Origin of the sequence: Luteococcus sp., assembly GCF_043424415.1 — a bacterium.
Taxonomy (GTDB): Bacteria; Actinomycetota; Actinomycetes; order Propionibacteriales; family Propionibacteriaceae; genus Luteococcus.
Genome location: NZ_JBHWOO010000214.1, coordinates 1 through 42,784, shown reverse-complemented (window position 1 = coordinate 42,784; position 42,784 = coordinate 1). Strand labels below are relative to the sequence as shown.

The window sequence follows — 42,784 nt, the reverse complement described above, 5'->3', positions numbered from 1 at the left end:
CAGGACAGGGTGCAGCAGCTCCTCCCATGCGGCCAGGGCAGCGTCGAAGACGCGCCCGCCGAAGCCACCGCCGCGCACCCCCGGCCGCACCGCCAGCCAGCTGAACAACAGCACCTGCGAGGCGGGATGGTGCTCCGCGACCGCCAGGGCGACGGTCTGCCCGTCATCAGTCAGCTCGTGCAACAGGTAGTCCTGCCGGCGGCACCCGGCCAGGAAGTCGTCCTCGGTGACCAGCTCGTCGTCGGGGAAGGCGGGGCGCAGGATCTCGCGGTACAGGACCCTCAGGTGGTCGTCGTGGAGCTGGCTCATGGCTCCACGCTATCCAGACCGTCCTGGGATCAGGGGCCCGTCCTAGGATCAGGGTCATGGACATCCATGGCATGCGACGTGACTACCAGGGCGAGGCCCTGGACGAGGCCGCCAGCGCGGCCGATCCGCTGGAGCAGTTCCGGGCCTGGTTCGAGGCAGCCAGTGCCAGCGACATCCTCGACCCCAATGCGATGACGCTGGCCACCGTCGGGGCCGACGGCCGCCCGTCGAGCCGGATCGTGCTGCTCAAGGAGGTCGACGACCAGGGCCTGGTCTTCTTCACCAGCTACACCTCGCGCAAGGGCCGCGAGCTGGCCGCCAACCCGCAGGCCGCGCTGCTCTTCCACTGGCCGCAGCTGGAGCGCCAGGTGCGCGTCGAGGGCCGGGTGGAGCAGGTGCCCGCCCAGGTCTCCGACGACTACTTCGCGGTGCGGCCGGTGGCCTCGCAGCTGGAGGCCTGGGCCTCCCCGCAGAGCGAGCCGATCGACTCGCGCGAGGTGCTGGAGGCCAACCAGCGCGCCGCCGCCGAGCGCTTCGGTGACCAAGTGCCGCGCCCGCCGCAGTGGGGCGGCTACCGGCTGGTCCCCGAGCTCGTCGAATTCTGGCAGGGCCGCCCGAGCCGCCTGCACGACCGGCTGCGCTACCAGCTCGTCGACGGCGCCTGGCAGCGCGACCGGCTGGCTCCCTGAGGCAGCCGCCCAGCCACCCATCCGCCCAGCCACCCGAGCCCGGGCGGCGCCTCAGATCTCGTACTCGAAGATGTTGAGGAACTGGCGCGCCCGCTCGGTCTTCGGGGCGGTGAAGAACCCCAGGGGGCTGTCCTGCTCCACCACCTTGCCGTGGTCCATGAAGACGATCCGGTCGGCGATGCTGCGGGCGAATCCCATCTCGTGGGTGACGATCACCATGGTCATGCCGTCGCGGGCCAGCTCGGCCACCACGTCGAGCACCTCGCGCACCATCTCCGGGTCGAGGCTGGCGGTCACCTCGTCGAGCAGCAGGACCTCCGGCTGCATCATCAGCGCCCGGATGATCGCCACGCGCTGCTTCTGGCCGCCGGACAGCTGCCGCGGGAAGGCGTCGGCCCGGTCCAGCAGGCCCACCCGCTTGAGCAGCTGGGCTGCCCGGCGCGCCGCCTCGGGGCGGTTGGCCTTCTGCACCGTGAGCGGCCCCAGCAGCAGGTTGTCCATGACGCTGAGGTGGCCGAAGAGCTCATAGCTCTGGAAGACCATGCCGATGCGCTGCCGGGCCGCGGTCCACGGCAGCTGGCGGGATCCGAGCTGGGTCCCATCGAGGGTGATGGTGCCGCCCTGGATCTCCTCCAGCCCGTTGAGGGTGCGCAGCAGGGTCGACTTTCCGCAGCCCGAGGGTCCCACCACGACGACCACCTCGCCACGTCCCACGGCAAGATCGACGCCGTCGAGGGCGGTGACGCCGTTGGGATAGGTCTTGCGCACGTCGCTGGCCTGCAGCAGCGGCGCCGGCGCGTCGGCCGACCGCTCGTCGGGGATGTCCTGGTGGGTGCTCATTGGTCCTTCCACTTCTTCTCGAGATGACGCGACAGCATCGACAGCGGCCAGCAGGCCAGGAAGTAGAGCCCGAAGATGGCCCCGTAGACCCACAGGGCCGCGTCGGGATGGCTGAAGCGGTTGGCGTCGATGATCTGCTGGCCGGTCTTGAGCACCTCGACAACGCCGATCAGCACCACCAGCGAGGTGGTCATCACCATGCGTGCGGTCAGGTTCATCGCCAGCGGCAGCAGCCTGCGCAGGGTCTGCGGCAGCACCACGGTGCGCATGGCCTGGGAGCGCGTCATGCCCAGCGCCAGGGCGCTCTCGCGCTGGTGGCGCGGGATGGACTCGATGGCGCCGCGCACCAGGTCGCCCATCTCGGCGGTGCCCCACACGACGAAGACGATCACCGCGGCGGTGCGTCCGCCCAGGTTGATGCCGGCGCTGGTGGACAGGCTGAAGTAGACCACGAAGAGCAGCACCAGCTGCGGCATGATCCGCACGAACTCCAGGTAGAGCCGGGTGACCAGCTGGACGCCACGGCTGCGGTTGGTCATCACCACGCCGAGCAGGGTGCCCAGCACCACGGAGACGGCCATCGCGGACAGGGCGATGGAGACCGTCACCCACAGGCCCTGCAGCAGGCGCAGGAAGTTGTGCCCCTCGAGGAGCACCTCAATTCCCGAACTCGGCATGGCGGACCCTCCCTTCGAGCCAGCGGCCCAGCAGCGAGATCGGCAACAGGATGAGCAGGTAGAAGGCCACCAGCAGCACCAGCGCCTCCGGGGTGTTGTACTCGCGGCCGATCAGTTCCTTGGCCCGGAAGACCAGGTCCGGCAGGGCGACGACGCTGACCACGCTGGTCTCCTTCACCAGGAAGATGGTGTTGGCCACCAGGGCGGGCATGCACCGGCTCACGGCCTGGGGCACGACGACGTTGCGCAGCACCTGGCCGCGCCCCATGCCCAGGCTGGTCGCCGACTCCCACTGGATGCGCCCCACCGACTCCAGCCCGCTGCGGAAGGCCTCGGTCATGTAGGCACCGCCCAGGAAGGCGAGGCCCACCACGGCACTGGTGGTGGCCGAGAGCAGCACGCCCGCCTTGGGCAGGCCGAAGTAGATGAAGAAGAGCTGCACGATCAGCGGGGTGTTGCGGGCCACCTCCACATAGACGGCCACCAGCTGGGAGAGCACCGGCACGCGCGCCTCGCGCAGCAGCGCCCCCACCAGCCCCACGGCCAGGGCGAGCACGATGCCGAGCAGGGAGATCTGCAGGGTCACCAGTGCTGCCTGGCCGTAGAGCGGCAGGTATCGCTCGATCACGTCAAGCTGCACCGTCAGGCCTTGCCGCCCTCGACGACCAGGTCGTCGGCCTTGGCGGCCTCGCCGTAGGCAGGCTTGAGGGTCTTGTCGAAGTTGGCGTGGAAGAAGTCCTCCTTGCCCAGTTCGACGATCTGTTCGTCGAGCCAGGTGCGCAGGCTGGTGTTGCCCTTCTGCACGGCGGCGGCGATGGTGTCGGTGGGGCCGAGCGTGGAGATCCCGGTGACGAACTTGTCCTGGTTCTGCAGGCTGAAGGCCAGGGCCTCGGTGTTGTCGGTGACCCAGGCGTCACCGCGGCCGTCGAGCAGGGCATTGGTGGCCTCGGTGTACTGCTCGAAGCTCAGCAGCTGCAGCTCCGGGTGCTCCTTGGTGAGGTAGGTCTCGGCGGTGGTGCCCTTGACGACGATGACCTTCTTGTCCTTCAGCTGGGCAGCCTCGGTGACCTGGGCTTCGGTGGGGCTGACCACGCCCAGGGAGACCTTCATGTAGGGCTTGGCGAAGTCGACCTTCTGCTGGCGCTCGGGGGTGACGGTGAAGTTGGCCAGGATGGCGTCGACCTTGCCGCTGGTGAGGAACTCGACGCGGCTGGCGGCCTCGACCGGCACCAGTTCGGCCTTCACTCCGAGGTCCTTGGCGATCCGCTCGGCGTAGACGATGTCGTAGCCGACGTAGTTGCCGTTGGCGTCGACGGAACCGAAGGGGGCCTTGTCGCTGAAGACGCCCAGCCGCACGGTGCCGTCGGCCTTGATCTGCTCGACGGTGCGGGCGCTGCCGGCGACGGCCTGCTCCGAGCTGGGGTTCGCGGCCGGTGCGGCGGGCTGCTCGGGGGACTTGCGGCTGGTCAGCCCCCACAACAGGGCGCCGAGCAGGGCGAGGGCGGCCAGGACGGCCACCGGAACCACCCAGCCGGGGCGGCGGCGGGAGTGGGCATTGACGACGTCGTCGACCTCGCGGTCGGAGTGGGGCGGGACGGGCGTGGACATGGGTCCTCCAGTGGCGTGGGATGCGGGTGTTCATGGGTGCCGTTGCGGCAGTCGTGATGTGGTCCCCGGCGTGCGACGGCCACTGGTGCAGGACTGTTCGGTGACACCTGTCCAGTGACACTTGTCCAGCGGCATCTGCGGGTGGCCATGTCGTGGGCCGGGACGGACCCGGAGACGGGTCGTGCGGGGTGGGGAGCGGCGCTCCTCGGTGGCCTGGGGCCCGGGGGCGTCGGTCAGCGACAACCGGCCCGAACGCCCATGGCGTACGGGGTGTGCTGCATCATGTGACGCTTCAACGACATGCCTCAACGCTACCACCCTGCACACGTGGGCCGCCCACTGGATGAAGCACCCCGACCACTACTTGGAACAGATGACCCGATTTCCTGCATGGCAAGGAATCGTCCCGTGCGGCGTTGCCGAGGAGCCCGACTCGTGGATCATGATGGGGACCATGTTCTCCCCCCCCGCCACCACCCCCGTTTCCCGTCCCGTCGACAGCGACTCCATCCGATGAAGGTGGCAATCATCGGGCAGGGCCCGCGCGGCATCCATGCCCTCTGCGACCTCGTCACCCAGTGGAGGGGGGACGAACCCCTCGAGGTGCACTGCTACGACCCGTACCCGCCCGGCGGCGGGGCCGGCTTCCAGATGGACCAGCCCGATCACATGCGGCTCAACATCGCCCCCAGCCAGGTCCACCTGCCCCCGCTGCCCCCGCTGGCCCAGTGGCTGCGTGACCAGGGAATCCACCCGGCCATCGACGTCGCCCGCAGCCACGTCGGCCGAGAACGGCTGGCTGGTCAGCGCCTCCATGCCGCAGGTGGTCGACGAAGTGCTGCTGGCCACCGGCCACGCCCCCGACCACGACCAGCGGCTCCCGCACCAGTGGAATCCCGACCAGTCCACCCGACTGGTGGAGAAGGTCTACCCGGTCACCGAGTGGCTGGACGAGGAGCACGTGCCCCCGGGCTGCACGGTGGCCACCCGCGGCGCCGGGCTCACCTTCGTCGACGTCGTCGCAGACCTCACCGAGGGGCGCGACCCCTCGCGCTGGCCCGCCCGTATCCTGCCGGTGGGACGTTCCGGACGCCTGGCCCACGCCACCCCCGTCCACGGCTTCGACCCGCTTCCCGACGAGAAGGAGCTGCTGGAGGTTCTGGGCCGCTCCATGCCGGAGGACCCCATCGCCGTCATCGAGACCGTCCGCCAGGCCGCCGTCGAGATGCTGGTGCTCACCGGCGTCGAGCGAAGCCAGGCCGAACAGGACACCACCTCGACGCTGGACACCGGCTGGGAGCCCGGCCTGCCGGAACGCTCGCGTGCCCTGGCCTCACTGCACCGCTCCATCGCGGTCGCGGAGCGGGCCCGCCGCCCAGGCCCCGGCTGGATGCTGGGCTGGGCCTGGTCACGGCTGCGCAACACGGCCATCAAGCAACTCTCCTTCCATGTGCCCGATCCCGAGGTGTGGCAGGAATACCTGCGCGCGGTCAACGTGCTGGAGCGCTTCTCCTTCGGGCCGCCGCTACCGGCCGCCATCCGCCTGGCCGGGCTGTGCGAGCGCGGCATCATCGACCTGTCCTGGCTCGAGGCCGGCGTCCAGATCGACTCGCACGTCACCGGGATCCCCGAGGGCGACAGCCAACCAGACGTCGTCATCGACGCACTGCTCAGCCCCCCGGGCATGCGCAGCGCCCGCACGCCGCTGGTGGACTCGCTGGCCCGGCAGGGACTGGTGCGCGTCGCCCACGGGCGCCGCGGCCTCGACATCACCCCGCAGGCCCAGTGCATCGACGCCGGCGGCACACCCGTCCCCGGGCTGTCGATGATCGGGCTGCCGATCGAGGACGTGGTGATCGGCAACGACACCCTGGACCATCCGGCCAGCGACCTCGGCATGGTCTGGGCACGACGACTGGTTGACCAGGCGGTTACCGTGGGGCGGTGAGCATGATCGCGGTGGTGGCCAATCCCACCAAGCTGTCCGACATCCCCTCGATGCGCGACGAGCTGGAGGAGATCGCCCGCAGCCACGGCCACGAGCTGCTGTGGCTCGAGACCACCGCCGACGACCCGGGTGCAGGCCAGACCCGCCAGGCCCTCGAGTCCGGCGCGGAACTGGTCTGCGCCCTGGGCGGCGACGGGACGGCGCGCACCGTCGCCAGCGAACTGGCCGGCACCGGCACCGCCCTGGGCCTGCTGCCCGGAGGCACCGGTAACCTGCTGGTCCGCAACCTGGGCACCCCCATCAGCGGTGTGTCCGAGGCCTTCGAGGCAGCGCTGCAGGCCGGCGATCGCCCCATCGACGTGGGCATGGTGCGCCTGGACCACCTCCCCGAACAGGCCTTCCTGGTGATGGTCGGGATGGGGCTGGACGCCGAGACGATGGCCGACACCTCCGAGGCGGTCAAGGCCCGGCTCGGCTGGCTCGGCTATGGGCTCACCGGCGCCTCCAAGCTGTTCACCCGCGGCATGCACGCCTGGGTCACCGCCAGCGACGGCCAGCGCCACGACCAGCACGTGCGCAGCGTCCTGGTGGGCAACTGCGGATCGGTGCAGGGCGGCGTCGCCCTGTTGCAGGCCGCCCGGGTGGACGACGGACTGCTCGACCTGCTGCTGTTCGCCCCCAAGGGACTGCTCGGCTGGACGGCGGCGCTGTGGCACCTGCTCACCCGAAGCCACCGGGGACACCCGTCGATCCACCAGAGCGAGGCCGAGTCCTATGTGGTACGGGTGCGACGCCCTCGGCGGGTACAGGTGGACGGCGACCCGATGGGCCGGCACCGCATGATGCGGGTACGCGTCGAGCCGGGAGCGCTGCTGGTGCGCGCCCCCCTGCCCGAACCGGCCCCCGAGACCCAGGTGCCCCCGAGCCGGGCGGCGACCGACTGAAACTCCTCGTCCGCCGCACCTCCACCCGGGGGGCGGGGCCGCGTTCGCACGCGACGAGGTGGTGCGGACAGTGTTCTGGGCGCTGTCACACTTTCGACCATGGAACATCTCGTACTGGGGGTGACCGCCTTCCTCGTGGTCGTCCTCGCGGTCACCGCCGCCTGCCGGCGCACCGGTCTCAACGCCCCCCTGGCCCTGCTGGTGGTCGGCCTGCTGGGCAGCTACCTCCCCGGCATCCACGCCCCCGAGCTCTCTCCCGAAATGGTGATCATCGGGGCCCTGCCGCCGCTGCTCTACGCCTCGGCGATCAACACCTCGCTGGTGGACTTCCGGCGCAACATCCCCGCCATCGGCTGGCTCAGCATCGGCCTCGTGCTGTTCACCACCGCCGGGGTGGGCGTGTTGGTGCACTCGATGATCGACGTGCCGTGGCCGGCCGCCTTCGCCATCGGCGCCGTCGTCGCACCCCCGGACGCGGTGGCGGCCAGTGCCGTCGCCCGCTCCGTCGGCCTGCCACGGCGGGTCGTCTCGGTGCTGGAGGGCGAGAGCCTGGTCAATGACGCCACCGCCCTGGTGACCTTGCGCACCGCCATCGCCGCGATGGGTGCCAGCGTGACCATCGGCGGGGTGCTGCTCGACTTCGTCCGGGCCGTGGTGGTGGCCGTCGTCGTCGGGCTGGTGGTGGCCAAGGTGATGGGGCTGTGCATGCGCCTGACCGAGGATGCCGTCACTGGAACCACGCTGAGCATCCTGGCGCCCTTCATCGCCTTCGTGCCCGCCGAGGAGCTGCACGGCTCAGGCGTGCTGGCGGTGGTGGTCACCGGCCTGGTGCTGGGCCACACCTCACCGCGCATCCAGTCGGGCCAGACCCGGCTGGCGCAGCGGGTCAACTGGCACACCATCCAGTTCCTGCTCGAGAATGCCGTCTTCCTGCTCATCGGCCTGCAGGTGCGCACCATCGTCAACAATGCCCGCGGCAGCGACCTGAGCACCCTCGACGTGCTGGCCGTCTGTGCTGCCAGCCTGCTGGCCGTGGTGGTGCTGCGCGTGGTGTGGGTGCTGGGCACCCGCCTGCTGGTGCACATCGGCCCGACCCGCCAGACCACCCCGGCGCGCGAGTCCGTGGTGATCAGCTGGGCCGGCATGCGCGGCGTGGTCACGCTGGCCGCCGCCCTCACCCTGCCGCTGGACACGCCCTACCGCTCGGTGCTGATCCTGGTCGCGCTGGCGGTGACGATCGGCTCGCTGCTGCTGCAGGGACTGACCCTGCCGATGGTGGCCCGCCGCATCGGCGTCCACGGTCCCGACCCGCGCGAGGACACCCTGCAGGAGGCCACCATCTACCAGCACGCCGTGGCGGCTGGCCTGGAGCGGGCCCGCGAGAAGGCCCGTCCCGGTGACGAGTCCACCGTCCAGCGGCTCGAGGAGCTGGGCCAGCAGCGGATCAACTCGGTCTGGGAGCGCCTGGGCCGCACCGAGGACGAGCTGGAGACCCCCTCGCAGACCTGGCGCCGGCTGCGCAGCGAGGCGATCGTCGCCGAGCGCGACACGGTGCTGAAGATCCGGGATGCCGGCCAGGCCGAGCACGAGGTGCTGGCGCAGGTGCTGAACTCGCTCGACGTCGAGGAGGCCAGCATCTTCCACTACACCGAGGCGGCCCGCAAGGTCCACCGCGCGCCGCTGCGCCCCCACCTGCCGCAGGCGCCGTGTGACCACCTGGGCGGGGCCCCGATGTGGGTGGAGCCGCTGACCCCGGGCGTGTGCGCCGAGTGTGAACAGGAGGGCACCGACCCGGTGCACCTGCGCCTGTGCCTGGACTGCGGCCACGTGGGCTGCTGCGACTCCTCGGTGGGGATGCATGCCACCCGACACTTCGAACGGACCGGCCACGCGACGATGCGCTCGATCGAGCCCGGGGAGTCCTGGCGCTGGTGCTACGTGGACGAGCTGCTGGCCGCCGGCGACGACTGAGCGGCTTCCACACGCGTCCACAAACCACGCGCGTCCACAAACCACATCCGCAGCGGCCGTCGATGCTCCCTGTGCATCGACGGCCGCTCTCGATGTGGTTTGTGGACGAGCCCCTCACTCCTCGGGTGTCACCTGGTCCGACAGCAGGGTGCCGGCCTCGTCGAAGGTGAGCACGTGGCGGTAGGTGTGGCCGGACTGTGCGCCCTCGGGGGCCTTGTCGCCGGTGACCGTCCAGTCCAGGCGGGTGGAGGCCTCGACGACGGTGCGGCCATTGTCCTGGCTCGCCTGCTCGATGCTGCTGTCACTGGTGGCGCGGATGATCTCGAGGCCCTGCTTTGCGACGGACTCGCGCACCCCGGCAAAGGTCTGCTCGATCACGGGCCACTGGCTGCTGCCGGTGGTCCAGAAGCGCTGGGCCTGCTCGTCATAGCTGGTCATCAGCTCATCGGCGCGCTGCTGGGCCTTCTGTTCGGCGCTGGGCTGCATGCTCAGCGCGCCGAGCCCCATGCTGGCGGCCATCGCCAGGCCGAGCACGACCACCATGATCTTTCGCCACATGGAAGAGCTTCCCCTCGTCGTCAGGCGGCCCGGGCGGGCCATGGCCTCCCAGTATCCCTTGGTCTCCACAGCATCCCCGGCCTGACCCCAGGTGAATTCCCGGGCAACAACCGGCCCGCGCTGGTTGTTGCCCGGGCACGCTCGGCCAGAATGGAAGGGTGATCACTGACGAGCAGACCCCCGCCCCTGTCCAGCCCCACGAGCCGGTCCGGCTCGGAATCCTCACCTCCGGCGGTGACGCCCAGGGCATGAATGCCGCCGTGCGCGCGACGGTGCGCACCGCGATCCGGCTGGGTGCCGAGCCCTACGCCATCTTCGAGGGCTACCAGGGAATGATCGACGGCGGCGAGGGCATCAAGAAGTTCGGCTGGGACGACGTTGGCTCCATCCTGCACCGCGGCGGCACCGTGATCGGCACCTTCCGCAGCAAGGAGTTCCGGGAGCGCGCCGGCCGGCTGAAGGCCGCCGCCAACCTCGTCGGGCACGGCATCGACCGCCTGGTCGTGATCGGTGGCGACGGCTCGCTCTCGGGCCTGGACATGTTCCGCCAGGAGTGGCCCGGGCTGCTCGACGAGCTCGCCACCGAGGGCCGCATCACCCGCGAGCAGGCCGAGGCGCACCCGACGCTGATGATCGCCGGCATGGTCGGCTCCATCGACAACGACCTGGTGGGCACCGACATGACCATCGGCGCCGACACCGCACTGCACCGCATCGTCGACGCCATCGACGACCTGGCCAGCACCGCCGCCAGCCACCAGCGCAGCTTCGTGGTGGAGGTGATGGGACGCCACTGCGGCTACCTGGCGCTGATGGCCTCGGTCGCGGGCGGCTGCGACTACTGCCTGATCCCCGAGAACCCCCCGGCCGAGGGCTGGGAGGAGAAGATGTGCGCCGAGCTCAAGCGGGGCAGGGATGCCGGGCGACGCGACTCGATCGTCATCATCGCCGAGGGTGCGCAGGACCGTGAAGGCAATCCGATCACCAGCGAGTACGTGCGCTCCACCTTGGAGGAGAGGCTGGGCGAGGACGCACGGGTGACGATCCTGGGCCACGTGCAGCGCGGCGGCAAGCCCAGCGCCTATGACCGGTGGGCGTCGACCTGGCTGGGGCACGAGGCTGCCAAGGAGGTGCTCGCCGCCACCCCCGACAGCCCGGGCATGGTGATGGGTCTGCGCGGCAACAGGGTGGCGGCAGTGGAGCTGATGAAGGCTGTCGAGCAGACCCGTGAGGTGCCGCGCCTGATCGAGGCCGGTGACCACGCCGGGGCGATGCGGCTGCGGGGCGGCTCCTTCACCGAGATGCGCCAGATCTTCCATGAGCTGGCCGAGCCCACCAGGGTGGATCCCGACCGCAGCTCGAAGCGGATCGCGATCGTGCACGCCGGTGGCCTGGCGCCGGGCATGAACACGGCGGCGCGGGCGGCGGTGCGGCTGGGCATCAGCCGTGGCCACACCATGCTGGGCGTGCACAATGGATTCGTCGGCATGCGCGACGGCGAGATCGAGGAGCTGGGCTGGAGCGACGTGGAGGGCTGGACCGGCGAGGGTGGTGCCGAGCTGGGGATCCGTCGCACCGTGCCGTCGGTGGAGCACCTGTACTCGATCAGCCGGGCGCTGGAGGACCACAGGGTGGACGCACTGCTGGTGATCGGTGGCTGGAATGCCTACCGCGCCGCGCACCTGCTGCACAGCGAGCGCGACCGCTACCCGGCCTTCCAGATCCCGATCGTGTGCGTCCCGGCCACCATCGACAACAACATCCCCGGCTCGGAGCTGGCGATCGGCGCCGACACCGCGCTGAACGTGATCGTCGACGCGATCGACCGGATCAAGATGTCGGGCACCGCCACCAAGCGTGCCTTCGTGGTGGAGACGATGGGCCGCTACTGCGGCTACCTGGCGCTGGTCAGTGGCCTGGCCGCCGGTGCCGAGCGGGTCTACCTGCACGAGACGGGCATCAGTCTGGGCGACCTGTACCGCGACATGGAATGGCTGCGCGGCTCCTTCGAGGGCGGGCGCCGGCTCTTCCTGGCCATCCGCAACGAGGAGGCCAGCGAGCACTACGACACCGACTTCCTGGCCAAGCTGCTGGAGGAGGAGGGCAAGGAGGAGTTCGACGTGCGCTCCTCGATCCTGGGCCACGTGCAGCAGGGTGGTGCGCCGACCCCCTTCGACCGTCTGCTGGCCACCCGCCTGGTCTCGCGCGCCATCACGGCGCTGGACGAGGGCTGGGCCCAGGGTGATCCGGGTTCCTACTACATCGGGTTGACCGGCGGTTTGATCGAGAAGGCGCCCCTGGGGCATCTGATGGAGCACATCGACCCGCGCTTTCGCCGTCCGCGCCAGCAGTGGTGGATGGGGCTGCAGGAGGTCTTCGCCGATGTCGCCTACGAGCCGGACACCCCGGAACACACCTCGCTGTGAAGCGGGTGCTGGCCCCGAGCTGGGACTGTTCGGGGCCGGCACTTGCCGCCAGACAAAGAATTGGTACTGTCCAGTCCGAAATCCCTACGCTACCGTAGGTTACGCACACGTAACTTACGGATGCGTATCTTCGGAGGACCAGATGACCGAACGCCCCCTTCCCACCGTCATCCAGGGCGGCATGGGTGTCGCCGTCTCCAGCTGGCAGCTGGCCCGCGAGGTGAGCCTCGCCGGTGAGCTGGGCGTCGTCTCCGGCACCGCTCTCGACGCAGTCCTGGCCCGCAAGCTCCAGGACGGCGACCCCGGCGGTCACTGCCGTCGCGCACTGGACGCCTTCCCCTACCCCGAGATGGCCGAGCGCGTCTGGGACAAGTACTTCCAGGAAGGTGGTCGCCAGGGCTCGCCCTACCGCCCCATCCCCACCATCACCATCAACCCCGGCCAGGCCGTCGCCGACCTGACCGTCGTGGGCAATTTCGTCGAGACCTGGCTGGCCAAGGAGGGCCACGACGGCATCGTCGGCATCAACTTCCTGGAGAAGATCCAGATGGCCACCCCGCTGTGTGCACTCGGTGCCGTGCTCGCAGGCGTCGACTACGTCCTGATGGGTGCCGGCATCCCGCGCGAGATCCCGCAGCTGCTGCGCGACCTGTCGGCCGGGCGCCCCGGCGGCGTGCACGTCGGCGTCGAAGGCGGCGAGGAGGCCTGGCAGGAGGCCGACCCGACCGCCATCCTCGGCCAGCCCATGAGCCCGCTGCCCACGCCCCGCTTCCTGGCGATCATCTCGGTGCACTCGCTGGCCAACTTCCTCAACCGAGACGAGAAGATCAAGCCCTTCGGCTTCGTCGTCGAGGGCCCGGTGGCCGGCGGCCACTCCGCCCCACCGCGCGGCAAGATGACCCTCGACGAGGCAGGCGACCCGATCTACTCCGACCGGGACCTGGCCGACCTCGCCAAGATGAAGCAGGTCGGCTCGCCCTTCTGGGTGGCCGGCGGCGTCTCCACCCCCGAGCAGGTGCAGGCCGTGCGCGAGGCCGGCGCCGAGGGCGTCCAGTGCGGCACCGTCTTCGCCCTGGCCGCCGAGTCGGGCTTCACCGAGCCCATCCGCAAGAAGATGCTCGACGAGATCTGCGAGGGGGTCCTCGAGGTGCGCAATGACCCCCGAGCCTCCCCCACCGGCTTCCCCTTCAAGATCGCCCAGGTGGCCGGCACCCTGTCCGACCCCGAGGTCTACGAGGCCCGTCCGCGCCTGTGTGACCTGAGCTACCTGCGTGAGCCCTACCAGCGCGAGAACGGCACCATCGGTTACCGCTGCGCCTCCGAACCCGTCGACGCCTACCTCAAGAAGGGCGGCAAGCTGGAGGACACGGTGGGCCGCAAGTGCCTGTGCAACTGCCTGACCGCCAACATCGGTCTGGGCCAGGAGCGCAAGGACGGCTACAAGGAGGCCATGGGCATCACCCTGGGCCAGGACCTCGAGGGGGCACGTCAGCTGCTGCAGATCCATCCCCAGGGATGGACGGCGCGCGAGGCCGTGGGCTTCCTGCTCGGCCGCTGATCTGCTGGCCCGATCTGCTGGCGCGGTCGCGCTGCCGAAATTGCGCCCCTGGCGGCGCACGACACGTTCACATGTCCTTCGCCGCCGTATGTGTGTCGATTCCTGCGCCACATGCCCTCAGAGCGGCCCCGGAGAGGGGCTCAGCGCGCGTAGTGCAGCGCGATCAGGTTCCCGTCGATCTCGCGCACCCGGATCGGCAGGCCGAAGACCTCACTGAGCAGCTCGTCCTGCATGATCTCGGCCGGACTGCCGGTGGCCACCACGCGGCCATCGGCCATCACCACGATGTGGTCGGCGTAGACGCTGGCGGCATTGAGGTCGTGCAGCACGATGACGATGCTCTTGCCCAGCTCGTCGGCGGCGCGGCGCATCTGGCGCATCATCCGCACCCCGTGGGCCATGTCGAGGTTGTTGAGCGGCTCGTCGAGCAGGATGTGGTCGGTGTCCTGGGCCAGCACCATGGCGACGAAGGCGCGCTGGCGCTGGCCGCCGGAGAGCTCATCGAGGAAGCGGCCGGCCAGCGGGGCGAGGTCGAGGTAGTCCAGGGCGGCGTCGATGTGGGCCTGGTCGTCGACGGTCAGACGCCCCTTGGAATGGGGGTAGCGGCCGAAGGCCACCAGGTCGCGCACGGTCAGCCGTACGGCCAGGTGGTTGTCCTGGCGCAGGATCGCGAGCTTGCGGGCCAGCTCGTCGCTGGGGGTGGTGGTGACGTCGAGGCCGTTGACCAGGACGCGTCCCTCGGCGGGGGCGAGCAGCCGCGAGATCATGGCCAGCAGCGTCGACTTGCCGGCGCCATTGGGGCCGACCAATGCGGTGACCCCCTTCTCGGGGATCTCCAGCGTCACGTCGTCGACCACGACGGTGGTGCCGTAGCGGGCCTGGAGCTTCTCGGTGGTGATCATGCGGGCCTCCCGGCACTCGATCGCAGGAGCAGGACGATGAAGGTGATGCCGCCGACGAACTCGACCACCATCGACAGGCTGCCCTCGAAGCCCATCAGGCGTTCGAAGAGGAACTGGCCCCCGATCAGGGTGACGGCGCCGAGCAGGACGACGGCGGGCAGGGTGTGGGCGTGCAGATGGCTGCCGACCAGCCGGTAGGCCAGGTGGGCGACGAGCAGGCCGAAGAACATGGTGGGGCCGACCAGGGCGGTGGAGGTGCCCACCAGCAGGGCGACGACGGCCAGGTGGCGCAGGCTGGCACGGCGGTGGTCGACGCCCAGGCCGATGGCGAGGTCGCGGCCCAGGGCGACGACATCGAGCTCGCGGCGCTGCCGCCAGACCCAGACGACCGCCACCAGGATGATGGCGGCGCTGATCGCGAGCAGCTCGAGCGGGGCGCCGGTGAAGTCGGCGAAGAAGCGGTCACTGAGCACCAGGAAGGCGTCGGGATCGAGCAGGCGTTGCATGAAGCTGGACAGGCCGCGGAAGAGCCCGCCGAGCAGCACACCCACGAGCACCATCATCGTCACGGACCGGTTGAGGCGTACCAGCAGCACGTGGAAGAGCAGCAGCGAGAAGGCGACCATCGCCACGAGGGTGACGACGAACTGGACTCCCTTGCCGGGGCCGATGGTGCCGAGGAAGAAGACCGAGGCGGTCTGCAGCGCCAGGTAGAGCGCGTCCAGCCCCATGATCGAGGGGGTGAGGATGCGGTTGGCGGTGACGGTGTGGAAGAGCACCGTGGCCACGCCGATCGCCACGGCCACCAGCAGCAGGGTGGCAACGGTGGTGACGCGGCGCTGCACCAGGTAGCCCGAGCTGGGCATCTGGTGACCGATGTAGAGCCCGGCGGCCACGATGGTGGCCAGGGCGATCAGCAGCAGGCGACGGGCCGGGGTGAGGCCTGCGCTGCTCAACGCCTCCCCCGCAGCAGGATGACAAGGAAGGCGGCGGCGCCGACGATGCCCATGACGGTGCCGATCGGCATCTCGAAGGGATGGATCACCAGGCGCGCCAGCAGGTCACAGGCGAGCACGAAGCCGGCGCCGAGCAGCGCCACCCACGGCACGCTGCGTCGGCAGTTGTCGCCGATGACGCTGCGCACGATGTTGGGGACCACCAGGCCGAGGAAGGGCAGGGCCCCGACGGTGACCACGACGGTGGCGCTGACGACGGCGGCGACAGCCATGCCGACCATGACGGTGCGGCGGTGGTCGAGCCCGAGGTTGGTGGTGAAGGCCTCGCCCATGCCGGCGACGGTGAAGCGGTCGGCGAGGAAGCTGGCGAGCAGGGTGAGCGCGCCGGCGACCCAGAGCAGTTCGTAGCGGCCCGAGAGGACGGCGGAGAAGTCGCCGGTGGTCCATGAGCTGAGCGACTGCATCAGGTCGGTGCGGTAGGCGACGAAGGTGACCCCGGCGCTGACGACGCCGCCGAGCATCATGCCGACCAGCGGGGTGACGAGCATGTCGCGCAGCGGGATACGGGCCAGGATGCGCAGGAACAGGGCGGTGCCCAGCAGGGCCGCGACGGCGCCGAAGCCCATCTTGGCGATCATCGGGGCGCCGGGCCAGACCAGGGCGCTGACGAGCAGGCCGGCGGTGGCGAATTCCATCGTGCCGGCGGTGGAGGGCTCGACGAAGACATTGCGGGTGAGCAGCTGCATGATCTGGCCGCTGACGGCCAGGGCGCTGCCGGCGAGCACCAGGGCGAGGGTGCGGGGCACGCGGGAGTGCAGCAGTACGTGGCCGTCGAGGTCGGCGACACCCACCACCAGGGAGGCGGCGGCGAGACCGAGGATGACGAGCAGGGCGGCGGCCAGGGCGAGCAGGCCGCGAACGCCCATCGGGAGGCTGGCGGAGCGGCTCCGGGTGACTTCCGCGGTGGCGACGGGGGTGGCTCCAGACGCGGCGGAGCCCGCCGTGCTGGTGGGCACGACGGGCTGCGCGGTCAGGTCACGGTGCGGGGACGGGCGCGTGGCCGTCTGCTCGCGGTCGAGGACCAGGCTCACGAGAGTCCTCCCTGGAGCTCCTTGGCCATTTCCACGGTGTTGTCGAGGCCGGAACCCAACAGGTACCAGCGGGAGCCGTCGAGGTAGGTGATCTTCTTGTTCTTGGCGGCCGAGGTCTTGTTGACCAGGGCGTTGTCGAGGATCTTCGCGGCGCTCTGGCCTTGGGCGCCGATGGTGGCGTCGCGGTCGATGACGAACATCGAGTCGGGGTTGGTGGTGGCGATGAACTCGTTGCTGATGGCCTGGCCGTGGCTTTCGGTCTTCAAGTTGGTGGCGGCGGGCTTCACACCGAAGACGTCGTAGACGTAGCCGAAGCGGCTGCCGGGGCCGTAGGCGGAGAGCTTGCCGCCGCTGGTGAGGACGAACAGGTTCTTGCCACCCTTGCTGGCGGAGGCCTTGGTCTCGTCGATGGCCTTCTCGACCTCGGCGAACTTGCTGGCGGCCTGCTCCTCGACGTCGAAGATGGTGCCCAGGTTGGTGACGCTCTGCTTGCTGGAGGCGATGTACTTGGTGCCGTCGACGGCCAGGTTCACCGTCGGGGCGACCTTGGAGAGCTCCTCGTACTTGGCGGCGGTGCGGCCGGCGATGATGATCGCGTCGGGCTCCAGGGCGGCGATCTTCTCGATGTCGGGCTCCTGCAGGGTGCCGACATTCTCCTCGTCCTTGAACTCGTCGAGGAACTTCGGCAGCGTCTTGGTGGGGACGCCGACGACCTTCTCGGACAGACCGAGGGCCTTCATCGAGTCGAGGCTGGAGTAGTCGAGGACGACGACCTTCTCGGGGTTCTTCGGCAGCTCGGTGCTTCCCTGGACGTGCTTGATGGTGACCTTCTCGTCGGTGGAGGCAGCGGGCTCGGTGCTGGACTGGCCACAGGCGGCGAGGGCGAGGGCCATCGTGGCGGCGACGACGGCGGGGAAGCGGCGGAGCATCGTTGGTTCCTGTCTTGTGGGATCACTGGGCGGAAGTATCGCGCTTAGGCTCACCTAAGTAAGGCCAGCCTAAGCAAACATGCCACTGCTTGTCACGCCAGGCGGCAATTTTGGAAAGGTTTCAGTTTCCTTAATCACGTGAGCGTCCGTCAGGGGGCATCGATGCCAGCCCGAGCCCATCCAGACAGGACACCTTTCCGATGACCGAATCTTCCATGCTCTAGAGGGATCACTAGATGATGGAAGAATTCCGGGGCACTGATCACGAATCTGCTGGAGTCTCACCGAATCTAACGAATTTGGAATACTACGGCAGAATGGACGATCATCTCCGCAGGTCAGCCGGCGGGGCGCCGAGATCCCCTCAAGCCAGGGCACACCTGCTCCGGCGTGCAATACATCTGTTCGGGGCCTGTCGCCGTCGGGCCCGAGTAGAGGCCCCAGTGGCTGAAGGGCGTCGAGCGGCGGACCAGCGATCGCACAACCTGGACAACTCTCGAATATTTCGTAGAGACCCGCATAAAGTCTGATCCATGGATCCCGTCCGCAATCCCTACGCCCCCGGGGCAGGCCAGCGCCCGCCCGAGCTCGCCGGCCGCGACGAGCAACTACGCGCCTTCGACGTCGTACTGGAACGCATTGCCCGGGGACGCCCGGAACGCTCCATCGTGCTCACCGGACTGCGCGGCGTCGGCAAGACCGTCCTGCTCAATGCCCTGCGTGGTCAGGCGGTGCGGGCCAAGTGGGGCACCGGCAAGTTCGAGGCGCGCCCCGACCAGCCGATCAGGCGCCCGCTGGCCGCCGCCCTGCACATGGCGGTGCGGGAACTCGCACATCCCGACGCCGATGCCGTGCTGGGCACCATCCGCGCCTTCGTCGAGCGCGAGGCCAAGCCCGGCGCCAAGATCAGCGAGCGCTGGAATCCCGGGATCACCGTGCCCGCCGCCAAGGGCCGCGCCGACTCCGGTGACATCGAGATCGACCTGGTGGAGTTGTTCACCGACATCGGCGGGCTCGCCGCAGACCAGGGGGTGGGCGTGGCCGTCTCCATCGACGAGATGCAGGACCTGCGCCCCGACGACCTCTCGGCGCTGTGCGCCGCCGTCCACGAGATCAGCCAGCAGCGCCTGCCGCTGGTGATCGTCGGCGCCGGTCTGCCCCACCTGCCCGCGGTGCTGAGCGCCTCCAAGAGCTATTCCGAACGCCTCTTCCGCTACAACCGCATCGACCGGCTCGACCGCCAGGCCGCCGACCTGGCGCTCACCCTGCCCGCCGAGGACGAGGAGGCAGCCTTCGAGGCCGAGGCCCTCGACGCCATGTACGAGCTCACCGGCGGCTACCCCTATTTCATCCAGGCCTACGGCAAGGTCGTCTGGGACCTCGCCCCGGCCAGCCCGATCACCGCCGACGACGTCCGGGTCGCCACCCCCGAGGCCGAGGCCGAGCTCGCCGTCGGCTTCTTCGGCTCCCGCTTCGAACGCGCCACCCCCGCCGAACGCGACTACCTGCGCGCCATGGCCGAGGCCGCCTCCGGCGACGACGAGCATCCCGGTGACGATGCCAGCCAGGTGCCCACCGCCGCCGTCGCGGACCTCCTGGGCCGCAAGCCGCAGAGCCTGTCCCCCGCCCGCGACGCCCTGATGAAGAAGGGGCTCATCTACGCCACCGAGCGCGGCAAGGTGGCCTTCACCGTCCCCCACTTCGGGCGCTACCTGCGCGCGCAGCAGGTCTGAGTCCAACCCCGGGTGGGTCCGGACATGGCACTGCCGTCGCCCAGGTGATGCTGGACGACGGCAGTGCCACTGGCAGCTCAGCGGCGGCTGGCGTGGTGCTCCATGAGTCGCTTCTCCTCGGGGCCGACGAGGGCGATCAGCACCGTTGCGGCGATGACACAGCCGGTGAGTACGGCGAAGGTGGTGCTCCACCCGTAGTGGTGGACCACCCAGCCGACACCGGTGGAGGCCATCGTCGCGCCGATCACGTAGCCGAACAGGCCGGTGAAGCCGGCCGCGGTTCCGGCGACGTTCTTGGCCGACATGTCGAGGGCCTGCAGGCCGATCAGCATGACCGGGCCGTAGATGAAGGCGCCGATGAAGAACAGGTAGACCATCAGCAGCCAGTAGGGCGTGCCGACCGGGCTCAGCCAGTAGGCCACCAGGAAGATTCCCACGCCCAGCAGGAAGGTGATGCCGGTCTTGGTCCGGTTTCCCTTGAAGACGCGGTCGGAGATCAGGCCACAGGCCAGGGTGCCGAAGATGCCGGCCAGCTCGAACAGGCTGAAGCCCGCGATGCCCTTGGTCACCGAGACCTGGTGGACCTCCTTGAGGTAGGTGGGGGTCCAGCTCAGCACGCCGTAGCGCAGGGCGTAGACGAAGACATTGGCCAGGGCCAGGTAGATCATCGTCGGGCGCAGCAGGACGTGCTTGACGATGGTCTGCCAGTAGCCGAGCTGCTCGGTGGAGACGTCGGAGGCCTCCACCTTGGCCGGGTCGTCACGGAACTCCTCGATCGGCGCCCGGCCGATCGACTCGGGGGTGTCGCGGATCAGCACGAAGGCGATGGCGGCCACCATCAGGGCGAAGATGGCCGGCAGCCAGAAGGCGGCCTGCCAGGCCCCACCCGACAGGGCAAGGCCCCAGGCCGCCAGCGCACCCACGGCCATGCCGCCCACGTTGTGGGCGCAGTTCCAGATGGCCGTCTTCCAGCCGCGCTCATTGGTGCTGAACCAGTGCACGAGCACTCGGCCGCAGGGCGGCCAGCCCATGCCCTGGAACCAGCCGTTGACGAACATCACCAAGCTGAAGACCGCCACGGAGGCGGAGATCGCGGGGACGAAGGCGACGGCCAGGTTCACCAGGGCCGACAACGCCAGGCCGAGCGGCAGGAAGTAGCGCGCATTGGACCGGTCGGAGAGCGTCGCCATGAAGAACTTGCTCAACCCGTAGGCGATCAGGGCGGCATTGGCGATCAGGCCGATGTCGACCTTGTCGAGCTTGCCCTGGTCCATCAGCACGGTGGCGACCAGGGGAATGTTGTTGCGGATCAGGTAGAAGCCCGCGTAGCCGAGGAAGATGCCCAGGAAGACGCGCAGGCGCCAGCTGGGGTACTGGGCGGCCTGCTCGTCTGCGGGAAGTCGCGGCGCGGGCGGCGGTGAGGACAGCCAGCTGCGCTGCCCCTGGGTGGCGGTGTGTGACATGACGTGCTCCCGATGGAGGGGGGGTGCACGAGGGTGCACCATTGCCCACCCATCGTCGAATGCCCCAGACCCCAGATGCTGCCTCTTTCGGTGACAATTGGTGACAGTCCTGTCACCAACCCCCTGCGCGCCTGTCACCAAACCCCTGCGCGGAGCCTCCACCTGGACTGCTCCGGCCCCGCCCTCAGCTGCCCGCTCCCGGCAGCAGCCAACAGTGCTTGGGCAGCAGGCGGACCCGGACCGTCGTCCCGGGCAGCAGTGAGAGACCCAACGGCGAGCGCACCTGCAGGTTGCCGCGCTCTGTCTCGACCACATGTAGCAGGTGGTCACCGCAGAACAGTTCCAGTTGCACCAGACCCACCTCGTCGTAGACATCGACGGTGCGCCATCCCCCAGTGTCCGGCCCGGCGAGTGCCTCCACCTGGACGGCGTGCGGCCGCACCATCAGACAGGCCCGCTGCCGGCCAGGATTCGACAGCCCGATCGGGTGCTCCGCGAGGTCGGGATGGGCGGCCACCTCGAGCTCCTGGCCAAGCACCCTGACCCTGGCCCGGGCACCCCCAGTGTGGTCCTGCCCGGCCGCCACCTCCAGCACCTGCACGTCGAGGAAGGTGGTCTGCCCCAGGAAGGCGGCCACCTGTGTGGTGCTGGGCCGAGCGTGCACCTCCTGCGCGCTGCCCTGCTGCACCACGCGGCCGTGCTGCATCACCGCCAGCCGGTCGCCCGACGAGAGGGCCTCCTGCTGGTCGTGCGTGACATGCACGACGGTGGTGCCGAAGCGTCGCTGCTGCTGGCGCAGCAGGATCGCGAACTGCAGGCGCATCGCGTCGTCCAGACCCACCAGCGGCTCGTCGAGCAGCAGGACCTTCGGCTGCACCACCAAGGCCCGCGCCAGCCCGACCCGTCGCCGTTGGCCCCCCGAAAGCTGGTGTGGCCAGCGATGTTCAAGGCCCACCAGTCCGAGGCGCAGCACCATCACCTCCACACGCTCCTCCCACTGGGAGCGCGGCAGTCCGGTGGCGGCCAGGCCGAAGGCGATGTTCTGGCGCACGTTGAGGTCGTCGAACAGGTCGGCCTCCTGGCTGAGCATGGCCATGCCCCGCTCGTGCGGCTCCAGCCCCGTCACCTCACGCCCGGCCACCCAGACCCGCCCCGCATGGCTGGTCTCGAGTCCCGCAAGGACACGCAGCAAGGTCGTCTTGCCACTGCCCGAGGCTCCGACGACTGCCAGGGAGCGGCCCTCGTCGACGCTCAGCGTCACGTCTTCGAGCACGGCCTGGCCGCCGATGTGCAGACCGAGGCCCTGCGCACGCAGCATGCTGCCTCCCCTCCTGGTCACTCGCCGGTCGGTCGTACCGGGCGGCACGCCGCGACCACCAACAGCCCCAGGGCCGAGAGCCAGACCGCGGTCGCGCACGAGCCTGCCACGTGGCCGACGTCGATCTGCGACAGTGCCCGCACGCTGCTGAGGGCGACGTGTGAATTGGTGAGGAAGACCACCGAGCTGACTGCCGTCAGGGTGCGCAGGAAGCTGGTGACCAGAACCTGCCCCATCACCGGGGCCAGCAGCGGCCACCGGTGTGCGACGAAGCGCCGCCCGCGCCGCGGCTCGAGCAGCCGGGCCGTCTCTTCGACACCACGGGGTTGCTGGTCCAACACCGCCAGCAGCTGTTCCACCGCACTGGGTAGCGTCCGCAGCAGGTGTACCAGGCCGATCGCGACGGCCGTCATCCACCCGAAGGCCTGGGAAGCGGCCCGACCGCTCCCGACCTGGTTCACCACCAGTAGGAGGGAAACCCCCACCAGCACGCCGGGGAGTGTTCCGAGCAGCCACAGGCTGGCGCGCACCACTTGGCCACAGGCTCCGGAGCGTCGCGCCACCAGGGCCAGGCCCACCGCCGTGACCGCCAGTGGGGGCAGCACCAGCAGGGCCAGGGCGAGGCTGTGGCCCAAGGCCTCACGTCCCCGACCTTGGACGGCCGCCCCCAGGTACTGGATGCCGGGACTGTCGCCCGAGCCCAGGCCAAGGGATCCGAGCACCACGGTGGCCAGCAGGGCCGTGTTCACCCCGGCGACGACCCAGGCGACGGCGACCGCGAGCCAGACAGTCCCTTCCGGCCTGGTTCGCTGGGCCGGCGCCGGCGAGCGCAGCACGTGCAGGTGACTGGCCCGTACCGAGGAACGCAGGGCCGGAACCGAGAGCAGCAGAGTCGGCAGGGCCAGCCCGACGGCCAGTGCGGCAGCGCCTGCCAAGTCGTACTCGGTCGCCACGGCCAGATGGACACGTGAGGCGAGCACCTCGAAGCCGCCGCCCAGCACGAGCGGGTTGGCCAGGTCGGTGATGGCCTCCACAAAGACCATCACGCCCACCGCAACCGTCGCCTCTGCCAGCCGTGGCCACGCGAACCGCCGCCTGGCCACCGGCCCCGGCACTCCGAGCACGCGGGCCTGGTCGATGGCTCGCTGGTCAACGCCGCGACGCCCTACGAGCATCCCGAGGTATCCAAGCGGCAGCATCTGCAGGCTCCCGGCCAGCAACAGCCCATCTGCCCCGTAGATGCTGCGACCGGCAGGATCGGGCAGCAGACCAGCCCGTCCAAAGAGCACCACCAGCGCCAGGGCCATCGCCCAGGGCGGCAGCAGCAGGGGTGCCACCAGCAGCAGGTGCTGCAACCGGCGGCCTCGGAAGTCGTGGGACTGGGCCAGCGCCAGGACGCCTGCCAGCACCGCGACCGCCGCTGCTTGGCCCAGGCCCAACAGCACCGTGTTGCCCAGCACCGGGGCCTGGGCCGAGAGCGTCGACAGCGCCGCACCACGTCCGGCGCCGGCCCGCTGCAGGGGCGGCAGCAGGGCCAGGGCCACCAGGCCGATGGACAGCGCAGCCCAGGCCACCGGTGCGCGGGAGGCCACGCGCCTGGCTGTCACGGGTGCACCTCGCGGTCGAAGGCCTGCACCAGCTCTTGGCGGCGGGAGGCCGTCCGGTCCGGCGGTGCCAGCTCGACGGTCCCGGCAGGAAGCTGCAGGCGGGGATCGGTGGGGACGTCGGAGCGGGTCGGCAGCTGCTGCACCGCCAGGTCACCCGCGGGGGCCTGGGAGGCGGGGCTGATGGAGAAGTCGACATAGCTGCGGGCCAGCGCGTCATTGCTGCCCGAGCGCAGGATCGCGACGGCTCCGGTCTCGGCGCCGGTGGCTCCCTGCGGGTGGCCCACCAGCAGCTGCTGCGCCCCGCGGTCCTGGGCCCGCACGCAGTGCTGGGTGAAGGTGACGCCCACGGCCGCCTCGCCGCGCGCAACGATGCCACTCGGGGCCACGCCCGAGCTGGTGTACTGCAGGACATTGGGTTGCAGCCGATCCAGCCACTGCATTGTCGCCTCGTCACTGCCTGTGTGCTGCCGCAATGTCCACAGCATCGTCCATCCAGTCCCCGAGGTGCGGGGGTCTGGCATTGAGACGGCACCGGCCAGCCGCTTGTCGAGCAGGTCCTCCCAGCGACGGGGCGGGGGCACTCCCAGCTGGTCCAGGACCCGACGGTTCGAGCAGAAACCCAGCATGCCTCGGTAGACCCCGGTCCAACTGCCGTCGCGGGCCTTGAAGCGGGCGGGGACGAAGGCGGCCTGCGGGCTGCGGTGGGCAACCAGCTGGCCGTGGGCACGGGCCACTTCGTAGAGATCGGAAGGGCCGCCATGCCAGACGTCGAACTCGCCGTCGGCGCGGAGCACCTGTGTCAGCGCCTCCCCGGAGCTCATCCGCACCATCACCACCTCGACACCGGTGTGTTCGGTGAAGGTGCGCGTCCACTGCTCGCACGCCTCCTCGACGGAACTGCAGAGCACGCTCAGTGAACGCTCCCGCCGGGCGCTCTGGACAAGGACCGATGCCACGACCAGCAGGACGGTCCAAGTTGTGACGAGCCGCAGCAGCCACCCGCGCCGGGCACGGCCTGGCGTCATGACGGGTCCGGGCGGGTGTCCTCCACGACCGGCATCAGGTAGCCACTGCCGCGGACCGAGGTGATCCACTCCCCGTCCCCCAGGTGCTGGCGCAGGCGGTACACGGTGGTCTTGATCATGTCGCGGCCGCCGGTGTGCTCCCCTGTGCCCCAAACCTCGTTGAGCAGCTCCGACCAGGTGACCACGTGGCCGACGTGTCGTGCCAGGGCCAACAACAGCCGCCCTTCCACGTCGCTGAGCTGCAGGATTCGACCGTCGAGCCGGGCACGGCGACGGACCGGGTCGATCTCCAACGGACCATTGGTCACCAGTTGGTCGGCGGGCGTGACTGCACGCGTCCGGCGCACGATCGCCTGCGCGCGCAGGGCCAGCTCCCGAGGAGAAAACGGCTTGGTGACGTAGTCATCGGCGCCTGCGAGCAGTCCGGCGATGCGATCTGACTCCGCAGCCCGTGCCGTCAGCAGGATCACGGGAACCTGGGAATCGACCCGCAGACGCTCGCACAGCTGCACCCCGCTGGCTCCAGGGAGGGTCACGTCCAGGACCACCAGGTCGAAGTGCTCCTGGCAGAACCGCCGCCAGGCCTCCTCGGCGCTGCGGGCCTGCACTGCCTCGAAACCCTGCGTCTCGAGGGCGAAGGCGACGATGCCGAGCATCTGCGTCTCGTCGTCGACCACCAGCACGCGCCCAGCCTCACCACTCATTGCCGTCCTCCTCGTCCCCATCGAGCACTGGAAGCACCAGCAGCATTGATGTGCCATGCCCCGGTTGGGTGTCCACCAGGATGCGTCCCCCGTGGCGCTCGATGATCCGTCGCGTCACCATCATCCCCAGTCCGGTTCCGGGGCGGCGCGAGGCACCTACGGCATAGGGCTCGAAGAGCCGCTCCCGCTCCTGCCAGTCCATCCCGCGGCCCTGGTCGGTCACCTGCAGCACCGCCTCGTTTCCACTGGTCTGCACCTCGACGGTCACCGTCTCCTGGTCGCCGGCATGTCGCACGGCATTGTTCACCAGATTCCACAGGGCCTGGCGCAGCAGGTCCGGGTCTGCACGCACCACGATGGGCGCCCCGGCATCGACCAGGACGAGGGTGGCACTGGTCACCCGTCGTACCTCGCGCACCGTGGCGCGCACCAGCCCTCGCAGTTCGAGCTCCTGCAGGCGTGGCTCGAAGATGTCCTCCTGCAGCTGCGCCTCGACGAGCAGGTCCTCTGCCATGGCGATCACCTGCCGCGAATTGGTGGCGATCGTCTCGACGAACTCCCGTTGCCGCTCGTTGAGGGGGCCGGGGCTCTGCTCGGCCAACAGCTCTGCCGCGCCGTGCACCAGGGCCAGGGGCGTGCGGACCTCGTGGCCGAACAGGTTCGGGCGTTCGACGCGCGCCTCCACCAGCTCGGCCAGCCGTTCGCGGGTGGCTTCGGATGCCGCCAGCTCGCGACGGGCCCGAAGCCACAGGATGGCCAGCACGACACAGGCCACCCCGAGCACCAGGCACGTGAAGAGGGTCAGGAACACTCGGCCATGGTGGCACGCCCGCTGCTGGCGTGCCTGCCCGGGCCATCAGTGCCTCCCGCTAGATTGACCCCGACCCCTCCCATCGACAGCACCGACGAAGGCGACACCGTGAGCACTTCCCCCACCACCCCTGCCACTGCTGGGAGCGCCCGGCGACGCCCCTGGGCCTGGCCCCTGCTGACGCTGGCGCTGCTGCTGGCTGCGGTCGGGGCGATGGTGGGTCTCGGCGAGGCCGCCCATGAGCGGTCCAGCCTCGACCAGCTGCCCGCCGGGCGGGAGTCGGCCCTCGTCGCCGAGGCGCAGCAGAAGCTGCCGGACAAGAACTCCAGCACCGCGATCGTGCTGTTCACCACCGAAGGCCGGCTCGACCGTGCCGCCATGGCAGCCCTGGCGCAGAAGGCCGCCCAGATCACGGGGCAGGAGCGTCCGCCGGTGATCCCCAGCCAGGACGGCACCGCCGTCATGGTGCCGGTCACCGTCAAGGGTGTCGGTGCCAGCGAGTACGACGACCAGGTCACCGCCCTGCGGGCCGAGGCAGCCAAGGGCCTGCCTGCCGGAGTCAGTTCGCAGGTGACGGGCCCGGCCGCCATCCAGACCGACCTCGGAGCCGTCTTCGACGGGGCCAATGTGAAGCTGCTCGGCTCCACCGCGCTGGTGGTGGCGATCCTGCTGGTCTTCACCTACCGCTCGCCGGTGCTGTGGATCGTCCCACTGATGGTGGTGGGCATCGCCGACCGGTTCGCGGCCGTGCTGGCCACCCACGTGCTGTCGCTGGCGGGTCTGGCCTGGGACGAGTCGACCACCGGCATCCTGTCGGTGCTGGTCTTCGGCGCCGGCACCGACTACGCCCTGCTGCTGATCTCGCGCTACCGCGACGAGCTGCGCCGCCACGAGGACCGGCACGAGGCCATGCGGGTGGCGGCCCGACGCACCGTCGAGCCCGTCCTGGCCAGTTCGTCGACGGTCTTCGTCGGCCTGATGACCCTGGTGCTGTCGGTCTTCCCCAGCACTCGCGGCCTGGGCGTCGCCTGCGCCGTGGGCGTGCTGGTGGCCGCCTTCTTCGTGCTGGTGGCGCTGCCCGGCGCGCTGGTGGCCTTCCCGCGGGGCATCTTCTGGCCCCGCACCCCGACGGTGGGCGAGGCCTCGCTGGCCGAGAGCCAGACCTCCGTGTGGTCCCGCGTGGGCCGCTTCGTCGAGCGACGGCCGGGCGCGGTGGCCGTCTGCTCCACCCTGCTGCTGGCGCTGGGCGCCATCGGCCTGACGCAGATCTCGACCGGGCTCAGCGACGCCGACCAGTTCCTCAAGAAACCCGAGGCGATCGCCGCCGCCGAACGCCTGGCCGAGTCCTACCCGGCCGGCGCCGCCAACCCGGTGGTCATCACCACCCAGCCCGAGCAGGTGCAGAAGGTCGTCGCCGCCGTGAAGGGCGTCGAGGGCGTCAGCCAGGTCAATCCCACCGCGCAGGGCGCCGGCGTGCTGGAGCTGCAGGCGATCGTCGACGCGACCCCCGGCAGCCAGCAGTCGAGCGATGCCGTGCTCGCCATCCGCGAGGCCGTGGGCGACCTGTCCGGGACCCATGTGGGCGGCACCGAGGCGCAGCGCATCGACAAGGCGGACGGCAATGCCCGCGACCGCCTGGTGATCTTCCCGGTCGTGCTGGGCCTGGTCTTCGCGGCCCTGGTGCTGCTGCTGCGCTCGCTGGTGGCGCCCGTGGTGCTGGTGGGCACCGTGCTGCTCACCTATGTCTCGGCGCTGGGCCTGTCCTGGTGGGTCTTCGGCCTGCTGGGCTTCGAGCGGATGGACGGTTCGGTGCCGCTCTATGCCTTCGTCTTCCTGGTGGCGCTGGGCGTGGACTACAACATCTTCCTGGTGACCCGCGCCAGCGAGGAGGCCAAGACCTTCGGCAGCCGCAAGGGCATGCTGCGGGCGCTGACCGCCACCGGTGGCGTCATCACCAGCGCCGGAATCCTGCTCGCTGCGGTCTTCGCCGTGCTTGGCGTGCTGCCGCTGGTGGTGCTGGCGCAGCTGGGCGTGGTGATCTTCATCGGCGTGCTGCTCGACACCCTGGTGGTGCGCACGGTGCTGGTGCCCTCGCTGGCTCTGCTGCTGGGCGACCGCTTCTGGTGGCCGCGACGGTTCGGGCCGGGAGAGCCCGCGACGGCCGCGTCCGAGCAGACTACTGGGGCTGCTGGAGCTGCCGGGACGGCCGGGACCAGCGCGTCAACGGTGGCAGCTGACCCGGCCATGCCCGTCCAGCCCGAGCATGCCGCCCCGCCGGAGCCCGGATCTGTGGCGAGGCCGCGACGCGCCATCGAGGACTGACGCGCGATCGAGGACTGACGCGCCATCGAGGACTGAGGGCGGCAGGCATTGACCGGTCGGGCAGGATTGGACCATGCCAGCACGCTTCATCGAAACCCATCCCTGCGAGGACGGCTGCGGCATCCTCAAGACCGGCGAGAAGGTCGAGGGCGCTCCCGTCTATCGCTGCCCCGGTTGTGATTCCCGCTGGATCGAGCTCGATGAGCGGGTCGACGAGTCCAAGCCCCAGGCCAAGAGCCTGAAGGATCGCATCCGCGGACTCCGCTGACCATGGCTGGGGAACCGATCTTCACCAAGCGTCGCGCCGGGGCGCCCCGGGGCCTGTTCGCCTGGGAGGCGGCTGGGCTCGGCTGGCTCGCTGAGGCGACGGCGGAGGGCGGCGCCGCGGTGGTCGAGGTGCTGGACTTCGACGAGCACCACCTCAGCGAACCGGAACTGGTGCCCGGCTTGGCGACCGTCGAGGCCGCAGAGGACTTCGGGCGGGCACTGGCCCGCACCCACCTGTTCGGCGCGCCCGGGTTCGGCGCGGCCCCCACGGGGTGGCAGGGCGATGGCTTCATCGGCGACGCGCTGCTGCCGATGCCGTCGGCCCCGATGCCGCGCTGGGGCGAGTTCTATGCGAACTTCCGGGTGCTGCCCTTCGCGCGCCGAGCCTTCGACGCCGGCTCGCTCGACGCTGCCTCGCTCGATGCCGTGGAAAGGGCCTGCGCGCGCCTGGTCGACGGTGACTTCGACGACGACCGTCCCGCCGCCCGCATCCACGGCGACCTGTGGGCGGGCAACCTGCAGTTCACCCGGGACGGCGCCGTGCTGATCGACCCGGCAGCCCATGGCGGGCACGCCGAGACCGACCTGGCGATGCTTGACCTCTTCGGCGCCCCGCACCTTCGACGCCTCGGCGACGCGTGGGCCGAGGCCTGGGGTGCCGGTGACGGCTGGCGCGAGCGCACGGCCCTGCACCAGCTGCATCCCCTGCTGGTGCATGCGGTGCTCTTCGGTGGCGGCTACGGCGCCCAGGCCGGGAGCGCCGCGCGGCGCTTGTGCTGAGGATGCTTCACGTGAAACGCGGCACCGGGGTGTGAGGAGCACGCCTCGACGCCGGTCGTGTACTCGTCGAGGGTTGCGCCTCAGCGCAGGGTGGCCATGGCCTTCGCGGCGGGCACCAGGGTGTCGAAGAGGTCGGCGATCTCGGCGACGCGGCGCTCGCTCGGCTCGAAGCCGTCCTCGCCGATCTCGGTGAAGATGTTGATCTCCAGGGCATTGCGGATGTCGTACATGTTGAAGTTGGCGACGATGGTGCGCCAGTTCTCGACGGAGCGCACGCCGCCGGATGCCCCGTAGCCGACGAAGGCGATGGCCTTCTTCATCCACTCCGGCCCGATGACGTCCACCGAGTTCTTCATGGCGGCGGGCACGCCGTGGTTGTACTCGGGGGTGACGAAGACGAAGCCGTCGAACTCGTCGATCTTCTGGCTCCAGGCCTGCACCTCGGGCTCGGTGTACTGCTTGTTGAGGCCGGCCGGAGGGACGGCGCTCGAGAGCATCGGAAGGTTGACGTCGGCCAGGTCGACCAGCTCGAAGGTGGCGTCGGTGCGGGTCTCGGCGCGGGCGGCGACCCAGTCGGCGATGCCACGTCCGACGCGGTTGTCGCGGGTGCTGCCGACGATGATGGCGATCTTCATGACTCTCCTTCGTTGAACTTTCTACTCTCCGTACGGCGCCATTCTCCCGCGGACTGTTCCCGATGCCTAGGATTTCGGGCATGAACCCGTTGCTGTCGATGCTGCGCCCGGTGGCCGTGCGGCAGGGCCGCGAGTCGCTGACCGGCCTGACCTCCTCTCCCGCCGACCGGCACGGGGTGTGCCGGCCCACCGTGCGGGACGCGGGGGCGCCGGCGGGCTCCCTGGAGCGGCTGCACCTGGTGCTGCTGGGCGACCGGACAGCCGCCGGCGCCGGTCTGGGGAGTGCTGCCCAGGCACTGCCCGGCCTGCTCGGGCAGCTGCTGGCTGACCGGGAGCGGTGCGAGGTGCTGTGGCAGGTGGTGGCCGAGGACGACGCCGACATCGCCGACGTGCATGGCCGTCTGGTGCAGCTGGTGGCACCCTCGGCTCAGGTGGTGGTGCTGGCGGTGGGCTTCAACGACCTGCTCTCCCGCCGGGACGTGCGCCAGTGGGGCGAGGAGCTGACGGCGACGCTGTGCCTGCTGCGCCGCGACGGGCGACGCCTGGTGGTGCTCGGTGTCCCCCCGGTGGCCGACGCGCAGTCGGTGCGCTGGCCTCTGTCCGGGCTGCTGCGCGCCGATGCCGCTGCCCTGGACCGGGCCAGCCGCCGGGCGTGCGACGGGGCGGGTGCCGTCTTCGTGCCGGTGGACGAGTTGGGTGACGGCGCAACTGCTCCCGGGCAGGGAGGGATCTTCGCCGACGACGGCATCCACCTGGGCGCCGATGGCCAGCAGTTGCTGGCCCAGACGGTGGCGGCGAACCTCTGAGCCGGCCACGCCGTCAACCACACCCCTGGTCGCGCTGTTGGCCACCGTGGCCACAGCCTCGGCGGCGCAGTTGGCCACCGTGGCCACAGCCTCGGCCGCGCCCCTGTCCGCGCTGCTGCTGGACTGCTGCCGGACTGCGCAGGGCACCAGTCACGCACCTCGCGCGCGCTGGCGTCCTTCCATCACCTCCTGCACGAGCATGACCGTCTGGTCGTCGAGGTCAACCCCTTGGGCGCGGGCTGCACGGGTGGCCTGCATCACCAGTCGCTCCACCTCCAGGCGGTTGCCGGCCCGGTGCTCGGTGCGGATCCGGGCGCGCAGCAGCATCTCGTCACTGGGGGCGACGACCAGGGCGCGGCTGGCGGCCCACCGGGCCAGGTCGACGTCGCCGGCCTGCAGGGCCCGCTCCGCCAGCACGACACCGACGTCGCGCACCACCGAGGCCATGTCGCAGCGCAGCTCCTCGGCCCAGTGCCACTGCCCCGGCGCCGCATCGGCCAGCGGGGCGCCGCGGACCATCCGCAGCACCTCGGTGAGGGTGCCGGTGTCGGTGTGGTTCACCCCGCGGCCCACCAGCAGCTGCACCCGTTCCCAGTCGGTGCTGACGCCAGGGTGCAGCTGGATGCGTCCGGAGTAGGCATCGGGCAGGTAGGGCTCGCCGTTGGCGTCGGTACCCAGCCAGGTGCGCAGTCGGCTCATGTTGGAGCGGCGGGTGCCCTCGGCCACCAGTAGCTGGCGGGCCATCATCGTCGCCGTGCCGCAGGGATTGCAGTGGATCCACGCGGCGTACTCGATGCACTGGCGACGAGCCCGGGTCGGTTCCGGTCCTTGCGCGCCATCCAACTCGATCGGGCCGAGCAGCTTGAGGATCGGGTGGTCTTCACCGGTGGGTGCCACAGGGGTCTCCTCGTCGAGCTCGTGGACAGCGCTGTGCTGGTCGATGGGCGTGATGGTGGGGGGTAGGTCGTCGGCCCACCATGGGGCTGGGAGGTCCTCGTCGCCGCTGCTGGCCTGCAGAAGCCCGACCAGGGCTCGTCGCACGCGCGTCTGCAGCTGGTGGGCGGTGAAGGTCTCGCCGGTGGAGCACAGGCGTGCGACCGGCGGGGTGGCGGGCACCTCGTCCTGCGCGTCCTCGCCCGGTGTGCCCTGGTCATGGACGCCCTGGTCGGGGGCGGGCTCTTCTCCGGACGGCTGCGCGGTGACCTCGATGATCTCCCCGCAGCGCGGCACCGTCCGGGCGGCGGCCAGCACACTGATCCCCACGGCGGCGCCGTCGAGACCGGCGGTGATGCGGCGCCACTGTTGCTCGTCCAGCGCCTCGGCGAAGACGTGCACCTGAGGCGCCCAGGCCTCCCACCGGTCGGGGTCCTGGCGCAGGCGCTCCAGGTCGACATTCCCGTCCCGCGCCTCGACCTCGAACCGGGCCCGCCCCAGCGCGACCCGCCGGGCCGCCAGGCTGCGCTCCAAGTGGGTGAGGCCCTGCTCCGCATCGGGCAGGTGGGTGAGCTGCGGATGGTCCAACAGCGACATCCAGGGCAGTTCACCAACGAGTACCAGCCGGCTCTCGGCCGACCAGGGCTGCAGGGCCAAACCGGTGGTGGTGGCCGCCAGCAGACCGGCGACCCCCTCAGGATCACCCAGGACGGCGGTGCTGCGGACGGCCTCCAGGTCGTACAGTACGGGTTCGCCATTGTCAGTCTCGCCGAGCAGCACCGAGGTCGGGCAGGCCTCCACCGGAGCCTCCTGCACCGTCGAGGCTGCCCTGGCCATCGCCGACTCCAGCCTCAGGCCCTCACGGTCCGGCAACGTGATCCGGCGGCCAAGGCCCCGCCCGCCGAGCTGTTCGCGTCGTCGCGCCACCAGGGCGGAACTGATGGCTGCGGCCAGCAGCACCCCCATGCCCCCGAGCACGGCCCGGCTCGGGTCCCCCAGCACGTCGAGGGTCTGCGAGGTCGCCTCCAGCTCGGGAGCCTGCGTCGGGGCGAGGCTCGCCCGGGACGGCTGGGCAGGTCGGGTCGGGCCCTGCACAGCCCCAGGGGATTGGGAGGGCTCCGAGGATCGGCTGGGCTCGCCCGACTGACTGGGTCGACTGGACCCGTCGGGCTGACTGGGTCGACTGGACCCATCGGACTGGCTGGGCCGGCTCTGCTGGCTGGTCGGTTGCGAGCTCGTCGGCTGTGAGGCCGCGGCCCCCGCGCGATCCCCGGCCTGCTCGGTGGGGTCCGGGGGCTGCCGGTCGCGGCAGGGCGCGTCGGGCAGGGTCAGCCGCCATCCGGGCTGCACCACGTCCGGATCGGTGACCGCGGACTCGTTCAGCTGCTGGATCTCGGGCCAGCGCTCCCGGTCGCCCAGCTCGTCGGCGGCGATCTGGCTGAGGCTCTCGCCGGGGGCGACGACGTGCTCCCGTGGGCCTGCCGGTTCCGTCTTGTCGGTTCCCGGCTTCGCCACGGCAAGACCCGGCAGGCGCAGCTCGGCCCCGACCTCCAGACGGGTGACGTCGCTGATCTGGTTCTCGGCAGCGATCTGGCGCCAGCGGGTGCCGTCGCCGTAGTGCTCTTCCGCGATGCTCCACAGGTCGTCACCGGCCACCACGCGGTGGGTGCGCAGCTGCGGCCCGGGTGGAGTCTCAGGAGCAGGGGTCTGCGCCGTGCGGTTCGGGACGGAGCCATCCGGAGCCGCGCTCGGCACGGGAGCCTCGGGACGCGCGAACGGACTGGCAGGCGCGTGCGGGTGCGCGCTGGCGGTGATGGGCGCCGGACGCTCCGCCTGTTGCGCCGCTGCCGAGACAGGTGGCACCACCATGGCCGCCACGGCCGCCACCAACACGGCGACCACGGACTGAGCCCAGCCGGCGCCAGGAATCCGGATGCGCACCCGTCCCCGGCTCACCAGTCGTGCCAGCTCGGCCAGCACCGAGGCGAGGACCACCGCCCAGGCCACCCATCCGACCAAGGTGATGACGGCCAGCAGGAAGGCGCCGGTGTCGGGCACCCGCACCAGCGCGTCCCAGTCGAGGCCGGTGATGCCTCCCAGCCGTCCGGTCCGCAACAGCAGGAGCGGGGCACCGGCCACCAGCAGCACGAGGGTCACCAGCGAGCCCAGGCCCCTCAGCACGCGCGTCATGGTCGTCTCTCCCTGAAGGTGTCGAGTCGGTGGGACTGGTCGGCCTGCACCTGCCAGGAGCCGGGCAGTCCGGGAACCAGCAGGTCGGCGAGCGGAATCCGACAGGAGACCATCACGGCCACGTCGGCCTCAGCGCCGGGGGCTGTGGAGAAGCCGGACAGGTTGATGTCGATCCGCTGGTCCCCGCACTGCAGCCCGGGTACCTGGAGGCTGGCCTGGGCCACCTGCACAGCCCGTGCCCGGGCGGCGCCGGCTTCTCGTTCCAAGGTCGCGGCGCGGGCGGCGGCCGAGGCGGCCTGCTGCACCTGGGTGCGGGCCGTCCACAGCCGCCAGCCGGCCGTGAGCACGCACAGCACCAGCACGAGCACGGGTACCACCAGCACCAGTTCGAGGGCCACCGAGCCGCGCTCGTCGCAGCGAGGCTCCGCCGGAGCCCTGTTGATACGGCTCATGGCGCCTCCCTGGGCATCTCGGCGTGGGCCTGAACGGTGCGCGGGCCGATCGGGAAGAAGCCGTCCACGCGACCCTCCACGTCGACGGTCACCTCACCGGCCCCGCCGACCCGCACCTGCACGTCGAGCAGGCCTGACTGGCCCGCGACCTCGCGGGCCACCCGCTCTGCGACGCCACTGCCCTGCCCGGCCAGCGACTGGGCCTCCGCCCCGGCCAGTGCGGCATGGTGGGCGGCGGTGCGGGCGTGCAGGACGATGCCGGCCTGGATGATGCCGAGCACGCTGAGCAGCAGGACCGGCAGCAGCACGGCCCACTGGATCGACTCGGACATGCCGCGCTCGGTGCGGGGCACTGGCGGGGCGGGCAGGCGGGGCTTCATCGGGTCCTACTTGGGCATGTTCTTGGTGACATAGGCCTTCACGGCGGTGACGACGATGATCGCGATGGCGACCGCGCCGGCCAGCAGGACCGCGTTCTCGGTGGACTGGGACAAGCCGCGCTCGTCACGTCGCCCACCGGCGCCGGGCGGCTCGATGGGGTGGAGCAGGCAGACGACGAGGCCGACCAGGAGGTCGAGGTTCACGTTCTTGCGATTCATGTCAGGTTTCCTTTCAACAGGAGTGTGGCGATGGGCTGTCAGTTGTCCACAGGTCTGTGGACAACTGACGGGAAATCTGTGGACAGCTGTGGAGAACTCATCCGAGCCTCAGCAGCGTGAGGATCGGCGGGGTCAGGAAGGCCAGGCCGAAGATCATCGACGGGATGACCATCCAGACCGTCATCCGTTCCGAGACCTGCTGGGCGGCGAGCTTCTCCCTGCCCAGGTGGGCATCGCGCAGCTCGGCGACGCGCGCCCGCAGGGCCGGGGTGAGCGCGGCACCCTGCTCGTCGAGGCGCATCACGTCGGCGATGTCGGCAATCTGCGGCAGCGAGAGCTCCTGGGAGAGCCGGTGCAGCTCCTGCCACGGCGGGCGCTGTTCCAGCCGGGAACGCTCCAGGGCGGTGCGCAGGCGCGTGAACAGCACCGAGTCGGACAGGCTCGCGGCCTGCAGCATCGCCTGGCTGGCCGAGGCATTGGCCAGCCGCTCCAGCGTCACCAGGTCGAAGTAGGTGTAGAGCGCCTCGCCGGCATCGGCACGCACCCCCTCGTCGGAGCGGCGCAGGGCGACGTCGGGCCAGACCCAGCCCACCACCGCGCACGCGATCGAAGCGACCAGCGGCACGGGACGCACCAGCTGCCCCATGCCCTGCAGGGCGGCGGTGGCCAGCAGCGGCGTGGCCAGCCCGAGCAGCACCAGCAACAGCTTCTCGGCGACGAAGTCCCCGATGGAGCGTCCCCGCAAGGCCAGCAGTTGCCGGCTGCGAGCCGACAAGGGAAGCCGCAGCCGCGTGAAGGCCCAGGCGCCGAGCCGCGGCAGCAGCTCCTCATCGGTGACCTCGACCCGCTCCACGGTCTCGGCGGACTGCTGCCCGGCAAGAGATGCCAGGGCGTCGTCGAGCCGGGGTGGGCGTCCGCGCAGCCCCAGCGCCACCAGGAAGAGGCCACCGGCCAGCAGGCAGCCGCACAGGGCGACCACGGCAATCGTCAGGTCAGGCATGGCCCACCTCCGCGAGGCCCGGGCGGCGCAGGATGCGTTCGCGCTGGCGCGGACGGGTCACCCGACGCATCGCCATCAGCGAGCCGACATAGCCGGCCAGCAGCAGGCAGACCATCAGCTGCCCGATCGGGCTGCCGTAGGGGGCGAAGAAGCCGGGGCTGGCCACCACCGCCACGGACAGCGCGACGATGCTGATCACGGTCACCTGGCGCACCACGATGCGCGGCTTGGAGCGTTCCGATTCGATCTCGCGCAGGGCGCGAAGCCTTGCCTGGATGGAATCGGCCAGGCCCGACAGGGTGGCGGTGGCGCCCTGCCCGCCGCGCTGGGCGGCCAGCACCAGGGCGGCGATGACGGCATCGGCGTCGGGGCTGTCGAGGTCGTCGGCCATGGCCAGCAGGGCCTCGCGGGTGGTCCAGCGCGCCTCCAGCCGGGCGACCACCAGCTGCACCGGGGTGCGGATGGTGGCCGGCGCCTGGGGTGCGGTGGCGCGGATGGCGTCGGTGATGGACTTGCCGGTGGGCAGCGACGAGACCAGCGAGCGCACCCAGCGGTCGAGGGCCTCCAGCACCTCGATGTCGCGATTGGGCGGGTCGGCGAGCAGGGCGGGCAGCCCCATCACCAGCGCGGGGGTGGCGAGCAACATCACGGGCCAGCCGGTGACGAGGAAGAGCACGAGGGCGCCGGCGGCGGCCAGTCCGGCACGGATCCGCCAGGCTCGGGAGCGCTTCGTCCACCGTTGACCCAGACTTCTCCACAGATCTGTGGACGAACCTGTGGAAAACTCTCGTGGCCGGGGTCGAATCCCGTCCACAAGCAGCAACAGGCCCGCGACGACGGCCGCGGCACACAGTCCGGCCACCACTTGGTTCATCGTGAGGCCTCGAAACTGCCGTCGAACTCGACCAGCTCGTCCACAAGCTGTGGATCGAGGTGCCAGACCGGTTGCCGGGTGGCCGTCCCGGCCCGGTAGACGAGGTGGGTGACGGGCCGTCCGCCCTCGATGGCGCCGGTGAGCAGCCGGATCTCGCTGATGTGGCGGCTGCGGGTCCCGCCGCGCCAGGTGTCGTCGACCAGCCGCACGTGCACCAGCAGGTGGATGTTGTGCGCGATCTGCCGGTAGGCCTCGTCGATGCCCAGCACGCCGCCCTGGGCGACGCGCGAGGCGAGGCGGTCCATGGTGGAGGCCGCCGAGTGGGAGTGGGTGGTGCTCAGCGAACCGGCGCCCGACTGCATGGCTTCGAACATGGCCGCGGCCTCTCCGCCACGCACCTCGCCCACCACCAGGCGCGACAGGTTCTGCCGCAGGGCCTCGGGGATCAGGTCGCCGATGGTGAACTCTCCGGTGCGGCTGCCATCGGCACCCCGCTCCCCCATGCCGATGCGCGCCTGCAGGGCCAGCATGTTCGTGCGGCCCGGCTGCAGGTGGGTGAGCAGCTCGTAGTCGGTCTCCAGGGTGCCGAAGCGTTCGGTGGCAGGGATCGCGTCGATCAGGGCACGCAGCAAGGTGGTCTTTCCTGCGCCCTGGTCCCCGGAGACGACGATCGACTTGCGGGCCAGGATCGCCTCGTGGAGCAGCTTGGCCACCTCCAGCGGCATCATGCCGCCCTCGGCCAGCTGGCGCAGGCTGATCGAGGTGAGGATGTGCTGGCGGATGATGATGCTGGGCCGGTAGCTCAGGCCGAAGGCGATCGCGTGCAGGCGGAAGCGGTTGCCCAGCGCCAGGGTCATCATCGGGTGTGCGTCGTCGAAGGGACGGCTCGGGTTGGCCGACTCGCCGAGGAACCTGATCGCCTCCACCAGTTCCTCGTCGGAGCTGGCGACGGGCGGGTGCGGTTCGCGACGGCCGTCGCCGTACTGCACGACGACACCGTCCCAGCCGTGGATCTCGATGTTCTCCGCATCGGGGATCTCGAACAGCGGCTGCAGCCGGCCGTAGCCGAAGATCGCATTCTCCACGGCAGCGGCATAGGCCTGTTCCAGCTCCAGCGGCCACAGCGCCTGCCCCTGCCGGGCCAGCTCCTCGGCATGGCCGCGCACCACCTGGCGGATGACCGATCGGCCCATCATGCGGCGGTCCTCGGCGCCCATCGCGTGGCCGCGGTCGCTGCTGAAGTGCTCGCTGGCGTCGGTGATCTGCTCTGAGGCGCGGCGGCGCAACAGCACCACCACCTCCCAGTCCACCTGCGGGCCGGGCACGACGTCCTCGGCTGCGGCGGCGGGGCGGGGCACGGACCACTGGGGCCGGTGGTTCACCGGGCGGGGAGCGCCGAGCCCGGCCAGTGCCTTCCCCAGCTCGGGGGTGACGACATCCTGACGTGCCATCACTTGCCCCAGTCCTGGCTGGAGCGGGTCCCGGCGACCACCTCGGAGCGACGACGGCTCTGCTCGGCGAGGCTGGAGGCCAGCGCGCGGTGGCTGCGCGCCAAGGCTCCTTGGCCGAGTCCGCGGGGCGGTGGGCTCCCGTCGGAGAGCACTGCGGCGTGGCGGGGCTCCCAGGCAAGGCTGTGGCCGGGGCAGCCGAACTGGGTGCCGATCTCGGCACTGGCATAGGGCCGGTTGGGGCCGACCACCAGCAGTTCGACGTGGGTGGCCGCCCCCTCGGCCTGGGCCTGGAGGGTCGGCAGGTGCAGGCGTACCCCGGCCAGTGAGGGCAGGGAGCTGCGGCAGGTCACCAGCGCCAGGTCTGCAGCCGCCACCAGCGACTCGGGCAGTCCATCGCGGCCGATCCGTCCGGCGTCGACGAGCACGTCGGTGCCCACCTGGTCGAGGGCCAGCAGGGCATCGCAGAGCCCTTGCCAGACCGGGGTGAACAGGCTCACCGCGCCGGGATGGGTGAAGCCGGGAAGGAAACGTCGCTCGGGTCGTCGCCGGGCCTCGTCGCCGGCCTCGAGCATCGTCTCGGGGGTGCGCTGGTCAGGCTGTTGGTCCAGCGGGATGGTCTGCAGCCACAGCTCCTCAGACAGGGAGCGGTGTTCACGGTGGGCACCGGCCAGGGCGGCGAGTCCCCGGCCGGCCAGGTCGGCGCCCCGCAACCAGCCGGACTGGAGGGCCTGGGCGGGATCGCGGTCGGCGTCGACCAGCAGCACGTCGCGCGGCCACTGCAAGGCCAGTCCCAGCGCGCTGGTGGTGACGCCGGGGGATCCCGCGGCGCTGGTGAGCACGATGACGGCCATCTCAGCCTCCGGGGCGTCGCACCACGACCAGCAGGTCGCGGGCGGCGAGGTCGGCCAAGCGCTGCGCCTGGGCCTCGGGGACGGAGACGTCGAGCACGCGGGTGCTGCCGTCGGGCAGGGTGCTGGGGGCCACCACCACCTGGGCATCGACCAGCAGTGAGGTGGATTCGGCCTTGTCGGAGGTCACTTCGACCAGCTGGACGGGAGTTCCCTGCGGCAGGGCCTGGTTGGGCAGGCGGCCGGGGGCGAGCTTGAGGCCGAGCTGGGTGAGTCCGGGCTGCAACGCGAGCTCACCGATCGACGAGGCACCTATCAGGGAGCCCTGGGGCAGGTCCACCAGCGCATGGCGTCCGACCAGGCTGGAGAGCTGCTCGGCGGGCACGGTGTGCACCCCGGGTGCCTGACCGATGGTGACCACGGCCAGGTCCGACGGGCGCAGTTCGCTGCCGCGGGGCACGGTGCGGGTGGTCACCAGCACCTGGTTGGCGTGCGAGGCCTGCTGGTAGGCCATGGCCCCGCCCAGGCCGCCGAGACTGGCGAGCAGCACTCCGGCTGCGACCAGGCGCGGACTGCGGCGTGGCCTCAAGTGGGCGCCCAAGGGGGTTGCTGCTGCCCGGGCCAGAGGCGTCTGTGCAGAGGCCTCTGGTGCTCCGGTGTCGGTGGTGGGGCTGCCGGAAGGTGTGGCCGACGACCGTGTCGGCAGCGACTTCCTGGCAGTGCTGGTGCGTGCCATGCGGCGACAGTTGCACAAATGTCCCAAACCAGCCCACCGTCATAATGACGGCTGTCGACGTGCTCCTGGAAGAGCCCGTCATGGACAACAGATGGCCCCGGGAGAGACGATTCCCTTGTCTGCAAGATCATCGCCAGTAGCCGGGGCGGTTGGATGCGGGGTGACGCCACCAACTGGCCCCAGACCGGGGAAAAGGCCGCATTTCCCGTGGCCACAGGAATCGGTGGGGATGGTGTGCGCAGACGCCCCAACTTCCTGAAGATTTCACCTGGTGCCCGGTCTGACTGCGGTCCCGCTCACTCGCCGCCGCGCCTGGGCTCGGCGCCGGTGGTGGCCGAGGCCACCGGGAGGCTGGAGGTCTGCACCACGACGGCCTGCTGGCGCACGCCGGCGGCCGAGGCGTCCGCGGGCGAGAGGGTGCCGAGGCCACCGAAGGCGATGGTGCCGGCCGCCAGCAGGCCGGCCAGGGTGCGGCGCAGGCCGGCGCGGGACTGACTGGTGTTGCTCTGCCCGGTGCGGGCCTGGGCAGCGCGGGTGGTGGGGGCCGGGGTCTGGTTGCTCGTCGTGTCCATGGCTCCACCTTCGCGACGAAGCCTGTGCGTCGTCTGTGTGGCGCCCATGAGCCCGGTGTGAGTCCCACATCGCGTCGAAGACCCGCTCCCGGCGACCTCAGATCGCGTCGAACATCTCCTGGAAGCTCTTGCTGAGCGTGAAGTCGTCGGCGTCGGCCCGCTTGGCCTTCTTGGCCGGAGCCAGCCGCGAGGCGGGCTGGCGGTCGTCGTCGACCCGCTCGGCCAGCGAGTCACCCGAGCGCAGTCGTACCATCTCGGCCAGCTCCTGGGCGGCCTTCACGATGCGATCGTCCAGACCCGAACTGGAATGACCCCAGTCCTCAGTGGCGGCGAAGACGCTGGTGGGCACCACAGCCGCCTTCAGGTAGAAGAACAGCGGCAGCATCGTGGAGTCGATGGCCAGCGAATGGCGCGAGCTGCCGCCCGTGGCGGCGAGCAGGACGGGCTTGTCGAGCAGCGCACCCTCGTGCAGGACGTCGAAGAACATCTTGAACAGTCCGGAGTGCTGCGCGTTGAAGACGGGGCTGACCACCACCAAGCCGTCGGAGTCGACGACCGCCTCCACCAGCTCAGCCAGGGCCGGCGACTGCACCCTGGTGAGCAGGGCATTGACCAGTTCGTGCGCAACCAGCCGCAGCTCGACGTGGCGCACCTGGTCGGCACCGGTCGCCGTCGCGAGGCGCTCGGCAAGCATGTGGCTGCTGGACGGATCCCCCAGTCCAGCGCTGATGGCAACGATGTTCATGTACTCACCCTTTCACCATGACAACACCTGCGGCGGCCGCCACATTCCCGGCCGCTGCCTCCGCCGGCCCGTCCTAGAGTGGGGCCGGTGAGCACCCCCGTCGAGCAGCGCGACCGCAGGAACGCCCCGGGGATCGGGCGCGAGATCGCCGCCCTGGCCATCCCCGCCTTCGCCACCCTGGTGAGCGAACCCCTGCTGCTGATGGCCGACTCGGCCATGGTGGGCCACCTCGGCACCACCCAGCTGGCCGGCCTGGGCCTGGCCACCAGCGTGCTGGCCATCATCAACGGCCTGTGCGTCTTCCTCGCCTATGGCACCACCAGTTCGGTGGCGCGGCGCATCGGTGCGGGCGACCATGCCCGTGCGCTGGCCGGTGGCATCGACGGCATGGCACTGGGCCTCGGTCTCGGCCTGGTGCTGGCCCTGGCCCTGCAAGGAGCGGCCCCGACGGTGGTCGGGTGGTACGGCGCGAGCCCGGAGGTCACCGCGCAAGCCGTCAGCTACCTGCGCATCGCCGGCTGGGGCCTGCCGATGCTGCTGCTGATGCTGGCCTCGACCGGGGTGCTGCGCGGGCTGAAGGACACCCGCACCCCATTGCGGGTGGCGGTGACGATGAACTTGGCCAACATCGGGCTCAACTACCTGTTCATGTACCAGCTGGACATGGGCATCCGCGGTTCCGCCCTGGGCACGCTGCTGGCCCAGGCGATCGGTTCGGCGGTACTGGCCACCGTCGTGCTGCGCGGTGCCCGGGCCGTCGGCACCCCGATGGGCATCCGGCTGCACGGCGTCCTGGAGGCTGCCCAGGGCGGCGTCTGGCTGGTGCTGCGCAGCGTCTGGCTGCAGGTCAGCCTAGCCGCCACCGTCGCCGTCGCCGCGCGAACCGGGCAGGTGGGCCTGGCTGCCCACCAGGTGAACAACTCGATCTGGGCCTTCCTGTGCCTGGCGCTGGACGCACTGGCGATCGCCGCGCAGGCCCTGGTGGGCCACTGCCTGGGCGCCGGCGACCCCGACCGGGTGCGCTCCATCACGGCGAGGCTGTGCTGGTGGGGCGCCGGTGGCGGGGTGGTCTTCGCGCTGCTGCTGGTACTGGTGCGCCCGCTGCTGGTGCCGGTCTTCACCGCCGACACCGACGTGCAGCACCTGCTGTCCCGGCTGTTGGTGGTGCTGGCGGTGATCACCCCGGCCGCGGGCGTGGTCTTCGTCCTCGACGGTGTGCTGATCGGCGCCGGCGATGCCCGCTACCTGGCCGGGGCCGGGCTGGTGGCGACGCTGGCCTACCTTCCGCTGGCGCTGCTGGTCAACCACCTGCAGGCGGGCGTGGTCTGGCTGTGGTTCGCCTACGGCGGCTACCTGTTGGCCCGCTTGGCGACGCTGCTGGTGCGTTCCCGCTCGACGGCGTGGATGCGGCTGGGTGCCTGAGGCGGGCGATGGGAATTCAGGCGCTGGTCCCGGCAATGCGGACCAGGTGCGCCGGATCAGGCGGCGCGGCCCCGTCTGAAGTCGA

Annotated in this window: 40 protein-coding genes and 1 pseudogene; 13 read left to right on the top strand and 28 right to left on the bottom strand. The window is 70.6% G+C overall.

The window, feature by feature from the left end; genetic code table 11:
- Positions 1–309 (bottom strand): hypothetical protein (locus ACHFFZ_RS12585; protein ID WP_394276949.1); only part of this gene is annotated, 309 nt, incomplete at its 3' end.
- Positions 310–365: 56 nt separating this feature from the next.
- Here ACHFFZ_RS12585 and pdxH point away from each other — a divergent pair.
- Entirely contained in the window at positions 366–998 is a 633-nt protein-coding gene (pdxH, locus tag ACHFFZ_RS12580; RefSeq protein ID WP_394276948.1) for a pyridoxamine 5'-phosphate oxidase, read from the top strand.
- Between the two features lie 51 nt (positions 999–1,049).
- Here the strand turns inward: pdxH and ACHFFZ_RS12575 are convergent, their stop codons facing one another.
- From ACHFFZ_RS12575 to ACHFFZ_RS12560, 4 genes are read right to left on the bottom strand one after another with little or no spacing between them, the layout of a single operon-like run.
- On the bottom strand, positions 1,050–1,838 hold the full coding sequence (locus ACHFFZ_RS12575; protein WP_394276947.1) for an amino acid ABC transporter ATP-binding protein: 789 nt from the start codon (positions 1,836–1,838) through the stop codon (positions 1,050–1,052).
- Positions 1,835–2,515, bottom strand: coding sequence for an amino acid ABC transporter permease (locus tag ACHFFZ_RS12570; RefSeq protein WP_394276946.1), 681 nt, complete (start codon positions 2,513–2,515; stop codon positions 1,835–1,837). The genes ACHFFZ_RS12575 and ACHFFZ_RS12570 overlap by 4 nt, the downstream gene beginning before the upstream one ends.
- Complete coding sequence (locus tag ACHFFZ_RS12565) at positions 2,496–3,155, bottom strand: amino acid ABC transporter permease (protein WP_394276945.1); 660 nt, start codon at positions 3,153–3,155, stop codon at positions 2,496–2,498. The genes ACHFFZ_RS12570 and ACHFFZ_RS12565 overlap by 20 nt, the downstream gene beginning before the upstream one ends.
- Positions 3,156–3,157: 2 nt before the next feature.
- The gene (locus tag ACHFFZ_RS12560; RefSeq protein WP_394276944.1) at positions 3,158–4,123 is read right to left on the bottom strand and encodes a transporter substrate-binding domain-containing protein; all 966 of its coding nucleotides are present in this window, start codon (positions 4,121–4,123) and stop codon (positions 3,158–3,160) included.
- Positions 4,124–4,423: 300 nt separating this feature from the next.
- Here ACHFFZ_RS12560 and ACHFFZ_RS12555 point away from each other — a divergent pair.
- The 4 genes and pseudogenes from ACHFFZ_RS12555 to ACHFFZ_RS12540 all read left to right on the top strand — a co-directional run.
- Positions 4,424–4,813: pseudogene (locus tag ACHFFZ_RS12555) on the top strand (FAD/NAD(P)-binding protein); the annotation flags it as partial.
- Between the two features lie 133 nt (positions 4,814–4,946).
- On the top strand, positions 4,947–6,071 hold the full coding sequence (locus tag ACHFFZ_RS12550; protein ID WP_394276943.1) for a hypothetical protein: 1,125 nt from the start codon (positions 4,947–4,949) through the stop codon (positions 6,069–6,071).
- Positions 6,072–6,073: 2 nt separating this feature from the next.
- A complete protein-coding gene (locus tag ACHFFZ_RS12545; RefSeq protein WP_394276950.1) occupies positions 6,074–7,015 on the top strand; it encodes a diacylglycerol/lipid kinase family protein in 942 nt (313 codons plus the stop codon).
- A gap of 99 nt (positions 7,016–7,114) precedes the next feature.
- Entirely contained in the window at positions 7,115–8,986 is a 1,872-nt protein-coding gene (locus tag ACHFFZ_RS12540; RefSeq protein ID WP_394276942.1) for a Na+/H+ antiporter, read from the top strand.
- A gap of 114 nt (positions 8,987–9,100) precedes the next feature.
- Here the strand turns inward: ACHFFZ_RS12540 and ACHFFZ_RS12535 are convergent, their stop codons facing one another.
- Positions 9,101–9,544: a hypothetical protein gene (locus ACHFFZ_RS12535; protein WP_394276941.1), complete on the bottom strand. Its 444-nt coding sequence runs from the start codon at positions 9,542–9,544 to the stop codon at positions 9,101–9,103.
- Positions 9,545–9,702: 158 nt separating this feature from the next.
- Here ACHFFZ_RS12535 and ACHFFZ_RS12530 point away from each other — a divergent pair, with 158 nt between their 5' ends.
- Both ACHFFZ_RS12530 and ACHFFZ_RS12525 read left to right on the top strand, forming a co-directional pair.
- Entirely contained in the window at positions 9,703–11,970 is a 2,268-nt protein-coding gene (locus ACHFFZ_RS12530; RefSeq protein ID WP_394276940.1) for a 6-phosphofructokinase, read from the top strand.
- Positions 11,971–12,112: 142 nt separating this feature from the next.
- On the top strand, positions 12,113–13,528 hold the full coding sequence (locus ACHFFZ_RS12525) for a nitronate monooxygenase (RefSeq protein ID WP_394276939.1): 1,416 nt from the start codon (positions 12,113–12,115) through the stop codon (positions 13,526–13,528).
- Positions 13,529–13,668: 140 nt separating this feature from the next.
- On the opposite strand, the gene ACHFFZ_RS12520 is transcribed toward ACHFFZ_RS12525, so the two are convergent.
- The 4 genes from ACHFFZ_RS12520 to ACHFFZ_RS12505 are packed head-to-tail and all read right to left on the bottom strand — an operon-like array spanning position 13,669 to position 17,406.
- Positions 13,669–14,430, bottom strand: coding sequence for an ABC transporter ATP-binding protein (locus tag ACHFFZ_RS12520; protein WP_394276938.1), 762 nt, complete (start codon positions 14,428–14,430; stop codon positions 13,669–13,671).
- Positions 14,427–15,386: an iron chelate uptake ABC transporter family permease subunit gene (locus ACHFFZ_RS12515; RefSeq protein ID WP_394276937.1), complete on the bottom strand. Its 960-nt coding sequence runs from the start codon at positions 15,384–15,386 to the stop codon at positions 14,427–14,429. The genes ACHFFZ_RS12520 and ACHFFZ_RS12515 overlap by 4 nt, the downstream gene beginning before the upstream one ends.
- A complete protein-coding gene (locus tag ACHFFZ_RS12510; RefSeq protein ID WP_394276936.1) occupies positions 15,383–16,477 on the bottom strand; it encodes an ABC transporter permease in 1,095 nt (364 codons plus the stop codon). The genes ACHFFZ_RS12515 and ACHFFZ_RS12510 overlap by 4 nt, the downstream gene beginning before the upstream one ends.
- Positions 16,474–17,406 (bottom strand): siderophore ABC transporter substrate-binding protein, encoded by a 933-nt coding sequence (locus ACHFFZ_RS12505; RefSeq protein WP_394276935.1) that lies wholly within the window; start codon positions 17,404–17,406, stop codon positions 16,474–16,476. Before ACHFFZ_RS12505 ends, ACHFFZ_RS12510 begins: the two co-directional genes overlap by 4 nt.
- A 533-nt stretch (positions 17,407–17,939) precedes the next feature.
- On the opposite strand from ACHFFZ_RS12505, the gene ACHFFZ_RS12500 reads away from it, so the two are divergent.
- Positions 17,940–19,139, top strand: coding sequence for an AAA family ATPase (locus tag ACHFFZ_RS12500; protein WP_394276934.1), 1,200 nt, complete (start codon positions 17,940–17,942; stop codon positions 19,137–19,139).
- Positions 19,140–19,216: 77 nt separating this feature from the next.
- On the opposite strand, the gene ACHFFZ_RS12495 is transcribed toward ACHFFZ_RS12500, so the two are convergent.
- From ACHFFZ_RS12495 to ACHFFZ_RS12470, 6 genes are all read right to left on the bottom strand, one after another.
- Positions 19,217–20,602 (bottom strand): MFS transporter, encoded by a 1,386-nt coding sequence (locus ACHFFZ_RS12495; protein ID WP_394276933.1) that lies wholly within the window; start codon positions 20,600–20,602, stop codon positions 19,217–19,219.
- Between the two features lie 184 nt (positions 20,603–20,786).
- Positions 20,787–21,920 carry an ABC transporter ATP-binding protein gene (locus tag ACHFFZ_RS12490; RefSeq protein WP_394276932.1) on the bottom strand — a complete coding sequence of 378 codons (1,134 nt, stop codon included), beginning with the start codon at positions 21,918–21,920 and terminating at the stop codon, positions 20,787–20,789.
- A gap of 17 nt (positions 21,921–21,937) precedes the next feature.
- Entirely contained in the window at positions 21,938–23,527 is a 1,590-nt protein-coding gene (locus ACHFFZ_RS12485) for an ABC transporter permease subunit (protein WP_394276931.1), read from the bottom strand.
- Positions 23,524–24,483, bottom strand: coding sequence for an extracellular solute-binding protein (locus tag ACHFFZ_RS12480; RefSeq protein ID WP_394276930.1), 960 nt, complete (start codon positions 24,481–24,483; stop codon positions 23,524–23,526). Before ACHFFZ_RS12480 ends, ACHFFZ_RS12485 begins: the two co-directional genes overlap by 4 nt.
- A 65-nt stretch (positions 24,484–24,548) precedes the next feature.
- Positions 24,549–25,256: a response regulator transcription factor gene (locus ACHFFZ_RS12475; RefSeq protein WP_394276929.1), complete on the bottom strand. Its 708-nt coding sequence runs from the start codon at positions 25,254–25,256 to the stop codon at positions 24,549–24,551.
- On the bottom strand, positions 25,246–26,067 hold the full coding sequence (locus ACHFFZ_RS12470; RefSeq protein ID WP_394276928.1) for a sensor histidine kinase: 822 nt from the start codon (positions 26,065–26,067) through the stop codon (positions 25,246–25,248). Before ACHFFZ_RS12470 ends, ACHFFZ_RS12475 begins: the two co-directional genes overlap by 11 nt.
- Positions 26,068–26,175: 108 nt before the next feature.
- On the opposite strand from ACHFFZ_RS12470, the gene ACHFFZ_RS12465 reads away from it, so the two are divergent.
- The 3 genes from ACHFFZ_RS12465 (at position 26,176) to ACHFFZ_RS12455 (ending at position 29,436) form a co-directional block, all read left to right on the top strand.
- The gene (locus ACHFFZ_RS12465) at positions 26,176–28,389 is read left to right on the top strand and encodes an MMPL family transporter (RefSeq protein ID WP_394276927.1); all 2,214 of its coding nucleotides are present in this window, start codon (positions 26,176–26,178) and stop codon (positions 28,387–28,389) included.
- Between the two features lie 73 nt (positions 28,390–28,462).
- On the top strand, positions 28,463–28,657 hold the full coding sequence (locus tag ACHFFZ_RS12460) for a hypothetical protein (RefSeq protein ID WP_394276926.1): 195 nt from the start codon (positions 28,463–28,465) through the stop codon (positions 28,655–28,657).
- Between the two features lie 2 nt (positions 28,658–28,659).
- The gene (locus ACHFFZ_RS12455) at positions 28,660–29,436 is read left to right on the top strand and encodes a fructosamine kinase family protein (RefSeq protein ID WP_394276925.1); all 777 of its coding nucleotides are present in this window, start codon (positions 28,660–28,662) and stop codon (positions 29,434–29,436) included.
- 80 nt (positions 29,437–29,516) lie between these two features.
- Here ACHFFZ_RS12455 and ACHFFZ_RS12450 read toward each other — a convergent pair whose 3' ends face one another.
- Positions 29,517–30,071 (bottom strand): NADPH-dependent FMN reductase, encoded by a 555-nt coding sequence (locus ACHFFZ_RS12450; protein ID WP_394276924.1) that lies wholly within the window; start codon positions 30,069–30,071, stop codon positions 29,517–29,519.
- An 80-nt stretch (positions 30,072–30,151) separates the two neighbouring features.
- On the opposite strand from ACHFFZ_RS12450, the gene ACHFFZ_RS12445 reads away from it, so the two are divergent.
- Positions 30,152–30,877 carry a GDSL-type esterase/lipase family protein gene (locus ACHFFZ_RS12445; protein ID WP_394276923.1) on the top strand — a complete coding sequence of 242 codons (726 nt, stop codon included), beginning with the start codon at positions 30,152–30,154 and terminating at the stop codon, positions 30,875–30,877.
- A 150-nt stretch (positions 30,878–31,027) separates the two neighbouring features.
- Here ACHFFZ_RS12445 and ACHFFZ_RS12440 read toward each other — a convergent pair whose 3' ends face one another.
- The 11 genes from ACHFFZ_RS12440 to ACHFFZ_RS12390 form a co-directional block, all read right to left on the bottom strand.
- Positions 31,028–34,000, bottom strand: coding sequence for a LysM peptidoglycan-binding domain-containing protein (locus ACHFFZ_RS12440; RefSeq protein ID WP_394276922.1), 2,973 nt, complete (start codon positions 33,998–34,000; stop codon positions 31,028–31,030).
- Positions 33,997–34,452 (bottom strand): TadE/TadG family type IV pilus assembly protein, encoded by a 456-nt coding sequence (locus ACHFFZ_RS12435; RefSeq protein WP_394276921.1) that lies wholly within the window; start codon positions 34,450–34,452, stop codon positions 33,997–33,999. Before ACHFFZ_RS12435 ends, ACHFFZ_RS12440 begins: the two co-directional genes overlap by 4 nt.
- Positions 34,449–34,832 (bottom strand): TadE/TadG family type IV pilus assembly protein, encoded by a 384-nt coding sequence (locus tag ACHFFZ_RS12430; protein WP_394276920.1) that lies wholly within the window; start codon positions 34,830–34,832, stop codon positions 34,449–34,451. Before ACHFFZ_RS12430 ends, ACHFFZ_RS12435 begins: the two co-directional genes overlap by 4 nt.
- 6 nt (positions 34,833–34,838) lie before the next feature.
- The gene (locus tag ACHFFZ_RS12425) at positions 34,839–35,051 is read right to left on the bottom strand and encodes a hypothetical protein (RefSeq protein WP_394276919.1); all 213 of its coding nucleotides are present in this window, start codon (positions 35,049–35,051) and stop codon (positions 34,839–34,841) included.
- A 97-nt stretch (positions 35,052–35,148) separates the two neighbouring features.
- Positions 35,149–36,051 carry a hypothetical protein gene (locus ACHFFZ_RS12420; RefSeq protein WP_394276918.1) on the bottom strand — a complete coding sequence of 301 codons (903 nt, stop codon included), beginning with the start codon at positions 36,049–36,051 and terminating at the stop codon, positions 35,149–35,151.
- The gene (locus ACHFFZ_RS12415; protein WP_394276917.1) at positions 36,044–36,925 is read right to left on the bottom strand and encodes a type II secretion system F family protein; all 882 of its coding nucleotides are present in this window, start codon (positions 36,923–36,925) and stop codon (positions 36,044–36,046) included. Before ACHFFZ_RS12415 ends, ACHFFZ_RS12420 begins: the two co-directional genes overlap by 8 nt.
- Positions 36,922–38,376, bottom strand: a complete 1,455-nt coding sequence (locus ACHFFZ_RS12410; protein WP_394276916.1) for a CpaF family protein — start codon at positions 38,374–38,376, stop codon at positions 36,922–36,924. Before ACHFFZ_RS12410 ends, ACHFFZ_RS12415 begins: the two co-directional genes overlap by 4 nt.
- Positions 38,376–39,227, bottom strand: coding sequence for a hypothetical protein (locus tag ACHFFZ_RS12405; RefSeq protein ID WP_394276915.1), 852 nt, complete (start codon positions 39,225–39,227; stop codon positions 38,376–38,378). Before ACHFFZ_RS12405 ends, ACHFFZ_RS12410 begins: the two co-directional genes overlap by 1 nt.
- Position 39,228: 1 nt before the next feature.
- Positions 39,229–39,960, bottom strand: coding sequence for an SAF domain-containing protein (locus ACHFFZ_RS12400; protein WP_394276914.1), 732 nt, complete (start codon positions 39,958–39,960; stop codon positions 39,229–39,231).
- Positions 39,961–40,256: 296 nt separating this feature from the next.
- Positions 40,257–40,532: a hypothetical protein gene (locus tag ACHFFZ_RS12395; protein ID WP_394276913.1), complete on the bottom strand. Its 276-nt coding sequence runs from the start codon at positions 40,530–40,532 to the stop codon at positions 40,257–40,259.
- Positions 40,533–40,629: 97 nt separating this feature from the next.
- Positions 40,630–41,277: a CE1759 family FMN reductase gene (locus ACHFFZ_RS12390; RefSeq protein WP_394276912.1), complete on the bottom strand. Its 648-nt coding sequence runs from the start codon at positions 41,275–41,277 to the stop codon at positions 40,630–40,632.
- A gap of 87 nt (positions 41,278–41,364) precedes the next feature.
- On the opposite strand from ACHFFZ_RS12390, the gene ACHFFZ_RS12385 reads away from it, so the two are divergent.
- On the top strand, positions 41,365–42,699 hold the full coding sequence (locus ACHFFZ_RS12385) for an MATE family efflux transporter (protein ID WP_394276911.1): 1,335 nt from the start codon (positions 41,365–41,367) through the stop codon (positions 42,697–42,699).
- Positions 42,700–42,784 lie beyond the last annotated feature (85 nt).

Bases quoted from the DNA above. Each gene is read 5' to 3' on its own strand.
- ACHFFZ_RS12495 (WP_394276933.1), bottom strand. From the start codon at position 20,602: ATGTCACACACCGCCACCCAGGGGCAGCGCAGCTGGCTGTCCTCACCG.
- ACHFFZ_RS12400 (WP_394276914.1), bottom strand. From the start codon at position 39,960: ATGGCACGCACCAGCACTGCCAGGAAGTCGCTGCCGACACGGTCGTCG.
- ACHFFZ_RS12425 (WP_394276919.1), bottom strand. From the start codon at position 35,051: ATGAATCGCAAGAACGTGAACCTCGACCTCCTGGTCGGCCTCGTCGTC.
- ACHFFZ_RS12575 (WP_394276947.1), bottom strand. From the start codon at position 1,838: ATGAGCACCCACCAGGACATCCCCGACGAGCGGTCGGCCGACGCGCCG.
- ACHFFZ_RS12475 (WP_394276929.1), bottom strand. From the start codon at position 25,256: ATGAGTGGTGAGGCTGGGCGCGTGCTGGTGGTCGACGACGAGACGCAG.
- ACHFFZ_RS12445 (WP_394276923.1), top strand. From the start codon at position 30,152: ATGAACCCGTTGCTGTCGATGCTGCGCCCGGTGGCCGTGCGGCAGGGC.
- ACHFFZ_RS12450 (WP_394276924.1), bottom strand. From the start codon at position 30,071: ATGAAGATCGCCATCATCGTCGGCAGCACCCGCGACAACCGCGTCGGA.
- ACHFFZ_RS12460 (WP_394276926.1), top strand. From the start codon at position 28,463: ATGCCAGCACGCTTCATCGAAACCCATCCCTGCGAGGACGGCTGCGGC.
- ACHFFZ_RS12540 (WP_394276942.1), top strand. From the start codon at position 7,115: ATGGAACATCTCGTACTGGGGGTGACCGCCTTCCTCGTGGTCGTCCTC.
- ACHFFZ_RS12410 (WP_394276916.1), bottom strand. From the start codon at position 38,376: ATGGCACGTCAGGATGTCGTCACCCCCGAGCTGGGGAAGGCACTGGCC.
- ACHFFZ_RS12570 (WP_394276946.1), bottom strand. From the start codon at position 2,515: ATGCCGAGTTCGGGAATTGAGGTGCTCCTCGAGGGGCACAACTTCCTG.
- ACHFFZ_RS12390 (WP_394276912.1), bottom strand. From the start codon at position 41,277: ATGAACATCGTTGCCATCAGCGCTGGACTGGGGGATCCGTCCAGCAGC.
- ACHFFZ_RS12415 (WP_394276917.1), bottom strand. From the start codon at position 36,925: ATGAACCAAGTGGTGGCCGGACTGTGTGCCGCGGCCGTCGTCGCGGGC.
- ACHFFZ_RS12455 (WP_394276925.1), top strand. From the start codon at position 28,660: ATGGCTGGGGAACCGATCTTCACCAAGCGTCGCGCCGGGGCGCCCCGG.
- ACHFFZ_RS12440 (WP_394276922.1), bottom strand. From the start codon at position 34,000: ATGACGCGCGTGCTGAGGGGCCTGGGCTCGCTGGTGACCCTCGTGCTG.
- ACHFFZ_RS12505 (WP_394276935.1), bottom strand. From the start codon at position 17,406: ATGCTCCGCCGCTTCCCCGCCGTCGTCGCCGCCACGATGGCCCTCGCC.
- ACHFFZ_RS12420 (WP_394276918.1), bottom strand. From the start codon at position 36,051: ATGCCTGACCTGACGATTGCCGTGGTCGCCCTGTGCGGCTGCCTGCTG.
- ACHFFZ_RS12430 (WP_394276920.1), bottom strand. From the start codon at position 34,832: ATGAAGCCCCGCCTGCCCGCCCCGCCAGTGCCCCGCACCGAGCGCGGC.
- ACHFFZ_RS12405 (WP_394276915.1), bottom strand. From the start codon at position 39,227: ATGGCCGTCATCGTGCTCACCAGCGCCGCGGGATCCCCCGGCGTCACC.
- ACHFFZ_RS12520 (WP_394276938.1), bottom strand. From the start codon at position 14,430: ATGATCACCACCGAGAAGCTCCAGGCCCGCTACGGCACCACCGTCGTG.
- ACHFFZ_RS12435 (WP_394276921.1), bottom strand. From the start codon at position 34,452: ATGAGCCGTATCAACAGGGCTCCGGCGGAGCCTCGCTGCGACGAGCGC.
- ACHFFZ_RS12545 (WP_394276950.1), top strand. From the start codon at position 6,074: ATGATCGCGGTGGTGGCCAATCCCACCAAGCTGTCCGACATCCCCTCG.
- ACHFFZ_RS12560 (WP_394276944.1), bottom strand. From the start codon at position 4,123: ATGTCCACGCCCGTCCCGCCCCACTCCGACCGCGAGGTCGACGACGTC.
- ACHFFZ_RS12525 (WP_394276939.1), top strand. From the start codon at position 12,113: ATGACCGAACGCCCCCTTCCCACCGTCATCCAGGGCGGCATGGGTGTC.
- ACHFFZ_RS12500 (WP_394276934.1), top strand. From the start codon at position 17,940: ATGGATCCCGTCCGCAATCCCTACGCCCCCGGGGCAGGCCAGCGCCCG.
- pdxH (WP_394276948.1), top strand. From the start codon at position 366: ATGGACATCCATGGCATGCGACGTGACTACCAGGGCGAGGCCCTGGAC.
- ACHFFZ_RS12395 (WP_394276913.1), bottom strand. From the start codon at position 40,532: ATGGACACGACGAGCAACCAGACCCCGGCCCCCACCACCCGCGCTGCC.
- ACHFFZ_RS12535 (WP_394276941.1), bottom strand. From the start codon at position 9,544: ATGTGGCGAAAGATCATGGTGGTCGTGCTCGGCCTGGCGATGGCCGCC.
- ACHFFZ_RS12490 (WP_394276932.1), bottom strand. From the start codon at position 21,920: ATGCTGCGTGCGCAGGGCCTCGGTCTGCACATCGGCGGCCAGGCCGTG.